The sequence below is a fragment of the Salinicola lusitanus genome, assembly GCF_038648475.1.
Classification (GTDB): Bacteria; Pseudomonadota; Gammaproteobacteria; order Pseudomonadales; family Halomonadaceae; genus Salinicola; species Salinicola lusitanus.
In genome coordinates, this window is sequence record NZ_CP151919.1 from 4,338,363 (window position 1) to 4,396,033 (window position 57,671).

Annotated in this window: 49 protein-coding genes (1 of these 49 only partly in view); 35 read left to right on the forward strand and 14 right to left on the reverse strand. The window is 65.9% G+C overall.

From position 1 onward, the window contains the following. Positions 1–35: 35 nt before the first annotated feature. From AAGT95_RS19585 to AAGT95_RS19595, 3 genes are all read right to left on the reverse strand, one after another. Positions 36–467 (reverse strand): OsmC family protein, encoded by a 432-nt coding sequence (locus AAGT95_RS19585; RefSeq protein ID WP_110598337.1) that lies wholly within the window; start codon positions 465–467, stop codon positions 36–38. Positions 468–580: 113 nt separating this feature from the next. Then, positions 581–1,084: a thiol peroxidase gene (gene tpx / locus AAGT95_RS19590; protein ID WP_342594853.1), complete on the reverse strand. Its 504-nt coding sequence runs from the start codon at positions 1,082–1,084 to the stop codon at positions 581–583. A gap of 93 nt (positions 1,085–1,177) precedes the next feature. Beyond that, entirely contained in the window at positions 1,178–1,687 is a 510-nt protein-coding gene (locus tag AAGT95_RS19595) for a DUF1415 domain-containing protein (protein WP_342594854.1), read from the reverse strand. Between the two features lie 240 nt (positions 1,688–1,927). Between AAGT95_RS19595 and AAGT95_RS19600 the strand changes: the two genes are divergently transcribed. Further along, on the forward strand, positions 1,928–2,827 hold the full coding sequence (locus AAGT95_RS19600) for an aldo/keto reductase (protein WP_342594855.1): 900 nt from the start codon (positions 1,928–1,930) through the stop codon (positions 2,825–2,827). A 57-nt stretch (positions 2,828–2,884) separates the two neighbouring features. Here the strand turns inward: AAGT95_RS19600 and AAGT95_RS19605 are convergent, their stop codons facing one another. After that, on the reverse strand, positions 2,885–3,784 hold the full coding sequence (locus tag AAGT95_RS19605; RefSeq protein ID WP_342594856.1) for a formylglycine-generating enzyme family protein: 900 nt from the start codon (positions 3,782–3,784) through the stop codon (positions 2,885–2,887). A gap of 200 nt (positions 3,785–3,984) precedes the next feature. Between AAGT95_RS19605 and AAGT95_RS19610 the strand changes: the two genes are divergently transcribed. The 3 genes from AAGT95_RS19610 to AAGT95_RS19620 all read left to right on the forward strand — a co-directional run bounded on the left by AAGT95_RS19610 (position 3,985) and on the right by AAGT95_RS19620 (position 8,047). Continuing rightward, complete coding sequence (locus tag AAGT95_RS19610; protein ID WP_162302599.1) at positions 3,985–4,980, forward strand: LacI family DNA-binding transcriptional regulator; 996 nt, start codon at positions 3,985–3,987, stop codon at positions 4,978–4,980. A 335-nt stretch (positions 4,981–5,315) separates the two neighbouring features. Next, positions 5,316–6,674 (forward strand): sulfatase, encoded by a 1,359-nt coding sequence (locus AAGT95_RS19615; RefSeq protein WP_342594857.1) that lies wholly within the window; start codon positions 5,316–5,318, stop codon positions 6,672–6,674. After that, on the forward strand, positions 6,671–8,047 hold the full coding sequence (locus AAGT95_RS19620) for a sugar porter family MFS transporter (protein WP_110598343.1): 1,377 nt from the start codon (positions 6,671–6,673) through the stop codon (positions 8,045–8,047). Before AAGT95_RS19615 ends, AAGT95_RS19620 begins: the two co-directional genes overlap by 4 nt. 32 nt (positions 8,048–8,079) lie before the next feature. Here AAGT95_RS19620 and nfi read toward each other — a convergent pair whose 3' ends face one another. Then, positions 8,080–8,811 (reverse strand): deoxyribonuclease V, encoded by a 732-nt coding sequence (gene nfi / locus AAGT95_RS19625; RefSeq protein WP_342594858.1) that lies wholly within the window; start codon positions 8,809–8,811, stop codon positions 8,080–8,082. Between the two features lie 193 nt (positions 8,812–9,004). On the opposite strand from nfi, the gene AAGT95_RS19630 reads away from it, so the two are divergent. The 3 genes from AAGT95_RS19630 (at position 9,005) to AAGT95_RS19640 (ending at position 15,171) form a co-directional block, all read left to right on the forward strand. Further along, a complete protein-coding gene (locus AAGT95_RS19630) occupies positions 9,005–10,243 on the forward strand; it encodes an exonuclease SbcCD subunit D C-terminal domain-containing protein (RefSeq protein ID WP_110598345.1) in 1,239 nt (412 codons plus the stop codon). Next, positions 10,240–13,539, forward strand: a complete 3,300-nt coding sequence (locus tag AAGT95_RS19635) for an AAA family ATPase (RefSeq protein ID WP_342594859.1) — start codon at positions 10,240–10,242, stop codon at positions 13,537–13,539. The genes AAGT95_RS19630 and AAGT95_RS19635 overlap by 4 nt, the downstream gene beginning before the upstream one ends. 336 nt (positions 13,540–13,875) lie before the next feature. Next, positions 13,876–15,171, forward strand: coding sequence for a CitMHS family transporter (locus AAGT95_RS19640; RefSeq protein ID WP_110598347.1), 1,296 nt, complete (start codon positions 13,876–13,878; stop codon positions 15,169–15,171). Between the two features lie 6 nt (positions 15,172–15,177). Here the strand turns inward: AAGT95_RS19640 and AAGT95_RS19645 are convergent, their stop codons facing one another. After that, a complete protein-coding gene (locus AAGT95_RS19645) occupies positions 15,178–16,368 on the reverse strand; it encodes an ROK family transcriptional regulator (protein ID WP_342594860.1) in 1,191 nt (396 codons plus the stop codon). Positions 16,369–16,555: 187 nt separating this feature from the next. Here AAGT95_RS19645 and AAGT95_RS19650 point away from each other — a divergent pair, with 187 nt between their 5' ends. From AAGT95_RS19650 to AAGT95_RS19665, 4 genes are all read left to right on the forward strand, one after another. Then, positions 16,556–17,290, forward strand: coding sequence for an SDR family NAD(P)-dependent oxidoreductase (locus AAGT95_RS19650; protein ID WP_110598349.1), 735 nt, complete (start codon positions 16,556–16,558; stop codon positions 17,288–17,290). Positions 17,291–17,337: 47 nt separating this feature from the next. Beyond that, positions 17,338–18,744 carry a sugar porter family MFS transporter gene (locus AAGT95_RS19655; RefSeq protein ID WP_110598350.1) on the forward strand — a complete coding sequence of 469 codons (1,407 nt, stop codon included), beginning with the start codon at positions 17,338–17,340 and terminating at the stop codon, positions 18,742–18,744. Between the two features lie 181 nt (positions 18,745–18,925). Then, positions 18,926–20,242, forward strand: coding sequence for an MFS transporter (locus AAGT95_RS19660; protein WP_342596554.1), 1,317 nt, complete (start codon positions 18,926–18,928; stop codon positions 20,240–20,242). Between the two features lie 23 nt (positions 20,243–20,265). After that, on the forward strand, positions 20,266–21,876 hold the full coding sequence (locus tag AAGT95_RS19665; RefSeq protein WP_342594861.1) for a glycoside hydrolase family 43 protein: 1,611 nt from the start codon (positions 20,266–20,268) through the stop codon (positions 21,874–21,876). A gap of 62 nt (positions 21,877–21,938) precedes the next feature. On the opposite strand, the gene wrbA is transcribed toward AAGT95_RS19665, so the two are convergent. Next, complete coding sequence (gene wrbA, locus AAGT95_RS19670) at positions 21,939–22,544, reverse strand: NAD(P)H:quinone oxidoreductase (RefSeq protein WP_342594862.1); 606 nt, start codon at positions 22,542–22,544, stop codon at positions 21,939–21,941. 259 nt (positions 22,545–22,803) lie between these two features. Here wrbA and argE point away from each other — a divergent pair, with 259 nt between their 5' ends. Continuing rightward, positions 22,804–23,964, forward strand: coding sequence for an acetylornithine deacetylase (gene argE, locus AAGT95_RS19675; RefSeq protein WP_342594863.1), 1,161 nt, complete (start codon positions 22,804–22,806; stop codon positions 23,962–23,964). A 43-nt stretch (positions 23,965–24,007) separates the two neighbouring features. Continuing rightward, on the forward strand, positions 24,008–24,436 hold the full coding sequence (locus AAGT95_RS19680; RefSeq protein WP_342594864.1) for a gamma-glutamylcyclotransferase family protein: 429 nt from the start codon (positions 24,008–24,010) through the stop codon (positions 24,434–24,436). Positions 24,437–24,472: 36 nt separating this feature from the next. Here AAGT95_RS19680 and AAGT95_RS19685 read toward each other — a convergent pair whose 3' ends face one another. After that, a complete protein-coding gene (locus tag AAGT95_RS19685) occupies positions 24,473–25,228 on the reverse strand; it encodes a FadR/GntR family transcriptional regulator (RefSeq protein ID WP_110598356.1) in 756 nt (251 codons plus the stop codon). 304 nt (positions 25,229–25,532) lie between these two features. Here AAGT95_RS19685 and AAGT95_RS19690 point away from each other — a divergent pair, with 304 nt between their 5' ends. The 10 genes from AAGT95_RS19690 to AAGT95_RS19735 all read left to right on the forward strand — a co-directional run bounded on the left by AAGT95_RS19690 (position 25,533) and on the right by AAGT95_RS19735 (position 36,105). Next, on the forward strand, positions 25,533–26,273 hold the full coding sequence (locus AAGT95_RS19690) for an SDR family oxidoreductase (protein ID WP_342594865.1): 741 nt from the start codon (positions 25,533–25,535) through the stop codon (positions 26,271–26,273). 97 nt (positions 26,274–26,370) lie between these two features. Next, positions 26,371–27,213: an ureidoglycolate lyase gene (locus tag AAGT95_RS19695; protein WP_342594866.1), complete on the forward strand. Its 843-nt coding sequence runs from the start codon at positions 26,371–26,373 to the stop codon at positions 27,211–27,213. 102 nt (positions 27,214–27,315) lie between these two features. After that, positions 27,316–28,359, forward strand: a complete 1,044-nt coding sequence (locus AAGT95_RS19700; RefSeq protein WP_342594867.1) for a zinc-binding alcohol dehydrogenase family protein — start codon at positions 27,316–27,318, stop codon at positions 28,357–28,359. Then, positions 28,356–30,017, forward strand: coding sequence for an altronate dehydratase family protein (locus AAGT95_RS19705; protein ID WP_342594868.1), 1,662 nt, complete (start codon positions 28,356–28,358; stop codon positions 30,015–30,017). Before AAGT95_RS19700 ends, AAGT95_RS19705 begins: the two co-directional genes overlap by 4 nt. After that, a complete protein-coding gene (locus AAGT95_RS19710) occupies positions 30,014–31,144 on the forward strand; it encodes a mannitol dehydrogenase (RefSeq protein ID WP_342594869.1) in 1,131 nt (376 codons plus the stop codon). Before AAGT95_RS19705 ends, AAGT95_RS19710 begins: the two co-directional genes overlap by 4 nt. A 74-nt stretch (positions 31,145–31,218) precedes the next feature. Next, complete coding sequence (locus AAGT95_RS19715; protein ID WP_342594870.1) at positions 31,219–32,214, forward strand: C4-dicarboxylate TRAP transporter substrate-binding protein; 996 nt, start codon at positions 31,219–31,221, stop codon at positions 32,212–32,214. A 297-nt stretch (positions 32,215–32,511) separates the two neighbouring features. Beyond that, positions 32,512–33,045, forward strand: coding sequence for a TRAP transporter small permease (locus tag AAGT95_RS19720; protein ID WP_342594871.1), 534 nt, complete (start codon positions 32,512–32,514; stop codon positions 33,043–33,045). A 5-nt stretch (positions 33,046–33,050) separates the two neighbouring features. Further along, positions 33,051–34,334 carry a TRAP transporter large permease gene (locus AAGT95_RS19725; RefSeq protein ID WP_342594872.1) on the forward strand — a complete coding sequence of 428 codons (1,284 nt, stop codon included), beginning with the start codon at positions 33,051–33,053 and terminating at the stop codon, positions 34,332–34,334. Positions 34,335–34,493: 159 nt separating this feature from the next. After that, entirely contained in the window at positions 34,494–35,267 is a 774-nt protein-coding gene (locus tag AAGT95_RS19730) for a FadR/GntR family transcriptional regulator (protein WP_342594873.1), read from the forward strand. Positions 35,268–35,316: 49 nt separating this feature from the next. Then, positions 35,317–36,105, forward strand: coding sequence for an SDR family oxidoreductase (locus AAGT95_RS19735; protein ID WP_342594874.1), 789 nt, complete (start codon positions 35,317–35,319; stop codon positions 36,103–36,105). A gap of 293 nt (positions 36,106–36,398) precedes the next feature. On the opposite strand, the gene AAGT95_RS19740 is transcribed toward AAGT95_RS19735, so the two are convergent. Then, entirely contained in the window at positions 36,399–38,198 is a 1,800-nt protein-coding gene (locus AAGT95_RS19740; protein WP_342594875.1) for an IlvD/Edd family dehydratase, read from the reverse strand. Between the two features lie 129 nt (positions 38,199–38,327). Further along, the gene (gene araD1, locus AAGT95_RS19745) at positions 38,328–39,335 is read right to left on the reverse strand and encodes an AraD1 family protein (RefSeq protein WP_342594876.1); all 1,008 of its coding nucleotides are present in this window, start codon (positions 39,333–39,335) and stop codon (positions 38,328–38,330) included. 485 nt (positions 39,336–39,820) lie between these two features. On the opposite strand from araD1, the gene AAGT95_RS19750 reads away from it, so the two are divergent. Genes AAGT95_RS19750 through AAGT95_RS19770 form a run of 5 tightly spaced genes read left to right on the forward strand, consistent with a single transcriptional unit; the run spans position 39,821 to position 45,127 of the window. Beyond that, positions 39,821–40,798 carry a tripartite tricarboxylate transporter substrate binding protein gene (locus AAGT95_RS19750; RefSeq protein ID WP_342594877.1) on the forward strand — a complete coding sequence of 326 codons (978 nt, stop codon included), beginning with the start codon at positions 39,821–39,823 and terminating at the stop codon, positions 40,796–40,798. 28 nt (positions 40,799–40,826) lie between these two features. Then, positions 40,827–41,300: a tripartite tricarboxylate transporter TctB family protein gene (locus AAGT95_RS19755; protein WP_110598368.1), complete on the forward strand. Its 474-nt coding sequence runs from the start codon at positions 40,827–40,829 to the stop codon at positions 41,298–41,300. Positions 41,301–41,314: 14 nt separating this feature from the next. Next, positions 41,315–42,832 (forward strand): tripartite tricarboxylate transporter permease, encoded by a 1,518-nt coding sequence (locus AAGT95_RS19760; RefSeq protein ID WP_110708435.1) that lies wholly within the window; start codon positions 41,315–41,317, stop codon positions 42,830–42,832. After that, complete coding sequence (locus AAGT95_RS19765) at positions 42,829–43,884, forward strand: Ldh family oxidoreductase (RefSeq protein ID WP_342594878.1); 1,056 nt, start codon at positions 42,829–42,831, stop codon at positions 43,882–43,884. Before AAGT95_RS19760 ends, AAGT95_RS19765 begins: the two co-directional genes overlap by 4 nt. Before the next feature lie 43 nt (positions 43,885–43,927). Next, complete coding sequence (locus AAGT95_RS19770; RefSeq protein ID WP_342594879.1) at positions 43,928–45,127, forward strand: fumarylacetoacetate hydrolase family protein; 1,200 nt, start codon at positions 43,928–43,930, stop codon at positions 45,125–45,127. Positions 45,128–45,192: 65 nt separating this feature from the next. Here AAGT95_RS19770 and AAGT95_RS19775 read toward each other — a convergent pair whose 3' ends face one another. After that, entirely contained in the window at positions 45,193–46,122 is a 930-nt protein-coding gene (locus AAGT95_RS19775) for a LysR substrate-binding domain-containing protein (protein WP_198655730.1), read from the reverse strand. A gap of 269 nt (positions 46,123–46,391) precedes the next feature. Here AAGT95_RS19775 and AAGT95_RS19780 point away from each other — a divergent pair, with 269 nt between their 5' ends. From AAGT95_RS19780 to AAGT95_RS19805, 6 genes are all read left to right on the forward strand, one after another. Further along, complete coding sequence (locus AAGT95_RS19780; protein ID WP_342594880.1) at positions 46,392–47,693, forward strand: L-fuconate dehydratase; 1,302 nt, start codon at positions 46,392–46,394, stop codon at positions 47,691–47,693. 129 nt (positions 47,694–47,822) lie between these two features. Further along, positions 47,823–48,917, forward strand: coding sequence for a TRAP transporter substrate-binding protein (locus AAGT95_RS19785; protein ID WP_342594881.1), 1,095 nt, complete (start codon positions 47,823–47,825; stop codon positions 48,915–48,917). 62 nt (positions 48,918–48,979) lie between these two features. Next, positions 48,980–49,468 (forward strand): TRAP transporter small permease, encoded by a 489-nt coding sequence (locus AAGT95_RS19790; protein ID WP_342594882.1) that lies wholly within the window; start codon positions 48,980–48,982, stop codon positions 49,466–49,468. Beyond that, on the forward strand, positions 49,465–50,721 hold the full coding sequence (locus tag AAGT95_RS19795; protein ID WP_110598376.1) for a TRAP transporter large permease: 1,257 nt from the start codon (positions 49,465–49,467) through the stop codon (positions 50,719–50,721). The genes AAGT95_RS19790 and AAGT95_RS19795 overlap by 4 nt, the downstream gene beginning before the upstream one ends. 56 nt (positions 50,722–50,777) lie before the next feature. Continuing rightward, entirely contained in the window at positions 50,778–52,205 is a 1,428-nt protein-coding gene (locus AAGT95_RS19800; protein ID WP_342594883.1) for an FAD-binding oxidoreductase, read from the forward strand. Positions 52,206–52,245: 40 nt separating this feature from the next. Further along, on the forward strand, positions 52,246–53,169 hold the full coding sequence (locus AAGT95_RS19805) for an NAD(P)-dependent oxidoreductase (RefSeq protein ID WP_342594884.1): 924 nt from the start codon (positions 52,246–52,248) through the stop codon (positions 53,167–53,169). A 36-nt stretch (positions 53,170–53,205) separates the two neighbouring features. Here AAGT95_RS19805 and AAGT95_RS19810 read toward each other — a convergent pair whose 3' ends face one another. Continuing rightward, positions 53,206–54,186, reverse strand: a complete 981-nt coding sequence (locus tag AAGT95_RS19810) for a GntR family transcriptional regulator (RefSeq protein WP_342594885.1) — start codon at positions 54,184–54,186, stop codon at positions 53,206–53,208. Positions 54,187–54,444: 258 nt separating this feature from the next. Further along, complete coding sequence (locus tag AAGT95_RS19815) at positions 54,445–56,169, reverse strand: DEAD/DEAH box helicase (RefSeq protein ID WP_110598379.1); 1,725 nt, start codon at positions 56,167–56,169, stop codon at positions 54,445–54,447. A gap of 473 nt (positions 56,170–56,642) precedes the next feature. On the opposite strand from AAGT95_RS19815, the gene AAGT95_RS19820 reads away from it, so the two are divergent. Beyond that, positions 56,643–57,110, forward strand: coding sequence for a YaiI/YqxD family protein (locus tag AAGT95_RS19820; RefSeq protein WP_342594886.1), 468 nt, complete (start codon positions 56,643–56,645; stop codon positions 57,108–57,110). A gap of 49 nt (positions 57,111–57,159) precedes the next feature. Here the strand turns inward: AAGT95_RS19820 and AAGT95_RS19825 are convergent, their stop codons facing one another. Then, positions 57,160–57,671 carry the 3' portion of a glutathione S-transferase family protein gene (locus AAGT95_RS19825; RefSeq protein WP_342594887.1) on the reverse strand. It continues 493 nt past the right edge of the window, so the window shows 512 of its 1,005 coding nt (coding positions 494–1,005); its start codon lies beyond the right edge, outside the window — the gene reads right to left on this strand; the stop codon is at positions 57,160–57,162.

The window sequence follows — 57,671 nt, forward strand, 5'->3', positions numbered from 1 at the left end:
CGGCCTCGAGGGCCGGTTCTTCCCGTCGCCGACGCTCAGCTTTCCAGCTTGGCGTCCAGCGAGATCTTGGCATTCAGCAATTTGGAGATCGGGCACCCTTCCTTGGCCTTCTGGGCGGCGCTGTCGAAGGTCGCCTGATCGGCACCCGGAATCTTGGCCACGGTCTTGAGCTGGACTTCGGTGATGGTGAAGCCGCTGTCGTCCTGCTCCATGATCACGGTCGCGTCGGTCTTGATGCTATCGGGCTCGATGCCCTCCTCGCCCAGCATCATCGACAGCGCCATCGAGAAACAGCTGGCATGGGCAGAGGCGATCAGCTCTTCGGGGTTGGTGCCCGGCTGGCCCTCGAAACGGGTATTGAAACCGTAGGGATTCTGCTTGAGCGCGCCACTCTCGGTGGACACGACGCCCTTGCCCTTCTTCAGGCTACCCTTCCATTCGGCGGATCCGGATTTCTTGATCGTCATCGTCAGCTCCTTCTGGTTTGATGTGACGTTTCGATGCAATCGACCATCACAGTGGATGGGCGACGATCAGTGTAGACCACATTGCTCGAAGGTCATCCCCGCCGTCTCACCCTTCACCCCTTCAGGGCCGCCAGCGCTGCATCGTAGTCGGGCTCGTTCTTGATCTCGCTGACCAGTTCGGCGTGCACGACCCTGTCCTGCTCGTCCAGCACGATCACCGCGCGGGCGCACAGTCCGGCCATGGCCCCGCTCTGCAGCGCGACACCGTAGCTTTCGCGGAACTCGGGATGGCGGAAGCTGGAGAGCGTGACGACGCGATCCAGGCCCTCGGCGCCGCAGAATCGGCTCTGCGCAAACGGCAGGTCCGCCGACACCACCAGTACCACGGTGTTGTCGAGCCCGCTGGCGTACTCGTTGAACTTGCGCGTGGACATCGCGCAGGTCTTGGTATCGACGCTGGGAATGATGTTGAGCACCTTGGATCGGCCGGAGAAGTCCGCCAGCGACACCTCCTCGAGCTCGGCATTGGTCAGGGTAAAGTCGGGGGCTCTGTCGCCAACGGTGGGGAAGTCACCGCCAACCTCGACGGCCACGCCGCCTCGCGTCACGCTCTGCATGATGGTCTCTCCGAAAGGAACGATTCAAAGACGGTACGATGGAAAACCGTGAGCGCGATATCGGACGACATCGGCGCCACCGATCAGCATAGCCTATTCGCCGGGCTCGCCGGACGATCGGTCCAGCAACTCTCGGGATCTCGCCAGGGCTGGAGAGCCGGGTTCGCGCAACAGCGCCATGTTGCGCTCGGGAATACCCTCTGGGTCGGCATGGTGCGCGATCGCCCGCTCGAGCTCGGCCTCCCGCAGGATGTGCAGCATCGGCAAGGGGGAACGGTTGGTGGCGTTGGCGGGATCGGTCGCCTCGACGCCCTCGAACACATAGTCCGGGTGGAAACTGGCCAACTGATAGATGCCGACATAGCCCTGATCTTCCAGCAGCCGCTCGGCCAGCTCGAGCCAGTCCAGATAGTCGTCGAAGTCATCCATGCCCTCAGGCGCGATCAGCAGCGTGGTGGCAATATCGGCGTCCGCATCGAGACGCCGGCATTCGGCCACCAGCTCGTGGAGCAGCCCTTCCAGGTCGCTGGCCTCGGCCAAGGCGTAGTGAATGGCACCCCGGCGCATCTCGCGCCCGGCAAAGGGACAGATATCGTGGGCCACGACGAAGGATTCGACCCAGGCCCGGGTCCGATTGAGCGCAGACGGTTCGATGGCGATTCTCCTGAGACCGGTGGACGATGACCGCGAGACGTTCACCCTCACCGCGAAGGCGTTAACAGGAAACCAACGGAGGGGTCACATCAGTCGAGCAACGTTACACGGTTGTCGACAAAGGGGTTTGCGAAACTCGCGAGTGGCGACCAGCATAACAGTAGTGCCTCAACCGACAGGGAGTTTTCCATGCCACGGCAGACACCACGGATCGAATTGCCCGAATGCCGGAACGCCCCATCGGTCGCCTTGCCGGCGATCGGCCAGGGAACCTGGTACATGGGCGAGAATCGGGTGCCGCGCCAGCAGGAGGTGGCGGCGCTGCGCCACGGCCTGGACCTGGGCCTGACGCTGATCGATACGGCCGAGATGTATGGCGACGGCGGTGCCGAGGAGGTCGTCGGCGAGGCGATACGCGATCGTCGCGACGACGCCTTCGTGGTCTCCAAGGTCTACCCCTGGAACGCCGGCCGGGACAGCGCCATCGCCGCCTGCGAAGGCAGCCTCGAGCGGCTGGGGATCGAATCGATCGATCTCTACCTGCTGCACTGGCCCGGCGGCATTCCCCTGGAAGAGACCTTCGAGGCGTTCGAGCGGCTGCGCGATCAGGGCAAGATTCGCCGGTTCGGCGTTTCCAACTTCGATGCCGGCAATCTCAGGGCCATGGAGGCGCTGCCGGCCGCCGCCGACTGCGCGACCAACCAGGTGCTCTACCACCTCGGTTCCCGCGGCATCGAGGTCGACGTGATTCCCTGGATGCAGGATCACCATATCCCGGTCATGGCCTACTGTCCGCTTGCCCAGGGCGGCCGACTGCGCGCCAAGCTGCTCTCCTCCACGGTGGTCAACGAGATCGCCGACAAGCATGGCGCCAGCGCCGCCCAGATCCTGCTGGCCTGGACCATTCGCCCCGTCGGCGGCCACCGCGAGGGGCCAAGATCCGTCGTCGCCATTCCCAAGGCGTCGACCCTGGCCCACGTCGACGCCAATGCTGACGCCTTGAACATCGCCCTCGACGACGACGATCTCACCCGGCTCGATGACGCCTTCCCGGCGCCCCGTGAGCCGGTATCGCTGGATATCGTCTAGCCCCGCGCCGAGAACGCATGCGCCAGGTGCCGCTGCTGGTAGGCCGGACGCCGCCGATCAAAGGGAGAGCGCGCAGCGAAAGCCGATATTGCCCGAGGAGGAGTCCGGCGTGTTGCGGGTACGCGCCGCCACCCTGTAGCGGTTGCAGTAGGAGGCATGACACAGATAGGAGCCGCCGCGCATGACCCGACTCTGGCCACTTGCCGGCCCGACAGGGTCGGTCGGCACGGGCGTGGTGTGATCGACGCCAAACCAGTCGGCACACCACTCCCAGACGTTGCCGCTGGCGTTGAAGATACCGTAGCCGTTGGGCGCAAACGCATCGACCGGGCAGGTGCCCATGAAGCCATCTTCACCGGTATTGCATGTCGGGAACTCGCCCTGCCAGATATTGCAGCGGTGCTGCCCGCCGGGCATCAGCTCATTCCCCCAGGGGTAGCGCTGCTGGTGCAGGCCGCCTCGCGCCATGAACTCCCACTCGGCCTCGCTCGGCAGGCGCTTGCCGGCCCAGCGGCAGTACGCCAATGCGTCATTGTGCGAGACGTGGACCACCGGATGGTCGCCCCGCCCCGCCAGTGAACTCCCCTGCCCCTCGGGCCGATGCCAGCAGGCGTCCCTGACCGCCAGCCACCAGGGGGTGCCCGGCACGCTGCCCACCACCTGCTCGGGATCGGGCTGGGCGACCAAGCCCTCGAACACGAACGACCAGCCGAAGTGCTCCGCATCCGTGAGATAGCCCGTGACCCGCACGAACTCGGCGAAGGCGTCGTTGCTGACAGCACAGGCGTCGATCAAGAACGGCGCGAGGCCGACCTCCCTTATGGGCCCCTCGCCATCCTGCGGGAAGCCGTCCGCCTCATCGGTACCCATCAGAAATCGCCCCCCCGGCAGGGAGCACATGCCGCGCGTATCGGCAGCGGATCGACGCGGCACGACAGCGGTTGTCGTGCGTTCCATGGTCCCCTGCGGGCGCGAGGCTGCGCAGCAGGGTGAAGAAGGCCTCGAGGTCATGATGGTTTCCAGGCAGATAGGCTTGCAGCGGTACACAGGGTACGCCACGACCGTACAATGGCGTCAGGAAATCCGCCACTGCACATCGACGCGGCGATGGCGTCAAGCGCCGAGACACCCATTCACACTCCATGGAAGGCAGGGACATGAAACGAGTGACCTTGAGCCAAGTCGCCGCCCACGCCGGCGTCTCGCGTGCCACGGCGTCGCTGGTGGTTCGCGGTGAGGGGCGTATCAGCGCCGAGACCCGGGCCCATGTCCAGCAGGTCATGCAGAACCTGGGCTATGTCTATCACCGTGGCGCGGCGGCCCTGCGCGAACAGCGCAGCGGCGTCGTCGGCCTGCTGGTCACGCAGCTCTCCAACCCCTTTCACGCCGCCATGGCGGTACATTTCGAGCAGACCCTGGCCGAGGCGGGCTATCTGACCATGCTCGCCAATACCTTCGACAGCCCCGAACGCGAGCGCTCCCTGATTCGGTCGATGCGCGAGATGCCGGTCGATGCGCTTGTGCATGTACCGACGTCGGCGGATCGTTGCGAGGACGCAGCGCGGTTGCCGAACGGCTACTGGCCCAACCTGGCACTCACGCGTCGGCCACATGCCGACACCGCCTGGATCGGGCAGAACGACACGCGCGGTGGCGCGCTCGCCGCCGAACACCTGAGTCAGGTCCACGACTGTCGCCGCCTGGTCTATCTGGGGGGGCCGGAAGGCGCCTCGGTGCGCTCGGAAAGGATGCAGGGCGTCGAACAGGCCATCGAGGCGGCTGGCGGACACCTGGTGGCCAGCATGACGGGGCATGCCAGTGTCCAGGGCGGCCTGCAGCTGGCCGAACGCTGGCTGGATAGCGATATCTCCACCGATGGCGTGATCTGCCACAGCGACATCATCGCCTTCGCCCTGATTGCGGCCTGTCGTCAGCGATACGGCCATATCCCCTGGCCCATCATCGGCTTCGACGGCCTGGAAGAGTCCGCTCTCTATGACCCACCGCTGACCACCGTCACGGTCGGCCCCGAGGAGATGGGAGCGCTGGCTGCCCGGCGCATCCTGGCGCTGCTCGACAAGCAGGAGATACCGCAGGAGCAGCGTCTCGACCCGGTGCTGGTGGTGCGAGCGTCCTGCGGTTGCCACGTTTAAAACGACACGCCAGACAAAGGCCTGACTCCCGGGCTCAGGCGATCGTCTGCCGCTGTCACTCTGCGATAACCGGCCAGATCGTGAGGGTGCGAGCGAGCTTCCTGCGGCCGTCACGTTGACAACGACACGCCAGACGAAGGACTGACTCCCAGGCTCAGGCGATCGTCTGTCGCTGTCACTCTGCGATAACCGGCCAGATCGTGAAGGTGCGAGCGAACTTACTGCGGCCGTCACGTTGACCACGAGACGCCAGACAAAGGTCTAATTGCGAGATCCCTCATGACTCCATAGCGTGCCAGGTAGATCGATCTACCAACCACTGATTGGAGCGTCTCATGACAGCGCCTGACGGCACACGTCCGGACATCGTTCTGATTCACTGCCACGACCTGGGCCGCTGGCTCTCCTGTTACGGCATGTCCTCCGTACCGAGCCCTTGTCTAGCGCGCTTCGCGCAGCATGCGACGGTGTTCGACAACGCCCACGCGGCCGCCCCGCTCTGCTCGCCGGCTCGGGGCGCGCTCTTCACCGGCCTGTCACCGCACCGCAACGGCATCCAGGGCCTGGCGCACGATGCCTGGCGGTATCGCGAAAATGTCCTGACGGCGCCGGAGCACCTGCGCGCGCAGGGCTATCGCTCCACCCTCATCGGGCTACAGCACGAGCACGTCGATCCGGATGTGCTGGGGTACGACGAGGTCGCAGGGGCCGGTTTTCTCCCCCGTGCCCACCAGGTCGTGGACGCGGCCCGAAGCTGGCTCTCCGCCCAGCCACCGCGCGAGGCGCGTGCCCCACTGTTTGCGGCGATCGGCGTGTGGGAGGTGCATCGCCCATGGCCGGAAACCGATTACACCCCGGCGGACCCTGCCACGGTCGAGGTGCCGGCCTTCTTGCCGGACACGCCCGAGACACGCCAGGATATCGCGGCATTCCACGGTTCGATCCAGCAGCTGGACCAGGCCATGGGGCGGCTGTTCGAAGCGCTGGACGCGAGCCTCGATCCCGCCAATACCCTGATCATCTTCACCACCGATCACGGCACGGCATTCCCACGCGCCAAGAGCACCCTGTATGACGCCGGCACCGGGGTCAGCCTGCTGGTGCGCACGCCCGGCGCCTGGGGCGAGGCGCCGGCCCGGGTCGACAGCATCGCCAGCCATGTCGACATCCTGCCTACCCTGCTCGAGGTGGCCGGCGGCCCGGCCAATCCGTCACTGGAAGGGCGCTCGCTGCTGCCCCTGCTCGTGGCCGGCGACACCATGGCCGCAGAGGAGCGGATGATCTTCACCGAGAAGACCTATCACGACAATTACGACCCCAAGCGCGCCGTACGCACCCGGGACTTCGCCCTGATCCGCAACTTCACCCCGGGGCCGAAGCTGGCGCTGTCGCTGGATCTGGAGCACAGCTCGACCCGCCAGGGGATGGGTGATGCCCACCTGGAAGCGCGCGACATGATCGAGCTGTACGACCGTCGCAGCGATCCCTACGAGCTCAACAATGTGTTCGATCAGCCCGCCTATGCAGAGGTACAGGCCCGGCTTTCGAAGGCCCTGGAGGCGTGGATGAACGATACCCGGGACCCGCTGCTCGAGGGCCCGATAGCGCCCCCCGCACGCCGTACGCGCACCCTGGACGCCCTGCCGCCGCTCGCCGCGAGCGCCAAGCCACCCGCCTCGGGAGCCTCCTCATGAGCGACTCGACGACACTGCCCGGCACCGCCGGGGCACGCTCTCCCCTCGTGATCTTCGGCCTGGGGGCGCTGGCCGAACTGCTCTTTGGCTACGACCTGGGCATCATCGGCGTGGCACTGCTCTCGATCGAACAGGACTTCGCCCTGGATACGATCACCCGGGGGCTGGTGGTCAGCTCCATTCTGTTCGGTGCCACCCTCGGGGTCGGCGTGGCGGGCTGGTTGTCCGACCGTCTCGGGCGCAAGCCGGCGCTGATACTCACTGGCGTGATTTTTGCCCTCAGCGGCGTGGTCGCCGCGCTCGCCCCCAACGTCGAGTCGCTGATCGCGGCGCGCATGATCATGGGGCTGGGCGTGGGCGCCTCGGCAGTGGTGGTCTCGGTCTACCTGGTGGAGGTGGCACCGACCCACCTGCGCGGGCGAGTCGGTGCCATGGGCCAGCTGATGGTAGTCTCGGGCATCCTGCTGGCCTATCTGGTGGGCTACGCCCTGCAGCCCTTCCATGCCTGGCGCTGGATGATCGGTCTCTCCGCCATCCCGGCCATTGCCCTGCTCATCGGGCTGGCCTTCATGCCCGAAACGCCACGCTGGCTGGTCATGCGCGACCGCCTCGAGGCGGCGCGCCGGGCGCTCACGATGCTGGGTCGAGCGTCACACGAGGTCGATACCGAACTCGATGAGCTGGTCAGAGCCCATCGTGCCGGCACCATCAACGGCCCCGCCAAGAGTTCGGTGATCAAGCAGATGCTGGCGCCCAGGCTACGTTCGGCCTCGCTGGCCGCCGCCGCCGTGGCGATTCTGGTTCAGTTCATTGGCGTCAATTCGATCATCTACTACGCCCCGACGACGCTCTCCCGCGCCGGTTTCGGCGACGCTGCCGCGGTGACCGCCAACCTCGGCATTGGCGTGGTCAATCTGGTATTCACGATCATCGGCGTGCTGATCATGGACCGCTTCTCGCGCAAGCGCCTGATGGGCATGGGCGCCCTCGTCATGCTCTGCACCATGGGGCTGCTGGGGCTCTATGCCGCGCTGCAGCCGGCACCGTCCATGACGGGTGCCTGGATCAACCTGCTGGGCATGATGCTCTTCTTTGCGGCCTTTGCGCTCTCCTGGGGGGTCTGCGTGCGGGTGGTGATTTCGGAGCTTTTTCCCTCGTCGATTCGCGGCACGGCGGCCGGACTGATTCTGGTGCTCAACTGGCTGGCCAATTTCGTCGTGGGGCAGGCCTTCCCCTCCCTGCTGGATTACAGCGCCTCACTGAGTTTCTTCCTGTTTGCCGGCGTCGGCGTCCTGGCGTGGCTGTTCGTCACCTTCTATCTGCCGGAAACCGGCAGCGGTCGGAGCCTGGAGGAGATACAGGAGAAGGCGTGATGCCGGGACCGGTGCAGGGCCGGCCCCTCGACTCACAGCGATAGCTGCCCGCTGAGCGCCACCTCGCCCTTCCTCGATGCCAGCCGATCCGCCAGCCGGGTCGGTTCCGGCAGCTTGGTCCGACCCAGGCAGCGCACCACCCAGTCGACCGCGGTGGGCAGAGAGAGCCGGTGCCCCGGCGACACGAACAGCGGCTTCACCCCCTCCCGCGAGCGCAGCACCGCGCCGATGGTGACCCGGCCGCGCGCATCGACACTGACGTCGCTCGGATCCTCTTCGCGCCGCCGGTCGGTCAGCGGCGCCCACTCCCCCTTGGCCGACGGCACCTCGCCGAACTGGCCGCACAGCCGGCTCTTGCCCACGCCGATGGTCGGCAGATCGAGCCACAGCCCCAGGTGCGAGGCGATGCCCAGACGGCGCGGATGGGCGATGCCCTGGCCGTCGACCATGATCAGATCCGGGCGCTGCGACAACTGCTCGAACGCTCCCAGCGCCGCCGGTATCTCGCGAAACGACAGCAGCCCCGGCACATAGGGCATGCGCGTCGGCTCGCGATGCACCACCTGCTCCACCAGCGTGAGCGACGGCCACTCCAGCAGCACCAGCGCCGCGCGGGTGGTCTCCCCGCCATCTTCGAAGCCGATATCCATGCCGGCGATCAGGCCCACCTCGCCCAGCGTATCCTCGCGCCTGACGCTCGGTGCCAGCCGCTTCTGCAGGGCGATCGCCGCCTCCGGCGTCAGATTCCAGTCATGTAGTGCCATCGCCGTCTTGCCCTCCCGTGCTGTCGACGTCCAGAAGCCTAGTCATGGCGTCCACGTCTCTCCAATGCAGCGCACCTTCGATCCTCCCATGGTCGTTCTTTTCCGCTGCCGATCTTCTCCGAGGCGATCGTCGCGTTACACTTGGCGTCGCTTTTTCCGCTTCACTCTCTCAGACGTCACAAGGCGCCACATCGTGAAATTCTTCCACACCGCCGACTGGCACCTGGGCCAGTCCTTCCATGGCCAGGAGCGCCATGTCGAACAGCGCGCCTTTCTCGACTGGCTGCTGGCGACGCTCGTCGAGCGCCAGCCCGATGCGCTGCTGATCGCCGGTGACATCTTCGATGTGGTCAACCCCTCGCTGCGGGCCCAGGAACTGCTCTACGACTTCATCGTCGCCGCCCACGCCGCCCTGCCGGCGCTGGAGACCGTGATGATCGCCGGCAACCACGACAGCGGTTCGCGCATCGAACTGCCGGCGCCGCTGATGAAGCGGCTCAAGACCCATGCCCTGGGGCGGGTGCACTGGCTCGAGGATGGCAGGCTCGACAGCGAGCACCTGCTGGTGCCGCTGCCCGACACCAGCGGGAAGATTCGCGCCTGGTGCCTGGCGCTGCCCTTCCTGCGCCCGGCCGAGGTCACCGGCGGCGATATCGACGACTACCGCGACGGCATCGCCCGCGTGCACCGCGAGCTGGTCGCAGCCGCCGAGGCCCGCCGCGAACCGGGCCAGGCGCTGGTGGCAATGAGCCACGCCCATCTGCAGGGCGCGGCCGTCTCCGAGGCGAGCGAACGGCCGATCGTGATCGGCGGCGAGGAGGCGATCTCCGCCGCGCTCTTTCCGCCCTCGATCGCCTATGTGGCGCTGGGTCATCTCCACCGGCCACAGCAGGTGGGCGAGCCACGCATCCGCTACAGCGGTTCGCCGCTGCCGCTGGATTTCAGCGAGAGCCACTACCCGCACCAGGTGCTCGAAGTGAGCCTGAACGGGGCCGAACTCGACACCGTCGAGAGCCTGCCGATACCCCGCCACGTGGCGCTGGAACGCATCGGCCCGGGCAGCGTCGAGGCGGTCGAGGCCGAGCTGTCGGCGTGGCAGCCCGAACCCACCACCGGGGAGGCGCTGCCGCGGGAGCGCTGGCCGTGGCTGGAGGTGCGCGTGGCGCTCGAGACGCCGCAGCCCGATCTGCGCGCCCGGATCGAGGCGGCGATCGCCGACAAGCCGCTGCGGCTCTTGCGCATTCACAGCCACTACCCCAACGCCGGGGGCGACACCGCGGGCAGCGGCGCGGTCGATCTCGACAGCCTCACCCCCCAGGAGATCTTCGCCCGCCGCTGGCAGGCCGAGTATGGCGAGACACCGCCGGAAGCGGTGGCGCGGGATTTCGCCACCCTGGTGCAGGAGGTACAGGACGCGGAGCCCGACACATGAAGATACTCGCCATCCGGCTGGAGAACCTGGCCTCGCTGGCCGGACGCCACGAGCTCGATTTCACCACCGCCCCGCTCGCCGACCAGGGGCTCTACGCCATCACCGGCCCCACCGGCGCCGGCAAGAGCACCCTGCTCGATGCGCTCTGCCTGGCGCTCTATGGCAGCACGCCGCGACTGCGCCAGGCGCCGGTGCGCGACTCCCAGATCGCCGATGTGGGCCGCGACACCCTGACCACCGCCGATGCCCGTACCCTGCTGCGCCGTGGCTGCGCCAGCGGCTTCGCCGAGGTCGATTTCGTCGGCCGCGACGGCCGCCGCTACCGCGCCCGTTGGGGCGTGCGCCGGGCCCGCGACAAGCTCGACGGCAGCCTGCAGAAGGTCGAGCAGTCGCTCACCGATCTCGACGCCAACCAGCTGCTGACGGCACAGAAGCGCGAATTCGACCGCCTGCTGCCGGAGCGGCTGGGACTCAACTTCGACCAGTTCACCCGCGCCGTGCTGCTCGCCCAGAGCGAGTTCGCCGCCTTTCTCAAGGCCGACGACAACGCCCGCAGCGAACTGCTGGAGCGGCTCACCGATACCCAGCACTACTCCGCCATCTCGCGCGCCGCCTTCCAGCGCACGCGCACGGCCAGAGGCGCGCTGGAGGCGATCGAGGCACGCCTCGCCGACGCCCTGCCGGCGGACACCGAGGCCCGCGCCGACCTGGAGCGCGAGGCCGCATCACAGCAGCAGGCCCTGGACGCCCTGCAGACCCGGCGCGAGCGGCTGCGTAGCGAGGGCACCGAGCTCGAACGCCAGGCCCGGTTGAGCGCCGACTGGCAGCAGGCCGAGACCGCCCTGCAGGCGGCCGAGACAGAGATCACCGCCGCCCAGGCCGAGCGCCATACCCTCGCCCAGCTCGACGCCATTGCTCCCTGGCGCGAGCGTGCCCGCCAGCGCCGCAGCCTGGCCGAGACCCTGGCCCGGCGTGAGCAGCAGCTAAGCGAAGCGCGCACCGCGCTAGAGCGCTGCGACGGCGAACGCCGGACCCTCGCACCCGAGCTGGAAACCGCCAACGCCGCCCGCGAGCGCACCGCCGCGGCGCTGCGCGACGCCCAGCCCCAGCTGGCCCAGGCGCGCGAGCTCGAGAGCGAGCGCGCGCGGCTCCAGCAGCAGTGCGACCAGCAGCGCGCGGAGCAGACGCAACTCACCGCCGCCGCCGCCGAGAGCGCACAGCAGCAGACGCAGCTGCAGCAGCAGATGGCCGAGCAGGCACAGCAGATCGAGGCCCAGCGCCAACATCTGGCCACGCTGCTGGAAACGGCCACCGCACAGACCACCGCCGCCGATCTGCGCGCCGCCCTCAATCAGGCGCGAGACAAGGCCCAGGCGCGGCTAGACGCCCTTGACGGTCTGACCCAAGCGTGGCGCGAACGCGAACGTCTGGATCACGAGCAGGCGACGCTGCAGCAGCAGCTCACCGAGAGCCGCGAGCGGCTGACCCAGCTCGAACAGGCGGGTCATCAGGCCAAGCGCGATCTCACCGCCGCCGAGCAGCGCCAGGCCCAGATCGGCGAACAGATCGAGAGCGCCCGCGCCGCGCGCAGCGACGAGGTCGCGCGGCTACGCCAGCAGCTGCGTGAAGAGATACCGTGCCCGGTGTGTGGTGCCACCGATCACCCCTACCGCGACGCGCCGCCGGCGCATCCGGGGGAAGCGCTGGTCGCCAGCATCGAAGCCCAGGAGCGCCAACAGCTCGACCAGGAGGCCCAGCGCGTGGCGGCCGCCCGCGAGCAGCATCAAGAGCTGAGCGTCGAGTGGCGCAGCTGCCGTCAGACGCTGCTGGCTGCCGAGCAGCGCCAGCAAGCGCTAGCGCCGGCCCGCGAGGCCGCCGCCAGAGCCCTGGCCGACCACCCGCTGAGCACCGAGCTGAGCATCGCCGAGCAACCCGGCGAGTGGCTGCAGCACCAGCGCGAGCAGACGCTGAGTGAGCGCCAGCAGGCCAGCGAGCGGCTGCAGCGGCTCGACACCATCGAGCGCACTCTGGACCCGCTCGAACGTCAGCACCAGAGCCTGGCCCTGGAACTGGGCAAGCGGGAGACACGCCAGGCCCTCGACCAGACGCGCCTGGAAAGCCTCGCCGCCGCCCTGCCGGAGCTGGAGCAGGCGCTGACGCGCACGCGCCAGGCACTCGGCGCGGCGCTGGGCGAGCACGCCTCGGCCCAGGCCTGGCAGGCCGCGCTGGAGGCGCAGCGCCAGCAGGCGCAGCAGCAGTGGGAAGCGCGCCAGGCGCAGTGGCAGATCCTGGAGAATACCCACACGCGGCTGACCCAGCAGATCGCCGATCTGGCCCAGCGCCAGCAGGAGGAACAGACAACCCACGCCGAGCTCGATCACGCCTGGCAAGCGTGGCGACGCACCCAGCCCGAGCTCGACGAGGCGCGGCTGGAGACCCTGCTGGGCTACACCGAAACCGCGCATCGCCAGCTGCGCGAGACCTGCGAACGGCGCGAGCGCGAGCGCGACGCGGCCCGGGTCGCGGTCGAGGAGCGCCGCCGCGCCCTGATCGAGCAGCGCCGTCTGCTACTACCAGAGACTCCCGAGGCGCGGCTGCTCGATACCGAGCACGAAGATGTGCTGAGCGCGCGCCACGCCGCCCAGCGCGAGCGCCTGCAGGCGCTGGAGAGCGAATGGCAGGCCCAGCAGCAGCGTCGCGACACCGCCCAGCAGCAGCTCGCCGAGGATGACCGCCGGCGCCAGGTACAGCAGGAGGGGGCGCGCCAGCGCGAAGCCGCAGCGCAGGAAGTGCAGCGCTGGGAGCGGATCAACGGCCTGATCGGCAGCGCCGACGGCAAGCGCTTCCGGCGCATCGCCCAAGCCTACAACCTCGACCATCTGTTGACCCACGCCAACCAGCACCTGCGCGCGCTGACCCCGCGCTACCGCCTGGAACGCGGCGGCAGCGAGCTGGGCATTCTGGTGATCGATGGCGACATGGCCGACGAGCGGCGCTCGGTGCACTCGCTCTCCGGCGGCGAGACCTTCCTGGTGTCGCTGGCGCTGGCGCTGGGGCTGGCCTCGATGGCCTCGCACCAGCTGGCGATCGAGTCGCTGTTCATCGACGAGGGCTTCGGCAGCCTCGACCCGGCGTCGCTGGCGCTGGCGATGGATGCCCTCGATGGCCTGCAGGCCCAGGGCCGCCGCGTCGGCGTGATCTCCCACGTGCAGGAGATGCACGAGCGGATCCCGCTGCAGATTCGAGTGGAACCCAGGGGCAACGGTGCCAGTCAACTCGTGATCCGGCGCGCATGAACGCCGTTTCTCGGGCGACACGACCGGCCACCACCCGATTAGACTTTGGTCTATAAATCGATGACAAACGAAAGCCATGAACCTTTCCGATCGGAAAGGTTCATGGCATCTCGAAGAGACCACCCAGCGCTGAATTTCTCAGGAATTACAACGACGATTGCCGATGATTCTCGTCGCACCGGCTCCATAAGAGAACCGCAAAACCCTTACAAATCAGTAATTTTTACATTTTTGTAAGAGTTGCCTCAAAGAAAAGGCTCTGCCTACCATCCCGCCGCATCGTCATTTCATGCTGCACCATTTCCGGTGAGGCATGCCATTTCGCGGAGGTGATTCTTGCTCACGATCATTGGCCTTGGCATCATCATTGCCATTGTGGCGCTACTGCTTACCGAGCGCGTCACGCCGATCATTGCGCTGTCGATGGTGCCGTTGATCGGCGCGCTGATCGCCGGCTTCGGGCCGGCCGACATTGCCGGTTTCTTCGAGTCGGGACTGCAGGACGTCGCCAATGTGGCGGTGATGTTCATCTTCGCCATCCTCTTCTTCGGCGTACTCCAGGATGTCGGCCTGTTCGACCCCTTGATCAACCGCGTGGTGGCGTTCACCCGCGGCAATGTGATCGCCGTCGCCATGGGTACCGGCGTGATCGGCACCATCGCCCATCTCGATGGCTCCGGCGCCTCCACCTTTCTGATCTCCATCCCCGCACTGCTGCCGCTCTACCAGCGCCTGCGCATGAGCCCTTACCTGCTGCTGCTGATCGTCTCGGCGAGCATCGGCATCATGAACCTCGTCCCCTGGGCGGGCCCGATCGGCCGCGCCGCCGCCGTCACCGGCATCAGCCCCACCGAGCTGTGGCGTGACCTGCTGCCGGTGCAGATCGCCGGCTTCGTCATCCTGATGATCTTCGCCGCGCTCCTCGGCCTGCGCGAACAGGGTCGGATCAAGCGGTTGCCCGCCCAGGCCGATCAGGCCTCGCCGGAACACGCCGTGGCCGATGCCCACAACGGCAAGGCGCTGCCGCCCCGCTTCTGGCTCAACCTGGCCATCGCCGTCGCCACCATCGGCGTACTCGCCTCCGGCATCATGCCGCCCGCCTACATGTTCATGCTGGCCCTCGGTATCGTGCTGCTGGCCAACTACCCCAAGCCCAAAGCGCAGATGGAGCGCATCAAGGCGCACGCGCCCGGCGCCCTGCTGATGGCGTCGATCATCAGTGCCGCTGGCGCCTTTCTGGGGATCCTCTCGGGTACCGGCATGCTCGAGTCGATCGCCACCGACCTGGCCCATGTCCTGCCCCACGCCATGGTGCCCTATCTGCATCTGGTGATCGGTGTCTTCGGCGTACCGCTGGACATGCTGACCAGCACCGATGCCTACTACTTCGCGCTGCTACCGGTGGTCGAGCAGGTCGCGTCGACCCAGGGCGTCGCCGCCGACAGCGTGGTCTACGCCATGACGATCGGCAACAACGTCGGCAAGATGATCAGCCCGTTCTCCCCCGCCATGTGGCTGGCGCTCGGCCTGGCCGGCGCGGAGATGGGCCGCCATATCCGCTACTCCTTCTTCCTGCTGTGGCTCTTCAGCCTGGTGATGCTGGCCTTCGCCTACCTGATCGGGCTGCTCTGACCCGGCTCAGACCTCGATCGCCGCCCGGGCCATGACCTGGGCGGCGGCGCCTCTGGCGGCCACGTAGGTGCTGTCGCCGATCACCTTGACGGGCACCGTCTGGGACTGCCGGAGCAGATCGTTCTGGTGAGTCCCAAAGTAGGCCAGCGCCGGCCCGGTCAGGCTCTCGCCCAGTTTCATCAGCGACCCTCCCAGAATCAGCATCGACGGATTGAGGGTGTGGTGCAGGTTGAGCATCAGCAGCCCCAGCGCTTCGCCGGCTCGCTTCATCACGGCCTGGACCTCGCCATCCTCGGCCCGGGTCAGAACCGCGTGGCTGAGACTGGCGTCGATGTCGACGTGCAACGCCTCGCGTAGCGCCCATCCACTGACCAGCGTCTCCGCACAACCGTGATTGCCGCAGTGGCAGAGCGCGCCTCCCGGCTGTATCACGGTATGCCCGATCTCCCCGACCAGCCCCTGGTGGCCCCGCGGCACCAGCGGGAAGTGCTCGCCGCTGACCACGCCGCAGCCGATGCCGCTGCCGGCGCTGATGTAGGCGATCGACTCAGGGGGCACGCCCTCGAAGAAATAGAACTCGCCGAAGGCAGCGGCGTTGGCCTCGTTGTCCAGCAGCCATACCCCATCCGGCAGATCCGGTTGCTCGCGCAGCAGCGCCAGGAAGTCGATATCCACCCAGCCCAGATTGGGTGCCAGGCTGAGAATCGGCGCCTTGGGCGAGACTGGGCCCGGCACCGCGACTCCTAATCCGAGGCAGCGACGGTCCGCGATGCCGGGTGCCTGACGCAGTTGCACCAGCAGCGCCGCCAGCCGCTTCGCGGTCGTGGCAGGGTCGGTGGGCGGCTCCTCCTGGTGAATGCTCGCCAGGACGACTCCAAGCAGATTGCACGCGACCAGCCGCAGCCCCTTCACCCCGACCTCGGCCCCCAGCATGCAGTGGCGCTCGCCATCCAGATAGAGCGCCCGCCCCGGCCGCCCGCCGCCACGCGAGTGGAGTTCCCCCTCACGCAGCCACCCCCGCTCGACCAGCGCCTGCACCACGCTGCCCACCGTGGCCTTGGTCAAGCCGGTTCGCAGCGCGATATCCGCCCGTGACAACCCGGGGCTGCGGCGCACGGTGCTCAGGATCGTGCTGCGGTTGAGGCTCTTGAGGTAGTTGAGATCGCCGGAGGTGTGCGGCGTGAACGCATTGTGCATTGGCTGGTGGCAACGTCGGGTGGCGGTGGATGCCGCGACTATACCAAAGCCGGTCGGCTCCCACCGAAGGTGCCCCTCTCGTCACGACCTAAGTCTTAACACCAATGACCAATGGCAGCGGGTCCGCCGAGCGCGCATGCTGCCGCAATATTTAGTTAACAGTATTTACTAACCACTGAGAGACATCATGCCGTCAGCCATCTACCCCAGTCTCGCCAGCAAGCGCGTCGTCGTCACCGGCGGCGGGTCCGGCATCGGGGCGGGCCTGGTACGCGCCTTCGCCGCACAGCAAGCCCAGGTTCATTTCATCGATATCCTCGATGACGCCGAGGCGCTGGCGAGCGAGCTGGGCGAACGGGTCCATTTTCATCGCTGCGACCTCACCGATGCCGAGGCGTTGATCGCGACGCTGGCCGGCATCGGCGAGATCGATGTGCTGGTCAACAACGCCGCCAACGACGACCGCCATCGGCTCGAGGATGTCACGCCCGAGTACTGGGACGACCGCATGAACGTCAATCTGCGCCACCTGGCGCTGGCCGCCCGCGAGGTCGCTCCTGCCATGCGCCGCCGTGGGCAGGGCGTTATCGTCAACCTGGGCTCGATCAGCTGGCACCTGGGCCAGCCCGGCATGCTGCTCTACGAAACCGCCAAGGCCGGCATCGAGGGCATGACCCGGGCCCTGGCGAGCGAGCTGGGCGGCGACGGAATCCGCGTCAACTGCGTGATTCCCGGCAACGTCAAGACACCGCGTCAGTCCCGCTGGTACGGCCCCGAGGACGAAGCCCAGATCGTCGCCGAGCAGAAGCTCAAGGTGCGGATCCATCCCCATCACGTGGCCGCCATGGTGCTGTTCCTCGCCTCGGATGACGCGGCCGCCTGCACCGCGCACAACTACTGGGTCGACGCCGGCTGGCTCTGATCGCGAGCCCTCCAGCACCCTCCTCGACACACCAACGGAGCTTCACAATGCCAACTCAAGTTGCTTCACAACGCCCTGTCGTGGTTCTGCTCACCTGTTGCGTCGCCGCCATCGGCGGCTTTCTGTTCGGCTTCGACAGCGGCGTCATCAACGGTACCGTCGACGGCCTTCAGCAGGCCTTCCAGTCGCAGAGCGTCGGCACCGGCTTCAATGTCGCCTCGATGCTGCTCGGCTGCGCCGTCGGCGCTTTCTTCGCCGGCCGCCTGGCGGACCGGTTCGGCCGCCGCACGCTGCTGCTGGTATCCGCCGTCTTCTTCATCATCAGTGCCTGGGGCTCGGGTATCGCCGGGGGCTCGCTGGAGTTCGTGATCTATCGCGTCCTGGGCGGCCTGGCGGTGGGCGCGGCCAGCGTGATGTCGCCGGCCTATATCAGCGAGATCGCCCCGTCCCACCTGCGCGGTCGACTGGCGACCATCCAGCAGGTGGCGATCATCGGCGGGCTGTTCTTCTCCTTTCTCAACAACTACATCCTGGCCAATGTCGCCGGCAGCTCCACCGCGCCGCTGTGGTTCGGCTTCGAGGCGTGGCGCTGCATGTTCTGGATGGAGCTGATCCCGGCGGGCATCTTCCTGATCGCGCTGATGTTCATTCCGGAAAGCCCCCGCTTTCTGGTCAGCGCCGGACGCCACGACAAGGCCGAGCGGGTCCTCCGCCTGGTCTACGACGAAGCCGGTACCCACAAGCGTCTGGCCGATATCCGCGCCTCGCTCTCCAGCCGTCACCAGCCGCGACTCTCCGATCTGATCAACCCGCAGACCGGCAAGGTGCTGAAACTGGTCTGGATCGGCATCGGCCTGGCGGTGTTCCAGCAGCTGGTGGGGATCAACGTGGTGTTCTACTACGGCGCCGTGCTGTGGCAGGCGGTCGGTTTTTCCGAGAGCGATGCGCTGATGATCAACGTGATCAGTGGGGCCGTCAGCATCGCCGCCTGCCTGGTCACCATCGGCCTGATCGATCGGATCGGACGCAAGCCGCTGCTGTGGGGCGGCTCCGTGGGCATGACGGTCACCCTGGCGCTGCTGGTCTACGCCTTCTCGACTGCCGACATGGTCAATGGCAGCCTGGCGCTCTCCCCGGGTAATGGCGTTCTCGCGCTGATCGCCGCCAACGTCTACGTCTTCTTCTTCAACGTCTCCTGGGGCCCGGTGATGTGGGTCATGCTCGGCGAGATGTTCCCCAACCAGGTACGCGGCTCGGGCCTGGCCATCGCCGGTCTGTTCCAGTGGGTCGCCAACTTCGCCATCACCATGACCTTCCCGATCATGCTGGCGTCGATCGGCCTGACCGGTGCCTACGGCTTCTACGCCCTCTGCGCGTTGATCTCGGCCATCTTCGTCGCCCGCTTCGTCCGCGAAACCAACGGCAAGGAGCTCGAGGAGATGGCCTACGAGTAAGGCGACGACTCACGCAAAGAGGATGGTCGTCGCGGCCCGGTCGAGAGCCGCGACGACCATCGCAGGTAGCGAGGTGACAATGACGAGCGAGACAAGCACGCTGGCGACAAGCGCCCCAGAGACAAGCAACACAGAGCCACCCCCAGGGTCAGCCCACGATCCTGCTGCCGTCGTGCCGCTGATGGAGCGGATCGGCTACGGCTGCGGGGATCTGGCCAGCAATTTCATCTGGCAGGCGATGAGCATCTTCATCGTCTACTACTACACCGACGTGATCGGCGTCGCCGCCGGTATCATCGGCTCTATCATGCTGTTTTCGCGCGTGTTCGACGGTGTCTCGGACATCGCCATGGGCTACGTGATCGACAAGACCACATCGCGACACGGCAAGGCCAGGCCCTGGCTGCTGTGGCTGGCGGTACCATTCGCGGTCTCGGCGGTGCTGCTGTTCGCGGTACCCGATGTCTCGCCGTTCTGGCAGACGGTCTACATCGCGGTGACCTATAACCTGGTATGCCTGGTCTATACCGGCCTCAACGTACCCTACGGCACGCTCAACTCGCTGATCACCCAAGACCAGTATCAGCGCTCGCTGCTCAACGTCTTTCGCATGAGCCTGGCGCTGATCGGCGTGCTGCTGGTCAGCAACCTGACGCTGCCGGTCGCCACGCTGTTCGGCGGCGGCCAGACGGGATGGATCGTCACCTTCGCGATCTTCGGCACCATCGGCACGGGACTGTTCCTGTTCACCTTCAAGAGCACCCGCGAGCGGGTCCAGCCGGCCGACGAGAAACGACGCCAGGCGCCGGTTCCCCTGAAGCAGAGCCTGCGCACCCTCGGCAAGAACCGCTACTGGGCGCTGGCCACGCTGTTCATCCTGATCACCTATATCTTCAACGCGCTCAACTCCGGGGCGGTCGTCTACTACGCCCAGTACCTGCTCGACGATACCTGGCTGGTGGGCGTCATCACCACCGCCTACATCGTCTTCATCCTGGCAGGCATGGCATTCGTGGCGCCGATCACCAAGCGCTACGGCAAGCGCAACGCGATCATCGTCGGCGAGCTGATCACCCTGGTTGGCTACGGCGTCATGCTGATCGACCTCGGCAACGTCTACCTGATCGTCGCCGGCACCGTCATCCGCGGGCTCGGCAAGGCACCGATCAACGGCAGCATGTTCGCGCTGCTGGGCGACACCATCGAGTACGGGGAGTGGAAGACCGGGATTCGTAACGAGGGCATGGTCTACAGCGGCGGCAGCATGGGCATCAAGATCGGTAGCGGGCTGGGTACCGCACTGCTGGGATGGATACTGGCCTTCGGCGGCTATGTCGGCGGTGGCGGCGAGCAGAGCGACACCGCACTGTTGGCGATCCAGACGCTGTTCGTCTATCTGCCGATGGGCCTCTGCGCACTGATGATCGTGCTGATGCTGTTCTACGACCTCGACAAGCGCTATCCGGCCATCGTCGCCGATCTCGCCGCCAAACGCTGAACCCCGTCGCGACAGGAGACCGCATGTCCCTCATTGCCAACCCCATCCTGCCCGGCTTTCATCCGGACCCGTCGATACTCCGGGTCGGCGACGACTACTACATCGCCACCTCGACCTTCGAATGGTTTCCCGGCGTCGCCCTCTATCACTCCCGGGATTTGGCCCAGTGGCGCCAGTTGCCCTCGCCCCTCGACCGGCGCTCGCAGCTGGACATGATCGGCGATATCGATTCCGGCGGCGTATGGGCACCGTGCCTGAGCTACGCGCATGGCCGCTTCCATCTGATCTACACCGATGTCAAGAGTCGCCGCGGCGCGTTCAAGGATACCCACAACTACCTGGTCAGCGCCGAGCGGATCGAAGGCCCCTGGTCGGAACCGACTCCTCTCAACAGCAGTGGCTTCGACCCCTCGCTGTTCCACGACGATGACGGCAGCAGTTGGCTGCTCAACATGATCTGGGATTTCCGCAAGGGCCGGAATGCCTTCGCCGGTATCGCCTTGCAGCGCTACGACATCGAACGCCAGCAGCTCACCGGGCCCATGCACAATATCTTTCGGGGGACGTCTCTGGGCGTCACCGAGGCCCCGCACCTCTATCGGCGAAACGGCTACTACTACCTGGTCACCGCCGAGGGCGGTACCGGCTACGGTCATGCCATGACGGTGGCCCGCTCGCGCGAGTTGACCGGTCCTTACGAGGTCGACCCGACCAACCCGGTGCTCACCTCGAACCCGAATGCGAGCGATCAGTTGCAGAAGGCCGGCCATGGCAGTCTGGTGGAAACCGCCGAAGGCGAGTGGTACTGCGCCCACCTCTGTGCCCGCCCGGTCGTCGCCGGGCGCTGCATGCTGGGGCGCGAAACCGCCCTGCAGCGCTGCGTCTGGACCGAGGATGACTGGCTTCGCATCGAGGGCGGCCCCTACCCCAGCCACCGGGTGGCCGGCCCGGACCTTCACTGGCAGCCGCCCCCGGCCGAGCCGGATCACGACACCTTCGAGAGTCCTGGCCTCCACCGTTACTGGCAGAGTCTGCGCCGGCCGTTCGACGACACCTGGATGTCGCTGACCGAGCGCCCGGGCTGTCTGCGACTCAAGGGCGGCGAGTCGATGCAGTCGACCCACCGGCAGAGCCTGCTGGCCAGGCGCCTGACCCATCTCGACGTGGAGGTGGAGACACGCCTCTCCTTCGACCCCGAGCATTTCCAGCAGATGGCGGGGCTGATCCTCTACTACGACACCAAGGATTATGTCTATCTGAGGGTGACCTGGGAGGAGACGCTGGGCCGTTGCCTCGGTATCGTCGTCTCGCGCCACGGGGTCTACGACGAGCCGCTGACCGCCGATGTCCCTCTGATGGCGGGTGACGTGCGCCTGATGGCGCGCCTGGAGCGCGAAAAGCTGCGTTTCTTCCATGCGCCGGGCGATGCGCAGAGCGATCCGGATCGACACGCCGATGCTATCGATTGGCAACCGATCGGCGACCCCCTCGACATCTCCCATCTGTGCGACGACGACCCGGACTACATCCGCTTCACCGGTACCTTCGTCGGCCTCTGCGCCCAGGATCTCTCCGGGGCCGGCCTCGCGGCGGATTTTCACGAGTTCGACTATCGCCCAGGAAAAAGCCGCTGACCTCGATGAGATCAGCGGCTCTCGTTGGTCGGCCCGGGGAAAAGGGCCTTGGCCGACCGGCCTCAGCCGGCGAGCTTGGCCGCCAGCTCGGCGACGTGCTTGCCCTGGAAGCGGGCGATCTCCAGCTCGTTCTCGCTGGGTGTGCGGCTGCCGTCGGCCCCCGCCAGGGTAGAGGCACCATAGGGCGTGCCACCGGTGATCTCGCTCATGTTGGTGAGCCCGGCGCAGCTGTAGGGCACACCGGCGATCACCATGCCGTGATGCAGCAGCGTGGTATGGATCGAGGTCAAGGTGGTCTCCTGGCCACCGTGCTGGCTCGCGGTGGAGACGAAGGCGCTGCCGACCTTGCCGATCAGCTTGCCCTGGGCCCACAGGCCGCCGGTCATGTCCCAGAAATTGCGCATCTGCGAGGCCATGTTGCCGAACCGGGTCGGCGTACCGACGATGATCGCGTCGTAGTCGGCCAGCGCGTCGGGGCTCTCGATCACCGGTGCATCCTGATCGGTCTTGTAACCCGACTGCTCGGCCACTTCATCGGGGACCAGCTCGGACACCCGGCGCACGTCTACCTGGGTGCCGCCGACGCCGCCGGCGCCTTCGGCGATCGCCTTGGCCAGCGTCTCGACATGGCCATAGCTCGAGTAATACAACACCAGCACTTTGCTCATGGGAACACTCCTTGAGGAACAGGGGTTTCGCGACGAAACGCCTTTCAGGCTAGCCCGCGTCAGGGAGCGATGCCACGGCCGGGACGTTGCATTTTTTACGCCGCGAGCAGCGAAACGATCGAACGCCAAGCCTCCCAAGCCGAGTGCCATGGCTCCGTTCGCCGCACCGCTTGGGGAATTTGTTGCCGAGGAAGGATAGCCGCTATTCTGTGGGCCCACCCACCGAACCGTGGTCCACGCTGGTGGACCGGAGCATGCGATGACCACCTCCCGCGACCTGCTGGCCTCCCTGATCGGCTTCGATACCGTCTCCCGACACTCGAATCTCGAGCTGATCGATTTCGTCGAACGCTATCTCGCCGCTCACCGCGTGCCGGCCCAGCGCATCACCAACGTCGATGGCAGCAAGTCCAACCTGCTGGCGCGCATCGGTCCGGCGGTGGAGGGCGGCGTGGTGCTTTCCGGTCATACCGACGTGGTGCCGGTCGACGGTCAACCGTGGACCAGCGACCCGTTCACCCTGACGGAGAGGCAGGACGGCCGGCTCTACGGCCGCGGTAGCTGCGACATGAAGGGTTTTCTCGCCTGCGCCCTGGCGCAGGTGCCCGCCTGGCAGGCCCTCGATCTCGCGCGACCGATCTATCTGGCCTTCTCCTACGATGAGGAGATCGGCTGTCTCGGCGCGCCGGCAATGATCGAACGACTGATGGCGGATGAGCCGTTGCCCGGCGCGGTGATCATCGGCGAGCCCACCTCGATGCAACCGATCGTGGCGCAGAAGGGAATCACCACCCTGCGCACCACGGTGACCGGCCGGGAGTCGCACTCCAGCCAGATCAACCAGGGGATGTCGGCGATCCACGTGGCCGCCAGGCTGGTGACGAAGATCGAGGCGATCATGCAGGAGCTGGTCGACGAAGGAGCGCTGGAACACGTCTTCAACGTCCAGCACTCGAGCCTGCATGTCGGCCTGATCGAGGGCGGGACCGCGATCAACATCATGGCGCGGCACTGCCAGTTCGACTGGGAGATCCGCCACTTGCCCAGCGATGGCTTCGAGGCGCTCTTCGCCCGTTTCGAGCGCTACGCCAAGGCGCTGGAAGCCGAGCTGCGAGAGCGCGCACCGGAGCTCAGCATCGTCACCGAGCAACTGGTCGATACCGTGCCGGCGCTGGCCGATCGCGACAACGCCCCCGCCCTCGCCCTCTGCCGCGAGTGTCTCGACGATCCGAGCGCCGACACCGGCGGCGTCGCCTACGCCACCGAGGGAGGGCAGTTCCAGCGCGCCGGCCTGCCGACCGTCGTGTGCGGCCCGGGAAGCATCGAACAGGCCCACCAGCCCGACGAATATATCGAGATCGACCAGCTCGAGGCCGGCGATCGCTTCATGCAACGGCTGGGCGAGCGGATGGCGCGTTGAACGCTGCCCTCGCTCGTTCGTGCCGGACAAGGAGACCGGATTCATGCACACGCCTGCCCTCGCCGTCCGCCGCACCGCACTGGTGGCCGTCTACGGCACGCTGAAACGCGGGCTGCGCAACCATCACTGGCTCGACGGTGCCGACTTCGTCGGCGAGGACGTCATCACCACGGCGACACTCTACGATATCGGCCCCTATCCGGGAGCCAAGGCCGAGCCTTCTCGAGGGGTGGAGATCGAAGTGTTTCGCGTCGACGCGGCCGGCCTGAAACGCCTCGACCGCCTGGAAGACTACCGGGTAAGACGACCGCAATCCGGCGACTACGATCGCGCCGTCCATGCCACCGCCTTCGGCCCGGCCTGGCTCTACATCTACAATCGAGACGTGGCCGGCTGCCCGGCGATTCGCCAGGGCGGCTGGCCGGTGACCGCATCACCGGAGGGCCGTCTCAATAGCACCGGGTCCCCGTGAAACGGGGGAAACTATACTGACTCGTCCGCCAGCCGGTCAGGCATCGAAGAACACTCTCAGCACATGGTCCAGGTGCACTTCCATCGCCTTCCTCGCCGCGTCGGGATCGCGACTCTCGATCGCTGCCAGGATGCGCTGGTGATCATCCTGCGACTGGCGCGGCATGTCGGTCTCCATGAACAGTTCCTGGAGACGGCGAAACATCTTGCCGTACTGGTGACCGAGCAGATGCTTGAGGGTCATGGCATAGGCCGCGTTGCCCGACGCCTCGGCGATACGGATATGCAGAAGCCGATCGCCGGCCTGGTTGCGGCCACCGTGGCGGTTGTCCTCGACATTGCGCGCATAGGCGGCGCGCATCGCGGCGAGGTCCTCGTCGCTGGCATTCAGCGCCGCCAGCGCCGCCGTCTCGGGCTCGAGATAGCGTCTCGCCTGCAGCAGCGAGAACGGCGGAATTTCCTGGTCAAGATCGAGTTCGATCTCGCTGGCGAATTCCGGATCCAGCGCCCATCCTTCCTGGCGCCGGGCCGCGCTCATCACCGAGCTGCCCACCTCCTCGTGGCGCTCCAGCACCAGCACGCCGTGGCCGACGCGCACCTCCACCTGGCCGATGACCTCCAGCGCGATCAGCGCCTCCCGCACCGACGCCCGACTGACCCCCAACTGCTGCGCCAGGTCACGCTCCGGCGGCAACAGGCTGCCCGGCGGGAACTCCCCCTGGCGGATCAGCACCAGCAACTGGTCGGCAATCTGGCGATAGAGCCGCTGTGCGCGAATGGTCTGGATCGGCATCCATCGATCTCCCGGTTTCATGAGCAGGACGAACTTGACCCTGCGTGAAGCATTGACGGCCTGCGTCTTCCCGAGTGTCAACGTCGCAGCGGCGAACGCGGCCACTTCTCGGGCAGCGCATAGACATTGGTCGCAAATGGCAACGCTACCAGCGGCTTTCGGCGGCTTATTAGACGTTTGGCGATTTGCGGGGCGTTTCCGCAAAGGATAATACTCGGACCAATGGTCAGGCCTTTAGACATTAGAACCGACACAGGCCCTGGAATCAAAAAGTCGACTCGATCACACCACAGGAACCAGCGCCATGCGACTCGCCCACAAAACCGCCTTGATTACCGCTGCCGGCCAGGGGATCGGCCGTGCCACCGTCGAGCGTTTTCTGGCCGAGGGCGCCCGCGTGATCGCCACCGACATCGACCCCGCCAAGTTGGAAGGATTGACCGGCGCCCAGTGCCACGCGCTGGACGTCACCGATGCCGAAGCCGTGCGGGAGTTGATCGAGTCGCTGCCGCCGCTGGAGATCCTGTTCAACTGCGCCGGTACCGTGCCGAGCGGCTCGATCCTCGAGTGCGACGACGCCCAGTGGCGCTTCGCTCAGCGCCTCAACGTCGACTCCATGTTCTACACCATACGGGCCGCCCTGCCGGCGATGCTGGACAACGGCGGCGGCAGCATCATCAACATGGCCTCGCTCGCCTCCAGCGCCAAGGGGGTGGTCAACCGCTTCGCCTACGGCACCACCAAGGCCGCGGTGATCGGGTTGACCAAATCCGTCGCCGCCGACTACATGACCCGCGGCATCCGCTGCAACGCCATCTGCCCCGGCACCGTCGACTCCCCTTCCCTGCGGGAGCGGGTCGCCGAGCAGGCGCGCCGGCAAGGCCGCACCAACGACGAGGTGTTTGCCGAGTTCATCGCCCGCCAGCCTATGGGTCGGCTGGGCAAGGTGGAGGAGATCGCCGCGCTGGCGACGCACCTGGCCAGCGACGAGGCCGGCTTCATCACCGGCACGGTTCAGATGATCGATGGTGGCTGGTCGAATTGATCGCACCCCTCGTAGCTCGTAGCTCGTAGCTCGTAGCTCGTAGCTCGTAGCTCCCGAATAGACTCTATTCGCTAACGCATACAGAAAAGGAAATAGCATGAAACTGCTACGCCACGGCCCCAAGGGTCAGGAAAAGCCCGGTCTGGTCGATGCCAACGGGGTCGTTCGCGATCTCTCCGGCCAGATCGACGATATCGCCGGCGACATGCTCTCCGACTCGGGCCTGGCCCGGCTGGCACAGATCGACACCGCCAGCCTGCCGGAAGTCTCCGCCGATACGCGACTCGGCCCCTGCGTCGGCCGAGTCGGCAAGTTCATCTGCATCGGTCTCAACTACTCCGATCACGCCGCCGAGACCGGCGCCGAAGTGCCCGCCGAGCCGGTGGTGTTCAACAAGTGGACCAGCGCCATCTGCGGCCCCAATGACGACGTCGAGATCCCCCGCGGCTCCGAGAAGACCGATTGGGAAGTGGAGCTGGGCGTGGTGATCGGCAAGGGTGGGCGCTATATCGACGAAGCCGATGCCATGAGCCACGTCGCCGGCTTCTGCGTGGTCAACGACGTCTCCGAGCGCGAGTATCAGCTCGAGCGCAGCGGCACCTGGGACAAGGGCAAGGGCTGCGACACCTTCGGCCCGCTCGGCCCGTGGCTGGTCACCCGCGACGAGATCAGCGACCCGCAGAACCTCGACATGTGGCTCGAGGTCGACGGCAAGCGCTACCAGGATGGCTCGACCCAGACGATGGTCTACGGGGTCGCCCACCTGGTCGCCTATCTCAGCCGTTTCATGAGCCTGCAGCCGGGTGACGTGATCTCCACCGGCACACCCCCGGGCGTCGGCATGGGTCAGAACCCGAAAGTCTTCCTCAAACCGGGTCAGACCATGCGCCTGGGCATCGAGGGGCTGGGCGAACAGCAGCAGCGCTGCGTCGAGAGCTGAGCGCCCCGCGCGCGGCGCCGCCTTCCCTGATTCTGGAGGGCGGCCTGCACGCCGATTGGCCTGACCTTTAGGCCGAAACCCCTCATCTGCAGGAGAATCCGCATGCAAGTCGTCGTCTGTTCGCGCCCCGGCGAGATGGCGCTGGTCGAGCGCCCGACGCCACCGCTGGCGCCAGGCGAAGCGCGTGTCGCCATCCGCCGTATCGGCATCTGCGGCACCGATATCCACGCCTTCGGCGGCAATCAGCCCTACTTCGACTACCCTCGCGTGCTCGGCCACGAGCTGGGCGGCGAGGTGGTCGCGGTGGCCGCCGACGTCGACCCGACGCTGGTCGGCCAGGCGGTCTACGTCATCCCCTATCTGCACTGCGGCGAGTGCCGCGCCTGTCGCCAGGGCCGCACCAACTGCTGCCAGGCGCTCGAGGTGATCGGCGTGCATCGCGACGGTGGCATGGCGCAGACGCTCAACGTCCCGGCATCCCATCTGGTGCCGGTGCCCGGACTGTCAGCCGAGGCGCTGGCCCTGGTCGAGTGCCAGGCCATCGGCGCCCACGCCGTGCGCCGCGCCCAGGTCGCCGCCGACGAGCTGGTGGTAGTGGTCGGCGCCGGCCCGATCGGTATCGGCATACTGCAGGTCGCCAGGAGTCGCGGCGCCCGGGTGGCGATGGTCGACACCAATCGCGACCGCCTGGCGCTCTGCCGAGACGCGCTCGGTGCCGATGCCGTCTGGCACGCCGTCGAGGATGACGTGAGCGTCGAGATCGAGAGGTTCAACGACGGTGCGCTGGCCGACGTGGTTTTCGACGCCACCGGCAACCCGGCGGCCATGAACCGGGGCTTCGACTTCGTCGGCCACGGCGGGCGCTACGTCCTGGTCAGCGTGGTCAAGGCAGAGATCCGCTTCAGCGACCCGGAGTTCCACAAGAAGGAGCTCTCACTGCTGGGCAGCCGCAACGCCACACGCGAGGATTTCGAGACCGTCACCCATCTGATGGCCAGTGGCGATCTCCTCACCGAACCGTTGATCACCCACCGCGGCCGACTCCAGGAACTGCCGACGTTGATGCCCCAGTGGTGCGCGCCCGACAGTGGCGTGGTCAAGGCGATGGTGACGCTGGATGCCGAACCCGGGAGGGTCGAATCATGAGCGATACACGTCTGGAGACCATCGGCACCGACAGCCCGCCCCGGATCACCCTGCGCATCCACCCCGACGACAACGTGGCGGTGGCGCTGACCGACCTGCCCGCCGGCCGCCGGGTCGTGGTCGACGACCGCGATATCGCCCTCGCCGACCATGTCCGCCACAAGCACAAGTTCACGCTCGAGGCGCTTTCACCGGGGGATATCGTCACCCTGTACGGCGTCACCGTGGGCAAGGCGACGCAAGCCATTCCCCTGGGCGGTGTCATCGGCGTGGACAACCTTGCCCATGCCACGGAGAGCGATGACGTCCAGCCCGCCAGCAAGAGCTGGACGCCGCCGGACGTGGCGCGCTTTCAGGGCACGACCTTCGACGGCTTCCATCGCCCCGACGGCAGCGTCGGCACCGCCAACGTCTGGCTGGTGATCCCGCTGGTGTTCTGCGAGAACCGCAATATCGAGGTACTGCGCCAGTGTGTCGCCGATGCCCTGGGCGACGACCCTTACCGCGATTACAAGCGCATGGCGCGGCAGATGCTGGACGGGAGGCTCGATGACTCGCTCGGCGACCCTTTCGAATCGCAGGCGCCAAGGCGCTTTCCCAATGTCGACGGCGTGCGCTTCCTGACCCATACCCTGGGCTGCGGCGGCACCGACGACGATGCCGAGGCGCTGTGCCAGCTGCTGGCCGGCTATATCTGCCACCCCAACGTGGCCGGGGCGACGGTGCTGAGTCTCGGCTGTCAGAAGGCGCAGATCCCGATGCTCAAGGCGGCGGTAGCCCGGCGCGACCCGCAGCAGCTGCGAACGGTGGACTATTTCGATCAGCAGTCGTCACCCAGCGAGGAGGCCCTGATCCGCAACGCGCTGCAGTCGATCTTCGACGGCCTGGCGGCCGCCGATCGCATTCAGCGCCAGCCGGCGCCGCTGGCCAAGCTCATACTCGGGGTCGAGTGCGGCGGCTCCGACGGCTTCTCCGGGATCTCCGCCAACCCGCTGGTGGGCGCCGTGGTCGATCGCCTGGTGGCACTGGGCGGCAGCGGCATTCTCGCCGAATTCCCGGAGCTGTGCGGGGTCGAGCATGAGCTGGTTGCCCGCTGTACCGACACGGATGTCGCCGGACGCTTCCGCGATCTGATGCAGGCCTATCAGCGCCACGCCGCGGCGGTGGGCGCCGATTTCTCGATGAATCCCTCGCCGGGCAACATCCGCGACGGCCTGATCACCGACGCGATGAAGTCCGCCGGCGCAGCCAAGAAAGGCGGCGATGGCCCGGTGGTCGACGTGCTCGACTACACCGAGCCCCACCGGCGCCCCGGGCTCAGCCTGCTCTGCACGCCGGGCAACGATGTCGAATCGACCACCGCCCTGGCCGGCTCCGGCGCCAACCTGATCCTCTTCACCACCGGGCTCGGCACCCCCACCGGCAATCCGGTGGCGCCGGTGCTCAAGATCGCCAGCAACAGCGAGCTGGCGGCACGCATGCGCGACATCATCGATTTCGACGCCGGCCCCATCGTGCGCGGCGAACGCAGCATCGACGAACTGGCGGAAGCACTGCTGACACTGTGCATCGAGGTCGCCTCGGGGCGTCACCAGTCACACGCCCAGCGCCTCTCCCAGCACGACTTCATTCCCTGGAAGCGCGGGGTGTCGCTATGACGACCACCAGCCACTCGAACGACTACCGCGACGCCGGTATCGTCCAGTTTGGCACCGGACGTTTCCTGCTCGCCCATGTCGATGCCCTGGTCTCGGAATCACTGGAGCGCGGAGAGAGCGACGAGCGCATCGTGGTGGTGCAGAGTTCGACCCGGGAGGAAGGCAAGCGCAAGGCGCGCCTGCTGGCCGAGCAGCGCCGCTATCCGGTGTGGATTCGTGGCCGCCGTGACGGCGCGACCATCGATCGCGAGCAGGTGGTCGACAGCGTCGCCGGCTGCCTGATCGCCGCCGAACAGTGGGATGCGCTCAAGCGCCACGTGGTCGAGCACGCCCGTATCATCGTCTCCAACACCGCCGACAACGGTTACGACGTTGGCAACGACTCGAGCCTTGCCAGCGTGCCGGCGAGCTTCCCCGGCAAATTGACGCAGCTGCTGCGGGCACGCTTCGACGCCGATCGCGACGGGCTGACGATCCTGCCCTGCGAGCTGGTCGAGCACAACGCCAGCCGCTTGAAATCGCTGGTGACGGCGATGGCCCGCCGCGACGGCGACTCCTCCCGCGACAGCGAGGCATTCATCGACTGGCTCGACCACCGCTGCGTCTGGGCCGACACGCTGGTGGATCGCATCGTCTCGGCACCGCTGGAGCCACTGGGTGCCATCGCCGAACCCTACGCGCTCTGGGCCATCCAGCGCCGACCCGGCCTGGCGATTCCCTGCCACCACCCGGATGTCCAGATCGTCGACGATCTGGGGCCGCAGTCGATGTGCAAGCTGCACATCCTCAATCTCGCCCACACCTATCTGGTCGACCGCTGGCAGCGTGCCGACCGGCCGGTGGAGTTCGTGCGCGAGGCGATGGCGCGCCCCGAGCTCGGCGAGCCGCTGCGCGCGCTGCTCGACGATGAGGTGCTGCCGACGCTTGCCGCCGCGCTGCCGCTGAACGAACTCGAACGCTACCGCGACGTCACCCTGGAGCGCTTCGCCAACCCCTTTCTCGACCACCGCCTGGCGGATATCGCCCAGTACCACGCGAGCAAGCTGGAACGCCGCCTGCGCCCGGTGGCGGAGAAGGCGCACCTGCAGGGGCGTCCCACACCCAGGCTCGACGAGGCCCTGTCATGACGAAAGCGCCCCTTGCCGAAGACACACGACCGATCCACCACGACCGACTGATCGACAACACCCGGAGCACGCTCATGTTGACTCAAAGATTCTTCCGCTTGACCGCCTCGCTCGCCCTGGCGGGCCTTTCCACCGTCGCCCTGACGGGCGTGGCCCAGGCGGCCACCGAGATCCGCGTCGCCTACGGCAACCAGCCGGGCGAGCCGGTCGACGTGGCGGTCAAGGCCTGGGCGAAAGAGGTCGCGGAAGCGAGTGGTGGCGAGTTGACGCTGAAGGCGTTTCCCGCCAGCCAGCTCGGCGGCGAAACCGAAGTAATGGAACAGGCCCGCTTCGGCTCGCCGCTGATCACCATCACCGCCTACTCCAACTTCATCAGTTCGGTACCGGACCTCGCCGTGCTGGACGCGCCCTATCTGGCCACGGATTTCGACAGCAAGCTCAAGGTGTTCGATTCCGACTGGTTCGCCGAGCAGGAGAAGAAGGTCGAAGCCGCCGGCTATCACATCGTGATTCCCAATACCGTCTACGGCGTGCGCCAACTGCTATCCCGCGAGCCGGTGGCCACGCCGGAAGACCTGGCCGGGGTCAAGATCCGGGTTCAGAACTCGCCGATGTACGTCGCCGCGATCAAGGCGATGGGCGCGGTGCCCACGCCGATGTCACTGGGAGACGTCTACCCCTCCCTGGCCCAGGGCCTGGTCGACGGCGTCGAGAATCCGCTGCCGGTGCTCTATGGCGGCAAGTTCTATGAAGTGGTCAAGAACCTCAACCTCACCTCGCACATGCATACCGTCGCGCCCTTCGTCACCGGCGAGGCGTTCTGGCAGCAGTTGAGCCCCGAGGACCAGAAGATCCTCACCGAGACCGGTCAGGAGATGGCCCAGAACCTGCGAACCCTGGTCGAGGAGCAGACCGAGAAGTCGCTTCAGCAACTCGAGGATGCCGGTGTTCAGGTCCACGAGGTGGATACCGCCCCGTTCCGCGAGCGCGCCCAGGAAGAGATTCCCAAGGCGTTCCCGCAGTGGAGCGAAGGGCTATATCAGCGGGTCAGCAACATCATCAACGACTAGTATCGATGCCTGCGCGAGCGAATCGCGGCGTTGCGCGGGGCTCGAAGCCCTCGCCTAACACCCCGTTATGTCTCGTGTGACTCGTAGCCTTCGGCAACTCGCCCTCACGGGCCGCCCGGCGGGCGTTCTCTCCGCTGCGCTACGAGTCTGCGCTCCGCGCCTTGCGACCCACATGGATGTGGGAAGTGCGGTTGTTCGTAGGGAACGAACATAGCCGCTTCATCTCGCTCGGCAATCGATCCTGCTCTGATCAACGCTGCAACGTGGCTGTCGCTCACGTCCCAAGGGTTGAAATCCATGCAAACGCTTTTCAAGGCGCTCGACCGCCTGATGCGGCTCGATGAGGTGATCGCCAGCCTGGCGCTGTTCGGGCTGTTCGTGGTGGCGATCGCCAATGTCTTCATGCGCTATCTGTTCTCGTCTCCGCTGGCCTGGAGCGAGGAGATCCTGCAGTTGCTGATGGTGTGGGCGACCTTTCTCGGCGCCAGCGCCCTGGTGCGTCGCAACGAGCACGTCCTGATCGGGCTGCTGGGCGACAAGCTGCCGCCCAGGCTGCGCCGCTGGAATACCCGGCTCTTCAATGTCGGCATCGTCATGCTGTGTGCCCTGGCGATGCTCTACTGGGGGTTGGAACTGCTGCCCTTCTCGCGTTTTCGCAGCACCCCGATGCTGCAGATCCCCTACACCTGGATCCATGTCGCCATCCCCATCAGCGCCGCCATGATGCTCTACCACGGGCTGGTGCGCCTGATCACCGATGATCGTGGCGTGGCGTCATCGGACGCGATCGCCGACGTCGAAACCGCCGATGTCTTGAACACCAAGGAGTGATATCGATGGCCGTTGGCATTGCGCTCGTCGCGCTCTTCATCCTGTTCTGCCTGGGCACGCCGGTGGCCTTCGCGCTGTTCGCGTCGAGCCTGGCCTATTTCCTGATCGGTGCCGACCAGCCCATGGTGACGCTGATCCAGCGCCTCGCCGGCGGGCTGGAGTCGATCTCGCTGCTGGCGATTCCGTTCTTCATCATGGCCGGGGTGTTCATGAACCACTCCGGTATCACCGAGCGTCTGCTCAAGCTGGCCGAGCTGATGACCCGCCGCCTGCACGGCGGGCTGGCCCAGGCCAACGTGCTGCTGAGCACCTTCATGGGCGGGCTCTCCGGTTCCAACATCGCCGACGCGGCGATGAACGCCAAGCTGCTGGTGCCGAGCATGACCAGGGCCGGCTACCCCAAGGCGTTCTCCAGTGCGATCACCGCCTCGTCGTCGCTGATCACCTCGACCATACCGCCGGGCATCGCGCTGATCGTCTACGGCTACGTCAACAACGTCTCGATCGGCCGGCTGTTCCTGGCCGGCGTCGTCCCCGGCGTGCTGATGGCGGTCGCCATGATGGTGCTGGTGTCGATCCAGTGCCGGCGGCTCGGCTACCAGAAACCGCGCCGCGAACGCGTATCGCGTCACGAATGGATCAGCGTGACACGCGCCGGGATCATCGCCCTGCTGCTGCCGGTGGTGGTGATCGGCGGTATCCGGATCGGGGTGTTCACGCCCACCGAGGCGGGCGCCATGGCGGTGCTCTACGCGCTGATCGTGGGGCTGTTCGTCTACCGCCAGATGGGGCTCGGCAGCGTCGCCGTGGCCACCCGCGAATCGCTGATGGCCTCGGTCAACGTGCTCTTCATCATTGCCGTGGCGTCGGGCTTCGCCCGCGTGCTCACCTGGGAGCAGATTCCGCAGCAGATCGCGCTGATGCTCTCTTCGGGCGTCGGCAGCGCGGTCGCCTTCCTGCTGATCGCCAACCTGCTGCTGCTGATCCTGGGCATGTTCCTCGAGGGCAACGCCATCCTGATCGTGCTGTCGCCGCTGCTGGCGCCGGTCGCCGCCCAGTTCGGCATCGACCCGGTCCACTTCGGCATCGTCTTCATCCTCAACGCCTCGATCGGCACGATCACGCCGCCGCTGGGGACGGTGATGTTCACCACCTGCTCGATCACCGGCGTCTCGATCGGCGCCTTCATTCGCGCCATCCTGCCCTACTGGCTGCTGCTGGTGGCGCTGCTGCTGGTGGTTACCTTCGTCCCCGCGATCTCGCTGACACTGCCCAACTGGGTATTTTGAACGCCGCTGAAAGCCAGGAGAGGACGCTGCCGGATAAGACCATGGCCGTATGTCGGCCATTGTCAGTCGCTTCGCCGTCGATCAGGCGGGTAAGATGGCGTTGCGCCGAAATATGTTGAACATATTTCTCCATGACACCGTGAGTCGAGACTTTCCTTCGTGTCGGACAAGCCAACGCCCCCCGCCGCCAAGCGCATCAGCGTCTCCGAAGCGCTGGTACGCGAGATCTTCGCCGGCCGCTACCAGCCCGGCGACTTCGTGCCCAAGGAGATCGATCTCTGCGAACGGTTTGCGCTCAATCGTTCGGCCGTGCGCAGCGATCTGCGTCAACTGGTGGACGCCGGCATCATCGAGCGCATTTCCGGATACGGTTCCCGCGTTCGCCCCTACGCCGAATGGAATATCCTCGATCCCCAGGTCACCGACTGGATGGTCCGGTTCGCCACTCCCATTCCGGGTATCCAGCGCGAGATCCTGGCGTTCCGATTCGACGTCGAACCCTACGTGGCGATGACCGCGGCCAAGCGCGCCACGGCGAGGGATCTGGTGGCGATCGAGGAAGCCTTCGAGGGCATGGGCCAGCATCTGCGCGAGCCAGTGGATACCGGTCACCGCGCCCGCCTGCATAGCGACTGCGACGTGGCCTTCCACGTCGCCATCTTCAAGGCGACTCACAACATCGTCTGGACCCAGCTCTCGCACATCCTGAAGCCCTCGATTCACCTGCTGGTGGAGACCTCCAACGTCAGCGCCAGTGATCCCGAGGAGAGCCTGGAACGCCATCGCGAGCTGATGGAGTGCATTCGCACCCGTCGCCCACGGGACGCCTTCTTCGCCTCGGTGGCCGTATTGGAAGGCACCGCCGCCGCGCTTGGCATCGAGATGCCGGACACGCTACTGGGAGAGATACCCGAAGCGCTGGGCGACGGATAACTCGGTACTGCCCGCGCAATTTACCCTCACCGCATGATCAGGAGGTTCCATGGATCTAGGCATCAACGGCCGCTGGGCCATCGTCTGCGCCGCCAGCCAGGGGTTGGGCAAGGGGTGCGCCATCGCCTTGGCGAGAGAAGGCGTCAATCTGGTCATCAATTCGCGCCGCCAGGAGGCCCTCGAGGCGGTGGCGGAGGAGCTGCGCCGGATGAACGCGGCGATCGAGGTACGCGCGATCGCGGGCGATATCGGCGACCCGGCCACTCGGCAGGCCCTGCTTTCCGCCGTACCCCAGGTCGATATCCTGATCAACAACAACGGCGGACCGCCCCCGGGCGATTTCCGCGACTGGTCGCGGGACGACTGGATCGCCGCGCTGGATGCCAACATGCTCGCGCCCATCGCGCTGATCCAGGCCTGCGTCGACGGCATGGCGGAGCGCGGCTTCGGTCGCATCGTCAATATCACCTCGTCGGCGGTGAAAGCGCCGATCGACGTGCTCGGGCTATCCAACGGCGCCCGCAGCGGGCTAACCGGATTCGTCGCCGGCACGGCCCGCCAGTCGCGCCTCGCCAGCCGCAATGTCACCATCAACAACCTGTTGCCGGGGAGCTTCGACACCCAGCGTCTGCGCGGCAACATCGAGCGAGCGGCCACCAAGGCCGGACGCGACGCCGAGGAGGTCGCCGGTGACCGGGCGGCAGCGATCCCCGCCGGCCGCTTCGGCAAGCCCGAGGAGTTCGGTGACGTCTGCGCCTTCCTCTGCAGCCAGCAAGCCGCCTACATGACCGGCCAGAACGTGCTGCTCGATGGTGGCGCCTATCCGGGGACTTTTTAGGGCGCCCGAAGCCGCGCCTGTCCGCGAGCTTTATTAGGGCGCTCGAAGCCGCGCCTGTCCGGGGGCTTTTCAAGGCGCCCGAAGACGCGGCTATCTTGGTCGAAACGCTCCGAGACGCACCTCTGTCTCTAGCGCTTCCAGGCTAGCGCCGCTCTCTGGAGAGCCCGAGGCTCGCCTTCGCTCGTGGCTCTTGGCTCGTGGCTCGTGGCTCGTCGCTCGTCGCTCGTCGCTCTTGGCTCGTGGCTCGTGGCTCGTGGCTCGTAGCTCGTAGCTCGTAGCTCGTAGCTCGTAGCTCAGTGATTGTCCCGCGGCAGATCCCAGGCGATGGCCCGGTACTTGGTCGCCGGCGCCAGGGTCATGCCGCGGTCGAGCGGCTCGACCATCGAGCGCTGGATCTCCTGCCATGGGGTCTGATGATCGCGGTAGGGATAACCGCCGCTGGCCTCGAGCCGGGCGCGTCGCGCCGCCAGTTCTTCATCGTCGATCAGCAGATTGGCTTCGCCACGCTTGAGATCGATACGGATCCTGTCGCCGGTTTCAAGCAGTGCCAGCCCGCCACCGGTCGCCGCTTCCGGCGAGGCGTTGAGAATCGAGGGCGACCCGGAAGTGCCCGACTGGCGCCCGTCACCGAGGCACGGCAGCGAGTCGATGCCCCGCTTGATCAACGCTTCCGGCGGCTGCATGTTGACCACCTCGGCGCCGCCGGGGTGCCCCACCGGGCCGGCGCCGCGCATCACCAGGATGGTGTTCTCGTCGATGTCCAGCGCCGGGTCGTCGATGCGCGCATGGTAGTCCTCGGAGCCGTCGAAGACAGCGACCTTGCCCTCGAACGCCTCCGGGTCCTCCGGCCTGGAGAGATAGCGGCGGCGAAAGTCATGGGAAATGACGCTGGTCTTCATCAGCGCGGAGTCGAACAGGTTGCCCTTGAGGTTGAGGAAGCCCGCCGACTCGACCAGCGGATCGGCGTAGCGCCGGATCACGTCGTCATCCTGGGTCTCGCGACCGAAGCAGTTGGCGCGGAGCGTCTGGCCGTTGACCGTCAGTGCGTCACCGTGGAGCCGCCCCGCCGTCAGCAGTTCGTGAACCACCGCCGGCACGCCACCGGCGCGGAAGAACTCCTCGCCGAGATAGGCACCGGCCGGCATCACGTTGGCAAGCAGCGGTATGGCATGCCCGAGGCGTTGCCAGTCATCGTTGGTGAGCTCGATCCCGGCGTGCCGGGCGATGGCGTTGATATGCACGGGCGCATTGCTGGAGCCACCCAGCGCGGAGCAGACGACGATGGCGTTCTCGAACGCTTCCCGAGTGAGGATGTCGCTCGGACGCAGGTCCTCCCACACCATCTCGACGATCCTTGCGCCGGTCTCATAGGCGACCATCGGCCGCTCCTTGTAGGGCGCGGGGATCATCGCCGAGCCGGGCAGGCTCATGCCCAGCGCCTCGGCCATGGAGTTCATGGTCGAGGCCGTTCCCATGGTGTTGCAGTGCCCCACCGACGGGGCCGAGTCGGCGATCCGGGCCAGGAATTCGGGGTAGTCGATCTCGCCGGTGGCGAGGCGCTTGCGCAACTCCCACACGATGGTACCGGAACCGACCCTCTCCTTGCCGCGCCAGCCGTTGAGCATCGGCCCACCGGAGAGCACGATCGCCGGGATATCGGCGGTGGCGGCGGCCATCAGGCAGGCTGGCGTGGTCTTGTCGCAGCCAGTGGTCAGCAGCACGCCATCGAGCGGGTAGCCGTGCAACACCTCGACCAGCCCCAGGTAGGCAAGATTGCGATCCAGTGCCGCCGTCGGTCGACGCACGTTCTCGTGGATCGGATGCAGCGGGAACTCGAACGGGACGCCGCCCGCCGCGCGGATGCCGGCCTTGACCCGCTCCACCAGCTGGATGTGATGCCGGTTGCAAGGCGTCAGGTCGGAGCCGGACTGGGCGATGCCGATGATCGGCTTGCCGGAGGAGAGCTCTTCCAGCGTGATGCCGTAGTTCATGTAGCGCTCCAGGCAGAGCGCCGTGGTTCCAGCGTGGTCGGGGTTGTCGAACCACCAGCGCGAACGCAGTTGGTCGGCGGTTCGGCGGGGACGTTCGCTCATGATCAGGACTCCAGAACGGGCGGATCCGGCGGCCACAGGTCGGGCAACCGGAGCGTCGTCATGCATGGGGGATTCGACGACGCGACGGCCCTGGCGGCCAGTCCGGTACGTCGTGTCGTCACGAAGGGGTCAGAGCGCCTTGGCGGCCGAGTAGCCGAAATCGTCCTCGCTGCCGAGCACGTTGCGCAGGGGGCGGCCCAGCGCTGGCAGGTCGATCTCGTAGCGGTCGCCCGGTTCGACGACGATCTTGTCGGCGAAGCTCAGCGTCGCGGTCCCGAAGAAGTGCACGTGGACATCTCCCGGGCGGCGGAAATTGCGATACTTGAAGTGGTGATGTTCGAGATTGGCGAGACTGTGGGCCATGTTGCCCTCGCCGGTCAGGAACGGCTTTTCCCACAAGGTACGGCCGTCGCGGACGATGCGGCTGGTGCCCTCGAGGTTGGCCGGCAGCTCGCCGACGAAGAGTTCCGGCCCGAAGCTGCAGGCGCGCAGCTTGGAGTGCGCCAGCCACAGGTAATTGAAGCGCTCGGTGACATGGTCGGAGAATTCGTTGCCGATGGCATAGCCGACCCGCCAAGGCTGGCCGTCCCTGCCGACGACGTAGAGGCCGGCCAGCTCCGGCTCCTCCCCGGCATCTTGGGCGAACGATGGGCTGGGGATCTCGGTTTCCGGCGCGACCACGCAGTCGCCGTCTCCCTTGTAGAACCACTCCGGCTGCGGCCCCACCTCGCCCGCGCTCGGCTTGCCGGCTTCCACGCCCATGCGGAACATGCGCATCGAATCGGTCAACTCGCTTTCGTCGACCTTGTCGGACGGCTGCATGGCGGCGGCGTGCATCGCCGAGCGCGTATCGGCGCTGCCCAGGTGCGTCAATCCGGTCCCGGTCACCAGACAGTGCGCCGGGTCTGGATGGGTCAACGGCGGCAACAACCGGCGCTCCTCGACCAGCCTGGCGTAGTCGAGCCGGGTTTCGGTCAATGCAGCCTCGACCACGGTGGTCAATGAGTCGCCGTCGGCGATGGCGCGCTTGGCCAGACCGTAGACACCCTCGTCGCCATCGACGACCTGGACCTCATGTTCGTCGACGACCATTGCCACGGTCAGGCGGTCATCGTTCAGGCACTGAATCAGGCGCATCGGCACTCTCCTTGCATCGATCATCGGTCACTGTCGCCAACGTCCCGGCGGCCCCCCTGGCAGCAAATCGTGCATCGTCGCCGCGCGGGCCTTGTGCCACTGCGGCACAGCGACCACCATTTATCATCACTGGCATATGTTGAACATATAAAAAATAAGTACAACATAGACTTTCGCAGCAAATACGTTGGCCGCCAACCGGCGTAATCTGCATCTCAAAGGATCTCGGTCGCTGACCTCACGCTATCGGTTTTTTGACCGATGATGTTGAAAATGGAGATAAAAAGAGCGCTGGTCGGAGCATGGTCTGTTGCCGTCCATGCGTCCATTCTGCAGCGCCGATTGATGACTATTATACCAATGTCTAGCCAATACGTTTATTGCACTCAATGGTCATAAACCATAGTTTCAGTGAGCGACAGACCGATTACGTGGCGGTAAAAAAACCAAAACGCCAACAACACCCCTCCCCAAGGAGACACGCCATGAAGACATCCATCAACAAGCGTCATCTCGCTGGATTACTGGGATTGTCCCTGCTGCTGCCGCTGCCGGCACTGGCCGACTATCCCGAAAAGCCGATCACGCTGATCGTCCCCTGGGCGGCTGGCGGCGGCACCGATGCAACTGCGCGGACCATCGCCGCCGCGCTGGAGGAGGAGCTGGGGCAGACCGTCAACGTGGTCAACCGAACCGGCGGTAGCGGCGTGGTGGGACACACTGCCATGGCCATGGCCAAGCCCGATGGCTACACGCTTGGCCTGATCACCGGCGAGATCAACATGATGCACTGGCAGGGGCTGACGCAGCTGACCTACAAGGACTACACCCCCATTGCCCAGATCAACTACGACTACGCCGGCATACAGGTGGCCGCGGATGGCCCCTTCGACTCGGTCCAGTCGCTGGTCGACAAGATCGGGGCCGAGCCCGCGCGAACTTACACCGCGTCCGGCACCGGCCAGGGCGGCGTGTGGCACCTGGCCTTCGCCGGCTTCCTGCTGGACCAGGGTATGGAAGCCGACCGTGTCTCCTGGATTCCCAGCCAGGGCGCCGCGCCGGCGATGACCGAGATGGCGGCGGGTAGCATCGACATCGTGCCCAGCTCGGTTCCCGAAGGCCGCTCGATGATCGAGGCCGGCAAGGCCAAAAGCCTGGCGATCATGGCGCCGGAGCGGCTCGCGAGCTTCCCCGACGTCCCCACGCTGAAGGAGGCGATCGGTAGCGATTACACCATCGGTGAGTGGCGCGGCATCGCCGGCCCCAAGGGGATGGACCCGGAGGTCGTGAAGACCCTGGAGACGGCCATCGAGGCCGCCTACAACAGTGACACCTACCAGAACTTCATGGCCAAGCAGGGCTTCGGCACCGAGTGGCGCGGGGCGGACGATTTCGGCCAGTTCATGGCCGAGCAGGACGAACGCTTCGGCAAGATCGTCGAGCAGGTGGGACTGGCCAAGTGATCCAGCGACCCGAACGGGAGATGACTGCATGAGAGACTTCCTGCTCGGGCTGGCATTCGTGATCGGCGGCGGCGTGGTCATCGCCGTCGCCCAGACCTACCCAACCATGCCGACACTCCAGTTCGGCCCCTCGCTGTTTCCCTCGCTGATCGGCGGGGGCATGGTGATCGGCGGACTGGTGCTGGCACTGACCCGGGTGGGCCAACTCAGGATCGCGTTCGCCGGCCCCCGTGCCCAGACACCACGATACGATTACCGCGGCCTGCTGATCTCGCTGCTGCCCTGTGCGCTGATCGTCTTCTATATCCTCGCCAGCGAGTGGCTGGGCGCGCCCTTGTGCATGGCGGTGAGCATGCTGATTCTGATGCTGCTGCGCGGCGCCAGACCGTGGCTCTCGCTGATCGTGTCGCTGGTCGTCGCGACGGCGATCTACCTGCTGTTCTCACGCTATCTGCTGATTCCGCTGCCGGAAGGCACCCTGCTGTCTCAAATCCTACCCTAGCCTGGTGATTGCCCATGGACTCCTTTCTGCAAGGCCTGGCAATGGTGTTCAACGTCCAGACGATGCTGGTCATCGTCGCGGCGGCCGTCTTCGGACTCTTCGTGGGCGCCATTCCCGGCCTGACCGCCACCATGGCGGTAGCGCTGCTGGTGCCGATCACGTTCTACATGGATGCCACCCCGGCCATTGCCGCCATCGTGGCCACCTCGGCCATGGCGATCTTCGCCGGTGACATACCCGGCACCTATCTCAACATTCCCGGCACCCCGGCTTCCGCCGCTTATGTCGGCGAGTCCTATCGTCTCGCCCAGAAGGGCCGCGCCCGGGAAACGCTGGGTACCAACCTGGTCTGCTCCGTCATCGGCGGGCTGTTCGGCACCTTGGTACTGGTGTTCGTCTCCCCCTCGCTGGCCGAAATGGCGCTCAATTTCAGCTCGTTCGAATACTTCTGGCTCGCCCTACTGGGCCTGAGCAGCTCGATCTTCATCGCCATCGGTTCCCGGGTCAAAGCGTTCCTGTCGTTGACCGTCGGCCTGCTGCTCTCCACGGTCGGTCTGGACATGATGAGTGGCGCGCCGCGCTTCACCTTCGGCGTCCCCGACCTGATGGCCGGCATCAATTTCATCCCGGTGATGATCGGCATGTTCGCGCTCAACGAGATCATGATGTTCTACGGCTCGCGGGCCGAGGCGCGCAGCGTCCCGGTGATGGCCAAGGACAGCGTGTTCGCCGGCGCGCCAAAGCACGTCAAGACCTACTGGCGCAACGTCCTTCGCGGCAGTTCGCTGGGCACGCTGATCGGCGCGCTGCCCGGCGCGGGTGCGGATATCGCGGCGTGGATCGCCTACGCGCTGGGCAAGAGCCGCTCCAAGGAGAAGGAGAAATATGGCACCGGCCATATCGAAGGCATCGTCGACGCCAGCTCCGCCAACAACTCCGGCATCAGCGGTGCCTGGGTACCGGCGCTGGTGTTCGGCATCCCCGGCGACACCATCACCGCCATCGTCATCGGCGTGCTCTACATGAAGGGCATGAATCCGGGGCCGACGATCTTCATGAACGGCGGCGGCCAGGTCTATGCGCTGTTCACGGTGTTCTTCGTCGCCAACCTGATCATGCTGCCGATCGGCTACCTCGCCATCCGCGCCTCCAAGGTGTTCATCCTGACTCCACGCAAGCTGCTGATGCCGGTGATTCTCAGCTTCTGCATCGTCGGCGCCTTCGCCATCAACAATTCGATCACCGATATCTGGATCATGCTGATCATCGGGATGGTGGCCTTCGTGCTGGCCCGCAATGACTTCCCCATGGCACCGGCGATCCTGGGCCTGGTGCTCGGCGGCACGCTGGAGAACAGCTTCATGAGTTCGATGCTGAAATCCAACGGCGATCTGCTGGCCTTCTTCGAACGGCCGATCAGCGCCGCCCTCGGCGCGCTGGTCATCCTGATCTGGCTGCTGCCCTCGTTGATCCGGCTGGTCCGCCGGCTGCGCAGCTCGCCACAATCCAGTCACAAGCCGAGGTCCTCATGACACGCTACGATGCAGCCGACCTGCGCACCACCCTGGCCACGCTCTTCACCGAGAACGGCGCCTCGCCGGAAGTGGCGGAAACCACCGCAAGGATTCTGGTCGAGGGCGACCTGCTCGGTCACCATACCCATGGCGTGAAGCTGGCCAACGGTTATCTCAAGGACCTCAAGGCGGGACATGCCAGCGGCGACCACAGCCGGCTCGAGATCCAGGAGAACAGCCCGGTCGCGGCGCTGTTCGACGGCCACTACCTGCTGGGACCGTACCTGGTGCAACGGGCGCTGGATCACTGCCGCGACGCCGCCGCCACCTTCGGGATCGGCATGGTCAGTCTCAAGCGCTCCCATCACATCGCATGCCTGGCGGCGTACCTCCAGCCGCTGGTCGAGGCCAATCTGGTTCCGCTGATATTGACCTCGGACCCGGCGGTCGCCTCGGTCGCACCGTTCGGCGGCCTGGATCGGGTCTACACGCCGAACCCGTTGGCCATCGGTATCCCGGGACGCGAGCAGCCGCTTCTGATCGACGTCAGCATGTCGACCATCACCAACGGCACCGTGGCCAAGACCCGTGCCGCCGGCGACAGGCTCGACCACCCGGCGATTCTCACTGGTCACGGCGAGATCAGCGACGACCCCGAGGACTATTTCGCCTCCCCGGAGGGAAGCATTCTGCCCCTGGGCGAACTCGCCTTCGGTCACAAGGGATTCGCGCTGGGGCTGATGGTCGAAGCCTTGACCTCGGCCCTTTCCGGCTATGGCCGCAAGGACGCCCCGGAAGGCTGGGGCGCGTCGGTGATGGTCATGGTGATCGATCCGGCCCGTTTCGGTGGCGTGGAACCCTTCCTCGACGAGACCGACCATCTCGCCAGACGCTGCCTCGGCAGCCGGCCACGCGATCCCGATCGACCGGTCCGCCTGCCGGGTCAGTCCGGCCTCGCCCGTCGCCGGGACTATCTGGACAACGGCATTCCACTGCCATCGGACGTGGTGGAGGCGATGCGCGAGGCCGTGGCAGACTCGTCGCTATCGGGCAGTACCGCGTTCGGCTGATGCCACCCCACTTTCTCTCGACTCGACAGGAGCTCACCGCGACATGGCCCCATTCAACGATTCCGACTCCGTTTCCCCGCAGCGCCAGGCCGGGTACTGCCTGCCCGACGATGCCGATCGCGCTCTGCTGGTGGGTCGCGTCTGGCTGAAGAGCGCCGGCGGCCGGTCCGGGCCGGCGCCGGTGGCGCTGCGCGGCGATACGCTGGTCGATCTCTCCCGCCACGTGGCCACCATGGCCGACCTGCTGGAGCGCGAAGACGCGACCTGGCTCGTGCGCGAAGCGCCGGGCGATAGCATCGGCACGCTCGACGAGATCCTGGCCAACAGCGTGGCCGATACGCCGAAGTCCCCCTACCTGCTGGCCCCCTGCGACGTGCAGGCGATCAAGGCCTGCGGCGTGACGTTCGCCGTCAGCCTGCTGGAACGGGTCATCGAGGAGCAGGCCGGTGGCGACCTCAAACGTGCCGCCGAACTGCGCGAGGAGATCCAGGCGCTGATCGGTGGCGACCTGTCGCGGATCGAGCCCGGCTCGGCGGAAGCGATGGCACTCAAGACCGAATTGCAGGCACGTGGCGGCTGGTCGCAGTACATGGAAGTGGGGATCGGCCCCGACGCCGAGGTGTTCTCCAAGGCGCAGCCGCTGTCGGCCGTCGGCCATGGTGCGCGGGTCGGCCTGCACCCCGCGTCCCAATGGAACAATCCGGAGCCGGAGATCGTGCTGGCGGTGGACGCCGAGGGCCAGGTCCGCGGCGCGACCCTGGGCAATGACGTCAACCTGCGCGACATCGAGGGCCGCAGTGCCCTGCTGCTGGGCAAGGCGAAGGACAACAACGCCTCCTGCTCGATCGGCCCCTTCATTCGCCTCTTCGATGAGCACTTCGGCATCGACGATGTCCGCAACGCCCGGGTCTCGCTGCGCATCGAGGGGGCGGACGACGACTTCGTGCTGGAGGGCGAGAGCGACATGCGCGAGATCAGCCGCGATCCGCTCGACCTGGTCGCGCAGACCTACGGTGCGCACCATCAGTATCCCGACGGCTTCATGCTGTTCCTCGGCACCATGTTCTCGCCGATCCAGGATCGGGATGGCGAGGGCCAGGGCTTCACCCACCACGTGGGCGACCGGGTGACGATCTCGACGTCCAGGCTGGGCGCGCTGACCAATGTCGTCGATCGCAGCGATCGGCTTCCCCCCTGGACCTTCGGTATTCGCGCGCTACTGGCCCACCTCGGCCAGCGCTGACATCGATCACGAACACACCGCCCATCGCGAGAACGCAGCGAGTGCCGCCGCCGAGCCGGCGGCGCTCAGGCGTCGTCGCGCATCAACAGGATATCGATGAACTCGCCGACCACGTCCGATATCTCTTCCCCCTTGCGGGTCAGGACGCCGTAATAGCCCAGCGGCTCGCCGATCACCAGCGGTAGCGCGGTGAATTTACCCGCCGAGATCGCGGTCTTGAGCACCGACGTCGGCAGCAGCGCAATGGCGTCCGATGAGCTCACCAGTTGCAGCGTCGTCTGTGTCGACGTGGTTTCCACCACGTTGCGGGGCGACGACACGCCGGCTTCGGCCAGAGCGACTTCGAACAGGCCCCGCATCGGGCTGCTCATGGGATGCAGGACCCAGGGCCAGCGCACGATCTCGCCGAGCCCGGGGAGACGTTGGCACAGCGGGTGCTCCGCCCTGACCACGATCGAGACGGGCTCCGCCTGCAGGGGCATGAAGTCGAACAGATGATGCTGGGCGTGCTCCGTGACTCGCCCGAGCACCACGTCCAGGCGCTTGTACTCCAGGTCCGCCAGCAGCCGGTCGCTGGAGTTCTCGAACAGGCTCACCGCCAGCTGTGGGCGTCGCGCCTTGATCGAGGTGATCGCCTTGGGCAGCAACAGCGGTGCCGCGCCCGGCACCGAGCCGATGACGAGCTTGCCGTACCCCCCCTCCCGCAGCGATACCAGATCGTCGATCAGGCGGTCGGTGTCGTTGAGGATGCTGCGGGCGTAGCGCACCAGCAACCGCCCGGCGTCGGTGATCTCCATGTGGCGAGGCTGACGATAGAAAAGCGTCATGCCGAAGAAGGTCTCGATGTCCTTCAGCATCTTGCTGGCCGCAGGCTGACTCATGTTCATATGGCGAGACGTGGCGTGAAGATTGCGACTTTCGTCTAGCGTGACGAGCAGTACGAGATGCTTGATTCGCAACCAGCCCTTGACGTGAATACGACTATCGTTGGACATCAATACCACCCCGTATAATCCTTTGGTCAAAAACAATAACCCTCGGTTATCGGGGTTGCAAAAAAAACGATTAGCCACCGATCTCGAGCGCCGATTAGGCTACCGAATGACCCACGAAAGATGGCTCGTACTTTCGACGGATATTCCCAAATGACGTTTTTTATTTTTGAAAAATAGAAGACAAAAAACAGGGTGACTTTCCGGTATTGAAAGTCGTCGAGGGTACCCACTCTCCATCCCATACTCTCCAGGCAAGGAATCTTCTCGGCATGCCCACGATTCAACGCGTCGAAGTTCAGGACATTCGCTTTCCGACCTCCCGCGAGCTGGACGGATCGGATGCGATGAACGCCGCGCCGGACTATTCAGCCACCTATGTCATTCTGCACACCGATGCCGATGACGGCATTACCGGCCACGGCCTGACCTTCACCATCGGCCGCGGCAACGAGATCTGCGTGACCGCCGTCGAATCGCTGGCAACGCGCCTGGAGGGGCGTTCGCTGTCGGACATCACCGCCGACATGGGCGCTTACTGGCGGGAACTCACCAGCGGGGACAGCCAGTTGCGCTGGCTGGGGCCGGAAAAGGGCGTCATTCATCTGGCCTGCTCGGCGATGATCAACGCGATCTGGGATCTGTGGGCCAAGCGGGAAGGCAAGCCGGTGTGGAAGCTGCTGGCCGACATGACGCCAGAGGAGCTGGTCCGCTGTCTCGATTTCCGCTTCGTGACCGATGCGCTGACGCCGGAAGAAGCGATCGGCCTGCTGCGCCGCCAGGCGCCGACCAAGGCCCAACGCGAGGCCCACCTGCGCGAGCACGGCTACCCCGGCTACACCACCTCGGCCGGCTGGCTGGGCTACTCCGAGGAGAAGATGCGGTCGCTGTGCCGCCAGGCGATCAGCGATGGCTGGGAGCACTTCAAGCAGAAGGTCGGCGGCGACATCGAGGAGGATCGACGGCGGGCCCGCATCCTGCGCGAGGAGATCGGCGAGGAGCGGCTGTTGATGATGGACGCCAATCAGATGTGGGACGTCGACGAGGCGATCGCCAACATGCGTCGGCTGGCCGAGTTCCGGCCACACTGGATCGAGGAGCCGACCAGTCCGGACGACGTGCTCGGTCACGCCGAGATTCGTCATCGGCTGTCGCCGATCGGTGTCGCTACCGGCGAGCACTGCCACAACCGGGTGATGTTCAAGCAGCTCTTCCAGGCAGACGCCATCGATTTCTGCCAGCTGGATGCCGCCCGCCTGGGTGGACTCAACGAGGTGCTCGTGGTGCTGCTGATGGCCGCGAAGTATGACATCCCGGTCTGCCCCCACGGCGGTGGCGTGGGCCTGTGCGAATACACCCAGCACATCTCCATGTTCGACTACATCGCCGTTTCCGGTTCGCTCGAGGGTCGCCTGCTCGAGTACGTCGACCATCTGCACGACCATTTCATCGACCCGGTCAGGATCGATCGCGGGCACTATCAGCTACCCGATGCCGCCGGCTACAGCGTCACCATGAAAGCCAGCTCGCTCGATGCCCACCGGTTTCCCGGCGGCAGCGCCTGGCAGCAGTAGCCTCGTGCGCCGGACGCCCGCCACCCAGAGCATTCGGACGTCGCCAACGCGGGCGTCGCCATGCCGCAAGTCACTCACGCGATTCATGCCACTCACGCGATAAGCACCAACAACGTTATGGAGCCGAAGATGACAACAATCACATCCTTCCCCCACACGACACGCCATAGACGGACCCGTTCCCGGTTGACGACGCTGATGGTGGCGACGGTCCTCGGTCTGACCAGCCTTTCTGCCGTGGCGGCGACCGAGATGCCGCCAATCCCGGAAGTCACCGGTGATGTCGTCGAGGGCGACGGCAACGACTACAACCTCAAGTTCAACATCGGCCTGACCCAGTCCAGCGCGCAGTATCGCGGCCTGGAGTATTTCAAGAAGATCGTCGAGCAGCGCAGCGACGGTCATATCCAGGTGCAGACGTTCCATAGCGCGCAGCTGGGCGACGACCTGCAGTCGGTCAGCGCGCTGCAGGCCGGCACGCTGGAGATGACGGCGCCATCGACCTCCCCCATGGTCAGCATGTTCCCGCAGTTTGCCGTCTTCGACCTGCCGTTCCTGTTCCCGACCCCGGAAATCGCCGACAAGGTACTGGACGGGGATATCGGTCAGCAGATGCTGAAGGACGCCTCGACGAAGGGACTGGTGGCGATCGGCTGGGCCGAGAACGGCTATCGCCAGTTGACCAACAGCAAGCTGGCGGTGACTTCCCCCTCGGACCTGGATGGCTTGAAGGTCAGGACCATGCAGAACCCGATCCATCTGGATATCTGGCGCACGCTCGGCGCCAACCCGACCCCGATGTCCTTCGCCGAACTGTTCACCGCGCTTGAGCAGGGTGTCGTCGACGGCCAGGAGAACCCGTGGATCACCATCGAATCCTCCAAGTTCAATGAAGTGCAGCAGTACGCGACCGAGACCAACCACGTCTACACGCCGTTCATCACCCTGGTGTCCGAGCGCTTCTGGAACCGGCTGCCGGAGAGCTATCAGCAGCTGCTGCGCGAGGCGGCCAAGCAGATGGGCGACTACGAGCGCCAGGTCAGCCGAACGCTCAATGACCAGATCAAGCAGGAGTTGAAGGAACAGGGCATGCAGATCACCGAACTGACGCCCGAGCAGATCGCGACCTTCCAGGAAGATCTGGCACCAGTCTACGACGACTGGCGTGACAAGATCGGCGGCGACTTGATCGACCGTATTCGCGCTGAGTCCCAGGCTCAGTAAGTACCGGTTCGCCGCAGGCGCCGACTCGCGCCTGCGGCGAGTGCGTGATCACGGAGGTCATGATGAGTGCCCACTCGCCTTCCGCCCGGGGTCTCCTGGGCTGGCTACGCCAAACGCTGGAAATCGCTGCCGGGCTACTGGTGCTGGGCGTGGTGTTCTGCGTCACGGCCAACGTCTTTGGCCGCTTCGTTCTCAACTATTCCTACACCTGGGCCGAGGAACTCTCCCGGGTGCTGTTCATCTGGCTGGTGCTGCTCGGCGCCGGCGTTGGCAGTCTCGGCAACGAGCACGTGGCGGTCACCTTCTTCCGCGACAAGGCGCCCGCCGGACTGCGCAAGGCCGCCGTGCTGCTGAGCATCGCCATCGTCTACATCGTCTGTATCTGCATCCTGCTGGGCTTCAATGACGTCATCTCGGGCTATACCAGCGCCACGCCGATGCTGGGCATACCCCAGACGTTCCTGTACAGCGCCATGCCGGTGATGGCGATCCTGACGATCATCGCCAACACCATCGCCCTGTTCTCCCTGTTCCGGAGCAAGACATCATGATCCTGTGGAGCATTCTGATAGGGCTGGCCATCTGTATCGTCATCGGCATGCCGATCTCGTTCGGTCTCGCGGCCATCAGCCTGTTCATCTTCTTCGAGTCCGGCTACGCGCTCTCGCCGATCGTGGCCCAGGCGGTCAACGGCCTGGACTCCTTTCCGCTGCTGGCCATCCCGCTGTTCATCCTGGTCGGGGAAGTCATGAGCGCCGGCGGCATCGCCACCCGCCTGGTGCGACTGGCCAGCGCCCTGGTCGGGTTCGTGGCCGGCGGCCTGGGCCAGGTCGCGGTGCTGACATCGATGTTCTTCGGCGGCATCAGCGGCTCGGCCGTGGCCGACGCTTCCGCCGTCGGCAGCATGATGATCGAGCCGATGAAGCAGCATCGCTACAGCGCACCGCTGGCGACGGCGATCGTGGTGGCCGCCTCGGTCGTCGGCATCATCATCCCGCCCTCGATCCCGATGATCCTGTTCGGCGTGGTCACCAACACATCGATCTCGCAGCTGTTCATGGCGGGTATCGTACCGGGCATCCTGATCACGCTGGGGCTGGCGGTCACCACCTACGTCCAGTCGCGCAAGAACGGCCGCGGCCAGCCCTTCTCGGTGCCCGAGCTGTTCGCCGCGTTGAAGGAAGCGCTGCTGGCGCTGCTGCTGCCGGTGATCATCGTCGGCGGGATCCTGTCCGGCGTCTTCACCCCGACGGAGAGCGCGGCGATCGCGCTGGTCTACGCCTTCGCGGTCTCTTTCTTCATCTACCGTAGCCTGACGCTGAAACGTTTCTTCGAGCTCTGTATCGCCACCGGCAAACTGACCGGCGTGGTGATGCTGCTGCTGGCCTTCGCCAGCGTTCTCGCCTGGCTGCTCACCGCCAACATGATCCCGCAGCAACTGGTGGTCAGCCTGTCCGCGATCACCGAGAACAAGCTCCTGCTGCTGCTGATCCTGTCGGGTTTCCTGCTGATCGTCGGCTTCTTCATGGATCTGACGCCGGCGATGGTGATCCTGGCGCCGCTGATGACGCCGGTGGTGGTCAAGCTGGGCATCGACCCGGTCTATTTCGGGGTGCTGATGTCGTTCATCCTGGGGATCGGCCTGATCACGCCTCCCGTGGGTACGGTGCTCTACGTCGGCTGCGGCGTCGGCAAGGTCGGCATGGAGAGCCTGGTCAAGAGCCTGCTCCCCTTCTACTTCACCTTGATCGGCCTGCTGGTGCTGTTCCTGCTCTTTCCTCAGGTCGTCCTCTGGTATCGCTGATGCCAGCCGGTTTCGACGACGATGAGTGGCTTCGATAACGTTTCGAGAGGTGATGCATGACCATTCAAGCCACGCTGATCGACGAGCTGGCCGTGATGCTGGGCCAGGGGGGGTTGCTGACCGACATCGATGACATGGCGCGCTATTGCGTCGACTGGCCGGGCTACCGTGGTGGCGCCCCCCTGGCAGTGGCGCGGCCGGCGACGACGCGCCAGGTGGCCGACGTGGTGCGCTACTGTCATCGACACGACATCCCGCTGGTGCCCCAGGGGGGGCACAGCGGCCTGGTGGGCGGCGCCCTGCCCGATGGCGAGCGGCCGGAACTGGTCGTCAGTCTCGAGCGGATGACGGCGGTCCGCGACGTCGATCCGATCAATTTCACCATGAGCGTGGATGGCGGCTGCGTGCTGCAGTCGGTCAAGGATGCCGCCGAGGCGGTGGATTGCGATTTTCCGCTCTCGCTGGGTGCCCAGGGCAGCTGCCAGATCGGCGGCAACGTCTCGACCAACGCCGGCGGCCTCAACGTGCTGCGTTACGGCATGATGCGACAGCTGGTCCTGGGGCTGGAGGTGGTGCTGCCGGATGGTCGGATCTACAACGGCATGAAAGCGCTGCACAAGGACAACACGGGCTACGATCTCAAGCAGCTGTTCATCGGTGCGGAGGGCACGCTCGGCATCGTGACCGGGGCGGTCCTCAAGCTGTTTCCCCGCCCCCAGGTCAGTCGCAGCGCGCTGCTGGCCTGCCCCAGCGTGGCTGCCGTGCTCGAACTCTACGCGCTGGCGCGACGCAGTTGCTGCGACCTGCTGACCGCCTTCGAGCTGGTGCCGCGCACCTGCCTCGAACTCGCCATGGAGGCCGCCCCCGACCTGCGCGACCCGCTGGACGCACCGGCGCCCTATTACGTCTTGATGGAAGCCAGCGCCAGTGGACCGGCGGACCTGGACAGCATGATCGAGAGCCTGTTCGAGCGCGGGCTCGAGACCGGCCGGCTGACCGATGGAGTGCTGGCCACCAGCGAGGCGCAGGCCGGCAATCTCTGGCGCATTCGCGAAGCCATGCTGGAAGGCCAGCGCAATCGTGGCGAGCACCTGCGCACCGACGTCTCGCTGCCGATCTCCTCGTTGAACACCTTTCACGAGCGCGCCACCGAGGAGATCGGGACATTGTGCCCGCAAGCGACGATCATCGCCTACGGCCATATCGGCGACGGCAATCTGCACTTCAACATCCTGCCGCCCCCGGAGCTCGGCCCCGACGAGCGCTCGTCGCTGCTGCATGAGCTGGAGGAGCGCCTGTTCGAGATCGTCGCCGACTTCGATGGCAGCATCAGCGCCGAGCATGGCATCGGCCGCTTCAAGCAGACCGCCTTCCTGGAGACGCTGTCCGAGCCGGAATACGACATCATGCGCGGCCTGAAGCGGCTTCTGGACCCCCGTTACCTGATCTCCCCTGGCCGGATTCTGCCCCGCCCCGTCGAATGAATCGGCCCCGCCCGCGCACACTTCTTTCAGGAAGCGACTCATGCAAGATTCCCCTGTCGAGAAAGATCGTCACCTAGAGGATGTCCAGACCGTCGGCTTTCTCGGAACCGGCATCATGGGGGCCCCCATGGCGGCCCGCCTGGCGGATGTCGGTCATCGCGTCCGGGCCTGGAACCGCACGCCCGACAAGCTGGCACCGCTGCAGGCCGCCGGCGTGGTCGCGGCTCCATCCCCCGAGGCGGCCGTCCACGATGCCGATGTGGTCATCGTGATGCTGAGCGCGGGCCCCGTCTGCGACGAGATCCTGTTGGGCGAAACCGGCATCATCGCCGCGATGCGGCCCGGCAGTTGCCTGATCGTGATGAGCTCGATCCCGGTGGAGACCGCCAAGGGGCAGGCGGACGCCGCCGGCCTCCACGGTGTCGACTACCTCGACGCACCGGTCTCCGGCGGGGAGCGCGGCGCCATCGAGGGCACGCTGGCGATCATGGTCGGTGGCGAGGCATCCGTTTTCGAATGCCATCGCCCGCTGCTGGCAACCCTTGGTCGCCCCACCCATGTCGGGCCCGCCGGGAGCGGCCAGCTCGCCAAGCTCGCCAACCAGATGATCGTGGCCAACACCATCGCCACCGTGGCCGAGGCGCTGCTGCTGGTGGAGCGTGGCGGGGCCGATCCCGCGCAGGTGCGTCAGGCGTTGATGGGCGGTTTCGCCGACTCGACCATTCTCGAGGTTCACGGCCAGCGCATGCTGGAGGAGAGTTTCCTGCCCGGCGGTGCCGCGAAGTGGCAACACAAGGACACCCAGACGGCGATGGCGCAGATGGCTCGCCTGTCGCTCGACCTTCCCATGAGCCGTCAGGCCGATGCGCTGTTCGGCGACATGCTGGCGAACGGCGATGGCGAGCTGGATCACAGCGCGCTGATCCGGGAGTTGCGCCGACGAAACGGGATGCCGGTCGATTGAGCTCACGACACGTCGGGCAGCCGGCGACCTGCCCGGTCAGCGCTGGCTCAACCAGCGCAGATACCCAGGCTCCCTCAGTTCGCCGGCATGCCGGAAGTTGGCCAGGCGTTCCTGGACCAGTGCCTCGGAGTCCCTGATGTGCCGGTGAAGTGCGTCGCTGGCCTGCGCGGCGCGCCGCTGCTGCATCGCTTCGAAGACCTGCCGATGTGCAGCGAAGAAAGGGTCGCCCGGCGGCAGTTCGATCTCGCCTCCCAGCAGATGCTTGCTGATCAGCAGGATCGGCCGGGTGCGCTGAAGCATGGTCAGGATCTCGGCGTTGCCGCCCTGCTCCAGCGCCTCGTGATGCAGGTCGTTCTCCAGCGCATCGAGCTGGCTGGCCTCGATTCGAGGGTAGCTGGCCTGGGCTTGATCCAGGCGATCCAGATAGCGCTGAATCGCCTTGTCCGCGATTCGCTCGCAGGCCCGCGCGATCATGAACGGCTCCAGCTGACGCCGCGCATCGTAGAGTTGATGCAGTCGATCGTCGTCCAGCGGCACCACGTTCCAGCTACTGTACTTGACCTTCTCGACGACACCGAGAGACTGCAGCTGCAGCAGAATGCGGTAGGTCGTGGCGCGGCTGACACCCAGTGACTTGGCCAGTTGCAGCTCGTTGAGCTCGAGTCGGCCTTTCATCGAGCAGAGGACGACGTCGTGCTCGACCCGTTCCGCCAGCGCGCGCCAGGAGTCCGTCCGCTTGACGGAGGCGCGGCCGCCTGCGGCCCGGAAATCGGCCGCCGTCAGCGAGCGGCGCACGATACTCCCCGGTGCCCGCCCCACCAGGAACCCGCGGCCGTCGAAACGGCTGATGGCGCCCTCGTCGTGCAGCCGCCCCAGGGTCTGGCGCACCGGCGAACGGCTCATCCCGAAGATATCGGCGATGTTGCCCTCGAGCAGCACCAGGCCGGGCTCCAGATGGCCACTGGCCATGCTGCGCAGCAGGGCCTCGTAGAGTTGATCCTTGAGCGTCTTGGTCATCGAACTGATCCCGCCACGTTTTCGGTGGACCTGAATCGGGAACGTGCCACGATTCAGCAAGAACGAGTATTGCATACAAAGACCGTCACCGACTGTCAGACCTAGGTCCTGCCTCGAATCTGGGGGACAGCATCGGCTTTCGGCCCCCTGGGAGACCGCGTTTTGATGGCGGCACCAACGAAAACGCCGCCCACGAAGTGGGCGGCGTTTCGACGCCAGCGGAGCAATGGGCTCGGCTGGCGGTACAGCGTCTACCGATCAGGCGCGCGAGCGGCGAACCGGTGCCTCGCCATCGGTGCGGCGACGCGGTGCACGCTCGGGCGCACCCTGGTCTTCCGAGATTTCCAGCGAACGTCCACCGACCCGGGCGCGTGACATCTTGGCCAGAATCGAGGAAGGCAGTCCGCTCGGCAGCTCGACCACGGAGAAGGCGTTGCGAATATCGATGCGGCCGATGCGACCACCCTCGATGCCCCCTTCGTTGGCGAGTGCGCCGACCAGCTGTCCCGGCTTGACGCCATCCTTGTGACCGACGGAGACCCGGTAGCGAGTCATGCCTTCGCGCGGCGCGCTGTCGCGACGGCGCGGGGCACCGCGCTCACCACGGCTACCGCCATCGCGGCCACCGTCGCGACCGCTGTCACGGCGCGAAGGTGAACTGGTGATGCGGCCGATCGGCGCTTCGCCGGCACGCGCCAGCGTTGCCAGTGCCGCCGCCAGATCGATCGGATCGTGACCCTCTTCGACCAGCTTCTCGATCAGCGCACGCTGATGATCGCTACCGGCCTCGAGCATCTCGCGCAGACGCGCACTGAACTGCGTGTCGCGATGAGCGCGGATGGCGGCCTCGTCGGGCAGCGGCATCTCGGTCATGGCCTGACCGGTCGCCTGCTCGACCCAGCGCACCTTGCGGGTCTCGCGACCGCCGGCGAAGGTGATGGCGACACCGTTGCGGCCTGCACGGCCGGTACGGCCGATACGGTGAATGTAGGCCTCGGAATCCTGCGGCAGATCGTAGTTGATCACATGAGTGATCCGCGGAACGTCCAGACCACGCGCCGCCACGTCGGTGGCCACCAGCACATCGACCTTGCCCCGCTTGAGACGCGTCACGGTACGCTCACGCAGGCTCTGGTCGAGATCGCCGGAGAGACCGGCAGCGTTGACGCCGCGGGCAGTCAGCTGCTCCACCAGCGTGGTACAGGCGGCACGGGTGCGCACGAACACGATGGCGGCATCGACCGTCTCGACTTCGAAGATACGCGCCAGAGCTTCCAGCTTGCTGGGGCCTTCGACCCGCACCACGCGCTGTTCGATGTTCTCGCCGGTGCTGACCTTGGATTCGATCGCGACCTTGACCGGATCGACCAGGTAGCGGTTGACGATACGCTCGATCTCGCTCGGCAGCGTGGCCGAGAAGAAGACGCGCTGGGCGTTCTTGGGCGTATCGGCGACCACGCGCTTGACGTCGTCGATGAAGCCCATGCGCAGCATCTCGTCGGCTTCGTCGAGCACCAGCGCCGACAGGCCGTCCAACTTGAGGCTGCCACGGTCGAGGTGATCGATGATCCGCCCCGGTGTCCCCACGACGACCTGGGCGCCACGCTTCAACGCCGACAGCTGCTCGCGGTAATCCTGGCCACCGCAAAGCGTCGCGATTTCCAGGCCTTTCAGATTCTGGCCGTACTTGGAGAAGGATACGGCAACTTGCTGCGCCAGCTCGCGGGTCGGCGCCAGCACCAGGACTTGCGGTTCACGCCGGCCGAGATCGAGACGGCTCAGTAAAGGCAGCGCGAACGCCGCGGTCTTGCCGGTGCCGGTCTGCGCCTGGCCCAGCATGTCGCGACCTTCCAGCAGCGCAGGGATAGTCTGCGACTGGATCGGCGACGGGATTTCATAGCCCAACGTTTCGAGGGCGGTCAGTACTTCCGGCAACAGAGCCAGATCGCCAAAGCTAGGCGAAGCAGTAACAGTCGAGGTCATTTCACACCTTGGAGTGGCCGGTGGGCACCGGCGAAAATGTCATGGCATTGGTGGCGTGATCACCACTGAATGCCGGTCGCACCAGGCATTGCGCTTCTCGCCAGCGGATTCGAAAGCGATAGCGTATGTGGCGACCTTGATGCGCCCGGTTGCGTAATACATCAACCGATTGAGGCGCTCCATCGTTGCATCCGGACGCGAAAAACGGCGTGGCCGTGCGTCATGTACGAGATACGTCCGGTGCTGGGCATCGACTCACGGGTCGATGGCGTCGATTACAGACATATCGGCAGGATGGTGGGGTCAACACATGCGAGGAGGCGCTACTATACCATCGGCGTAGACGTTTCACCACCGGAACGTAAAAATCCTACCGAAAACCCCGATGGATAGACGTGGCCTCGGGTGAAGCCTGGCGGCAAAAACCGTAGACTGCGCGCCACTTCTTCCCCATCCAGCCGAGCGTCATCGCCATGCCGACACCCAAGCCCACTCTCTGGATCGACGCCGACGCCTGCCCGCGCGTTGCCCGTGACATCATCATTCGCGCCGCCGAACGCACCCAGACCCGAACCTGGATGGTGGCCAATCATGCGTTGCCGTTGCCGCCTTCGCCTTGGGTCAAGTCGCGCACCGTGGCGCATGGCTTCGATGCCGCGGACAACGAGATCGTCGATGCCGTCACCAAGGGCGACCTCGTCGTTACCAGCGACCTTCCTCTGGCACAGGAGGTCATCGAGCGGGGGGCGATGGTCATGACCACTCGCGGCGAGGACCTGACGCTCGACAACATCAAGTCGCGCGTACAGATGCGCGACTTCATGGAGACGCTGCGCGCCAGCGGGGAACACACCCAGGGGCCCAACGCCTATACCGATGGCGATCGCCGGACGTTCGCCAACGCGCTGGACCGCTGGCTGCAACGCCACGCTCGAGTCTAGCGGGTTCGCCACCTTCAACGGGGCGAACCCGGACCCGGCAGCGCCCCCTTCATTCGCCGCCGCGGACTCCGCGCCCCGTCAGCCGGTCGCGATCATGCGGCGCATCCAGCGCCAGTGAAGGTCCCACGGGCACGATGCGGGTCGGGTTGATCGTCGGATGGCTGTAATAGTAGTGGCGCTTGATATGGTCGAAGTCGACCGTGTCACGAATGCCCGGCCACTGGTAGAGCTCACGCAGGTAGTTCGACAGATTCGGAAAGTCCGCGATGCGCTGCCGGTTGCACTTGAAGTGGCCATGATAGACCGCATCGAAGCGAACCAGCGTGGTGAATAGCCGGATGTCGGCTTCCGTCAGCCACTCGCCCGCCAGGTAGCGCTGCCCGGCGAGACGCGACTCCAATCGATCGAGGCAGTCGAACAACGCCGCGAAGTGCTTTTCGTAGACGCCCTGCTCGGTGGCAAAGCCAGCCTTGTAGACACCGTTGTTGACGTGGTCGTAGACATCGGCATTGACGGCATCGATGACATCGCGCAGATCGTCGGGATAGAAATCCAGGCGAT

Excerpts from the sequence above, each read along its gene's own strand:
- AAGT95_RS19740 (WP_342594875.1), bottom strand. The coding sequence starts at position 38,198 with ATGAGCGAACGTCCCCGCCGAACCGCCGACCAACTGCGTTCGCGCTGG.
- AAGT95_RS19700 (WP_342594867.1), top strand. The coding sequence starts at position 27,316 with ATGCAAGTCGTCGTCTGTTCGCGCCCCGGCGAGATGGCGCTGGTCGAG.
- AAGT95_RS19610 (WP_162302599.1), top strand. The coding sequence starts at position 3,985 with ATGAAACGAGTGACCTTGAGCCAAGTCGCCGCCCACGCCGGCGTCTCG.
- AAGT95_RS19750 (WP_342594877.1), top strand. The coding sequence starts at position 39,821 with ATGAAGACATCCATCAACAAGCGTCATCTCGCTGGATTACTGGGATTG.
- AAGT95_RS19820 (WP_342594886.1), top strand. The coding sequence starts at position 56,643 with ATGCCGACACCCAAGCCCACTCTCTGGATCGACGCCGACGCCTGCCCG.
- AAGT95_RS19605 (WP_342594856.1), bottom strand. The coding sequence starts at position 3,784 with ATGGAACGCACGACAACCGCTGTCGTGCCGCGTCGATCCGCTGCCGAT.
- AAGT95_RS19755 (WP_110598368.1), top strand. The coding sequence starts at position 40,827 with ATGAGAGACTTCCTGCTCGGGCTGGCATTCGTGATCGGCGGCGGCGTG.
- AAGT95_RS19660 (WP_342596554.1), top strand. The coding sequence starts at position 18,926 with ATGGAGCGGATCGGCTACGGCTGCGGGGATCTGGCCAGCAATTTCATC.
- AAGT95_RS19650 (WP_110598349.1), top strand. The coding sequence starts at position 16,556 with ATGCCGTCAGCCATCTACCCCAGTCTCGCCAGCAAGCGCGTCGTCGTC.
- AAGT95_RS19720 (WP_342594871.1), top strand. The coding sequence starts at position 32,512 with ATGCAAACGCTTTTCAAGGCGCTCGACCGCCTGATGCGGCTCGATGAG.
- AAGT95_RS19685 (WP_110598356.1), bottom strand. The coding sequence starts at position 25,228 with ATGCCGATCCAGACCATTCGCGCACAGCGGCTCTATCGCCAGATTGCC.
- AAGT95_RS19770 (WP_342594879.1), top strand. The coding sequence starts at position 43,928 with ATGGCCCCATTCAACGATTCCGACTCCGTTTCCCCGCAGCGCCAGGCC.
- AAGT95_RS19645 (WP_342594860.1), bottom strand. The coding sequence starts at position 16,368 with ATGCACAATGCGTTCACGCCGCACACCTCCGGCGATCTCAACTACCTC.
- AAGT95_RS19715 (WP_342594870.1), top strand. The coding sequence starts at position 31,219 with ATGTTGACTCAAAGATTCTTCCGCTTGACCGCCTCGCTCGCCCTGGCG.
- AAGT95_RS19725 (WP_342594872.1), top strand. The coding sequence starts at position 33,051 with ATGGCCGTTGGCATTGCGCTCGTCGCGCTCTTCATCCTGTTCTGCCTG.
- AAGT95_RS19680 (WP_342594864.1), top strand. The coding sequence starts at position 24,008 with ATGCACACGCCTGCCCTCGCCGTCCGCCGCACCGCACTGGTGGCCGTC.
- nfi (WP_342594858.1), bottom strand. The coding sequence starts at position 8,811 with ATGGCACTACATGACTGGAATCTGACGCCGGAGGCGGCGATCGCCCTG.
- AAGT95_RS19775 (WP_198655730.1), bottom strand. The coding sequence starts at position 46,122 with ATGTCCAACGATAGTCGTATTCACGTCAAGGGCTGGTTGCGAATCAAG.
- AAGT95_RS19735 (WP_342594874.1), top strand. The coding sequence starts at position 35,317 with ATGGATCTAGGCATCAACGGCCGCTGGGCCATCGTCTGCGCCGCCAGC.
- AAGT95_RS19600 (WP_342594855.1), top strand. The coding sequence starts at position 1,928 with ATGCCACGGCAGACACCACGGATCGAATTGCCCGAATGCCGGAACGCC.
- AAGT95_RS19615 (WP_342594857.1), top strand. The coding sequence starts at position 5,316 with ATGACAGCGCCTGACGGCACACGTCCGGACATCGTTCTGATTCACTGC.
- AAGT95_RS19785 (WP_342594881.1), top strand. The coding sequence starts at position 47,823 with ATGACAACAATCACATCCTTCCCCCACACGACACGCCATAGACGGACC.
- AAGT95_RS19800 (WP_342594883.1), top strand. The coding sequence starts at position 50,778 with ATGACCATTCAAGCCACGCTGATCGACGAGCTGGCCGTGATGCTGGGC.
- AAGT95_RS19710 (WP_342594869.1), top strand. The coding sequence starts at position 30,014 with ATGACGACCACCAGCCACTCGAACGACTACCGCGACGCCGGTATCGTC.
- AAGT95_RS19760 (WP_110708435.1), top strand. The coding sequence starts at position 41,315 with ATGGACTCCTTTCTGCAAGGCCTGGCAATGGTGTTCAACGTCCAGACG.
- AAGT95_RS19765 (WP_342594878.1), top strand. The coding sequence starts at position 42,829 with ATGACACGCTACGATGCAGCCGACCTGCGCACCACCCTGGCCACGCTC.
- AAGT95_RS19705 (WP_342594868.1), top strand. The coding sequence starts at position 28,356 with ATGAGCGATACACGTCTGGAGACCATCGGCACCGACAGCCCGCCCCGG.
- AAGT95_RS19620 (WP_110598343.1), top strand. The coding sequence starts at position 6,671 with ATGAGCGACTCGACGACACTGCCCGGCACCGCCGGGGCACGCTCTCCC.
- AAGT95_RS19810 (WP_342594885.1), bottom strand. The coding sequence starts at position 54,186 with ATGACCAAGACGCTCAAGGATCAACTCTACGAGGCCCTGCTGCGCAGC.
- AAGT95_RS19790 (WP_342594882.1), top strand. The coding sequence starts at position 48,980 with ATGAGTGCCCACTCGCCTTCCGCCCGGGGTCTCCTGGGCTGGCTACGC.
- AAGT95_RS19795 (WP_110598376.1), top strand. The coding sequence starts at position 49,465 with ATGATCCTGTGGAGCATTCTGATAGGGCTGGCCATCTGTATCGTCATC.
- AAGT95_RS19585 (WP_110598337.1), bottom strand. The coding sequence starts at position 467 with ATGACGATCAAGAAATCCGGATCCGCCGAATGGAAGGGTAGCCTGAAG.
- AAGT95_RS19635 (WP_342594859.1), top strand. The coding sequence starts at position 10,240 with ATGAAGATACTCGCCATCCGGCTGGAGAACCTGGCCTCGCTGGCCGGA.
- AAGT95_RS19815 (WP_110598379.1), bottom strand. The coding sequence starts at position 56,169 with ATGACCTCGACTGTTACTGCTTCGCCTAGCTTTGGCGATCTGGCTCTG.
- AAGT95_RS19655 (WP_110598350.1), top strand. The coding sequence starts at position 17,338 with ATGCCAACTCAAGTTGCTTCACAACGCCCTGTCGTGGTTCTGCTCACC.
- argE (WP_342594863.1), top strand. The coding sequence starts at position 22,804 with ATGACCACCTCCCGCGACCTGCTGGCCTCCCTGATCGGCTTCGATACC.
- AAGT95_RS19805 (WP_342594884.1), top strand. The coding sequence starts at position 52,246 with ATGCAAGATTCCCCTGTCGAGAAAGATCGTCACCTAGAGGATGTCCAG.
- AAGT95_RS19695 (WP_342594866.1), top strand. The coding sequence starts at position 26,371 with ATGAAACTGCTACGCCACGGCCCCAAGGGTCAGGAAAAGCCCGGTCTG.
- wrbA (WP_342594862.1), bottom strand. The coding sequence starts at position 22,544 with ATGAGCAAAGTGCTGGTGTTGTATTACTCGAGCTATGGCCATGTCGAG.
- AAGT95_RS19665 (WP_342594861.1), top strand. The coding sequence starts at position 20,266 with ATGTCCCTCATTGCCAACCCCATCCTGCCCGGCTTTCATCCGGACCCG.
- AAGT95_RS19780 (WP_342594880.1), top strand. The coding sequence starts at position 46,392 with ATGCCCACGATTCAACGCGTCGAAGTTCAGGACATTCGCTTTCCGACC.
- araD1 (WP_342594876.1), bottom strand. The coding sequence starts at position 39,335 with ATGCGCCTGATTCAGTGCCTGAACGATGACCGCCTGACCGTGGCAATG.
- tpx (WP_342594853.1), bottom strand. The coding sequence starts at position 1,084 with ATGCAGAGCGTGACGCGAGGCGGCGTGGCCGTCGAGGTTGGCGGTGAC.
- AAGT95_RS19690 (WP_342594865.1), top strand. The coding sequence starts at position 25,533 with ATGCGACTCGCCCACAAAACCGCCTTGATTACCGCTGCCGGCCAGGGG.